The organism is Marichromatium sp. PS1 (assembly GCF_041155115.1).
In the GTDB taxonomy this organism is placed as follows: Bacteria; Pseudomonadota; Gammaproteobacteria; order Chromatiales; family Chromatiaceae; genus Marichromatium; species Marichromatium gracile.
Map to the genome: position 1 here is coordinate 690,102 of NZ_BAAFHB010000005.1, position 57,553 is coordinate 747,654.

Genomic DNA, 57,553 nt, shown 5'->3' on the forward strand with positions numbered 1-57,553 from the left:
TCACCCGGGCCCAGACCTCGGCGCTGCGCTCGGCGCGCGACGGTGTGCGCACCGCACGCGAGACCGAACCCCACACCGAGGAGCGATCCGTGGCGTGCCACAGCAGCCGGATGTTGGGTTGCAGCTCGAACCCGGTGTAGTCGTTGTGCTCGAACTTGCTTCCCAGGGTCAGGTGCAAGCGCCCCGGCACCAGATCGATCTCGTCCTGGAGGAAACCGTTCCAGAGTTCGCGTGATTCGGCGTCCGGGTCGAGATCGACCAGCACGCCGCCACTGAAGTCGTCGGCGACATGCCGATAACCGAGCCCCCAGACCAGGTCATGACGCGCGCCCAGCATCACCCGGTGCTGGAACTCGACATCGAGGATGTCGTGGCGCTGCGAGACATAGTACTCGTCGCGCTCGACATGGTCGTAGTAGAGCTGCAGCGACACCTGCGAGCTGACCGACAGCGCCCGCTCCCAGCGTGCCAGGAAGTTCGCGCCGCTGGCCTGCAGGCGATCGTCGACCGCGACATAGCGCTCCGGCAGCACCTCGGGGGCGGGGACGTTGAGCTGCTGGCGCAGGTTGCTGCGATAGAGATCGCCCTGAACGGTGAGACGATTGCCGTCGGCGAACCGCGAATCGACCCGAAAGCCGCCCTGACCACTGTCCCAGTCGTCACGACCACCGTCACCATCGAGGGTGATCAGCGCGTCATGGTCCTGATACTTGGCATAGAGCCGGGCGAAGGTATCGGGCGCGACCTCGGCGCCATAACGCAGCGCCGCCATCGCCCGCTGCTCGGAGCCGGCGCCGAGGCTCGCCAGCCCGCCCAAGGTATTCTCGGCCGAACGGGTGATGATATTGATCACGCCGTTGACCGCATTGGCCCCCCACAGGGTCGCGCCCGGACCGCGGATCACCTCGATGCGCTCGATATCCTCGAGCAGCGGGTTGTGCTGCTCCCAGTAGACACCGGAGAAGCTCGGCGTGTAGAGGGTGCGACCGTCGATCAACACCAGCAGCTTGTTGGCGAAGCGACCGTTGAAACCGCGCGCAGAGACCGCCCATTTGTTGGCGTCGAGCCGGCTGACCTGCAGCCCCGGCACCATCCGCAACAACTCGGGCAGCGCCGTCGCGCCGCTGCGCCGGATGTCCTCGGCACCGATCACGAACACCGCGGCGGCGGCATCGGCGAGCGCCTGCGACTTCTTGCCGACCGAGGTCACCTCGACATCGAGCAGCTCTTCCAGGCTGAGTTCGGTCAGGTCCTCGCCGCGCACCGGCATCACCAGCAAGGATGTCAGCAGGGGCAGCATCCATCCTGCCATCATCCGCATCGCCATAGACTGCCTCCACCGTGTTCTGGCAACCGCGCCATCATCAGCTCCTGACAAAGAGACCGCTATCGAGCAGCACTATAAACGTCCGGGCGTCGCATCGGGTAGGATCCGGCCATCGCCAACATCACCCCGAGAGGCAACCCATGAGCAACGCCGTTCAATCCTCCAGCGCACCGCATATCCTGCACGTCGCGCAACGCGCAACACTGAGCGACGCACTCGACGCCCAGCGCGGCACCTTGCAGGCTGCCGGCGGCAGACTTGCCTACTACGCCGACACCACCGCAACGGGACGCCCGCTGGTACTGATCCACAGCATCAACGCCGCGCCCAGCAGCTACGAACTCCGTCCCCTGTTCGAGCACTATCGTGGCAAGCGTCCGGTCTACAGCCTGGAGCTGCCCGGTTTCGGCCACTCGGAGCGCTCGGCGCGCAGCTATACCCCCGAGCTGTTCGCCACCGCGATCCATGAGTTCCTCGAACAGGTCGTCGGCGCCCCCGCCGACCTGCTGGCGCTGTCGCTGAGCAGCGAGTTCGCCGCCCGTGCCGCGCTCACCGCACCGGCGCGCGTCGCCTCGCTCACGCTGATCTCGCCGACCGGTTTCAGCGAGCGCGAGCTGCCCAGCGAGCGCACCGGGCAGGTCCTGCGCCGGGTGCTCACCCTGCCGCTGCTCGGGCGCGCGCTCTATGCCCTGGTCGCCTCGCGACCGAGCATCCGTCACTATCTCGGGCGCTCCTTCACCGCCACCCCGCCGCAGGCGCTGATCGACTACGCCCACGCCACCTCGCACCAACCCGGCGCCCATCACGCACCGCTCCACTTCCTCTCCACCCTGCTGTTCACCCGCAAGGCGCGCGAACGTCTCTACGGCCGGCTCACCGATCTGCCGGTGCTGGTGATCGCCGACCGCGATCCCTACATCGACTTCGCCGCCCTGCCCGGCTTCATCGCCAACCACCCCAACTGGCGCAGCGAGCCCCTGGCCCCGCACCTCGGCCTGCCGCACTGGGAGCGTCCCGAGGCGACCATCGCCGCGCTCGACACCTTCTGGGCAAGCGCCTGAGACACGGGGAGGGCCAGCGGCCAGCGGCCAGCGGCCAGCGGCCAGCGGCCAGCGGCCAGCGGCCAGCGGCCAGCGGCCAGAAGATTGAACCGCAAAGCCGCCAAGGGCGCGAAGGGAAGAAGGGCCTCCTGCGGTCAACCTCTAGCGAGCGGCGCGGGCTTGTCTCGTACCGCCTGGGTTGACTGCAAACCGACACTGGCGGCTGGCCGCTGATGGCTGGCCGCTTTCTTTGCGTCCTTGGTGTCTTTGCGATTCGAATCAGCTTCCAGCGACCAGCTGACAGCCTCCAGTGGTAAGCCGCGTCGGCGCAGGAGGCTTGCATATCCAAACCCCTTTGCGTGCTTCGCGTCTTGGCGGTTCAATCTTCTGATCGCTGATCGCTGATCGCTGATCGCTGATCGCTGATCGCTGATCGCTGATCGCTGACAGCTGTCAGCGCTCTCCCAAACGACAACGACCCCGACGGTCGCAGACCGTCGGGGTCGTTGGGAGCGGCGACCCCGCGCGCGGCGAGGCACGGCTCAGCGCGCGATCAGTTCCAACCGAAGCCGGCCGCGAACACGACGGCGTGCACCGCCAGCGCGATCACCAGCACGGCGTAGAGGATCGGCATCAGCCAGGTCGCGGGGTTGACCACCATCCAGATCTTCCAGTCGTCCTGGGGATTGCTCGGCTTCATGGTGTTTTCGCTCATGTTGATTGGTCCTTGCGGAGGGGGATCAGAACCAGGGCTTGGTCGCGATGAGGAACAGGTGCACGACGGCTGCGAGTCCGACGAACGCGGTGTAGGTCACCTTGAACTGTTCGTGGAACTCCTTCGCCTGCGCCTCGGTGATCCCGGACGTGTTCGCCTGCACGGCTGCAGGAGCAGCCTGCTGAGCCGGCGCTGCCTGCTGCTGCACGGGTGCCTGCTGCTTCGCGGGTGCCTGCTGCTTGTTGGCCGCCTTGGCCGCGCCGCGCGATTTGCCCGCGCCACCCTTGGGAGCGGAGAAGGATTTTTGATCAGCCACAGTGGCCTCCTGAGGGGTTAGAGATGATGTCGCCGCCTCAATCATGCGTTAAGGGAGACGCCATGACCCCGACCGCGACAGCTGGCGCGGCTCACCCGTGCACACGTCTCGCGCGTTCGGATGGACCCGCTCTGAGATCTTGAGCATGTCATCTTATATTGACACCAAGCAATGTCAATAACGATTTACAACAGCCCCCCCTGGGCAGAAACCAATCGCAAGGGAAAGCGGCCAGCGGCCAGCGGCCAGCGGCCAGCGGCCAGCGGCCAGGAGATTGAACCGCAAAGCCGCAAAGCACGCAAAGGTGAGAAGAGCTTCCAGCCATCAGCCTCCAGCCGCCAGTGGCCGCCTGTCTTCGAGTGTTGGTCGGAAACGCATGCCAACCGGTCGCTGACAGCGAATGGGGAGTGGCGCTATCGTCGACGCCGACCATCCACTGGCGGCTGGCCGCTGATGGCTGGCAGCTTGAATCCCTGCGCGCCCTTTGGGCCTTTGCGGTTCAAAGCAGCTTCCAGCGATCAGCCTCCAGCCGCCAGTGACTGCCTGTCTTCGAGTGTTGGTCGGAAACGCATGCCAACCGGTCGCTGACAGCGAATGGGGAGTGGCGCTATCGTCGACGCCGACCATCCACTGGCGGCTGGCAGCTTGAATCCCTGCGCGCCCTCTGCGGCTTTGCGGTTCAATCCGCTGGCGGCTGGCGGCTGACCTCAGGGCAGCCCGACGAGCTTGTGCATCTGGATGCCGAGCCGCCAGCGCGGATCGGCGAGGCAGTGAGCGGCGGCGGCCTCGGTGTGGGCCGCGCGCTCGGCGTCGTCGAGCGGCTGGAGGATACGGTGCTCGAAGGCGAGTCCGACATAGCGCTCGGGCTCGGCGCCGGGCTGCGGATAGACCAGCTTGAGTTCGTCGCCACGGCGCACCATCAGCTCGGTCCCGGCCTTGGGGCTGATACAGACCCAGTCGATCCCCGCCGGCAGTGCCAGGGTGCCGTTGCTCTCGACGCCAACCTCGAAGCCATGCGCGTGCAGTGCCGCGATCAGGGCGACATCGAGCTGCAGCGCCGGCTCGCCGCCGGTACACACCACATAAGGGATGGCCTCAGGGTCGGCATCGCGCGGCCAGCACGCGGCGATGTGCGCGGCGAGTCGCTCGGCGTCGACGAAATACCCACCGCCGGCGCCATCGGTGCCGCGAAAATCGGTATCGCAGAAGCGACACCGGGCGGTGGCGCGATCGCGCTCCAGCCCCGACCACAGGTTGCAACCGGCGAAGCGACAGAACACCGCCGCGCGCCCGGCCTGGGCGCCCTCGCCCTGGAGGGTGTAGAAGACCTCCTTGACCGCGTAGCTCATACCGGCAGCGCCGGGCCCTGCGGCCCCCAGCTGAGCACCGCGCCACACCCCGGGGTCTGGTGCAGGTCGATCCGATCGAGCGCGGGCAGCGCATCGCCGACCTCGGCGCGGATCCAGCGCGCCAGCGCGCCCGGCGCGGCCTGATCGATCCCCGGCAGGGTGTCGAGACGGTGATGGTCGAGCCGCGCATAGACCGGCTTGAACAGCCGCTTGACGTCGCCGTAGTCGACCGTCCAGCCCATCACCCGGTCGAGCGGCGCACACAGATGCAACCGCAGCAGATAGCTGTGACCGTGCAGCCGACGGCGCGCATCGCCCTCGGGCGCGGCGCTCAGGCTGAGCGCGCTCTCGAAGCGCTGCTCCTTCCAGATCCGGTAGCTGCTGCCGTCGAACTGGCAGCCGGCGGTCGCCGTCTCGTAGACGCTGACCCAGGACAGCGGCGCGAACTCGGGCTTGAGCCGCGCCCAGATCCAGGCGGCGAGCATCTCGCTGGTGGGGTTCTCGAGCCCGGGGATGTCGTTGAGACAGGCATGATCGAGGGTGGCGCCGAGCGGCGCCCAGAGGGCGTCGATACAGTCGTAGTCGACGCCCATGTCCTGATCCTCGGCCAGGGTCTGGTCGGCGTGGAGGATGACCTCGAAGCCGTGACCGTGCATCCGCCCGCATTGGTGCCCCTCGGGGACGTTGGGCAGCTGGTGGGCGGACTCGAAACGGAAGCGTCGCCACAGATGGCAATGGCCGTCGGCATCGAGGTCGACGCCCTGGTCGCGGGTGCTGTGGATACCGACCGACTCGACCCCGTCGAGGGCGAGATGATCGCGCACCCAGCGCGCCAGGTTCTCGTCGGTGGGCACCCGCAGCCGGGTGTTGAGATCGGCATAGTCGAGCGGCGCGACCGCCTCGGCGAGACGCTCGCGCAGCGCGTCGGTCTCGGCGCCGGCAAAGGGCGCCCAGCCGGGCGCCAGCTCGGTGCGCACCCGGGCGAGGAAGCTGTGGCCGTGGAGCGCGCGGCAACGGTGCTCGGCAGGCAGCACGGAGACGTGACGGGCCGCCTCGAAGGGGGCGGCGGCGACATGGAGAAGACGTTCGGTCATGGGTTCTCGAATCGGTTGAGCAGTGGATCGGCGACCCCGGCCTCGGCGAAGCCCTTGGCGCGCAGCAGGCAGGAATCGCAGCCGCCGCAGGGACGGCCGTGCGCGTCGGGGTCGTAGCAGCTGGAGGTGAGGGCGTAGTCGACGCCGAGCGCCAGTCCGCGCTGGATGATCCTGGCCTTGGTCAGGTCGATCAGCGGGGTGTGGATCCGCAACCGCTGACGCCCCTCGACCCCGGCGACGGTGGCGAGGTTGGCCATCTGCTCGTAAGCGGCGATGTACTCGGGGCGACAGTCGGGATAGCCGGAGTAGTCGAGGGCGTTGACACCGATGAAGATGTCGCTCGCCCCCAGGGTCTCGGCCCAGGCCAGGGCGAAGGAGAGAAACACCGTGTTGCGCGCCGGGACATAGGTGACCGGGATCGCCGAGTCCATCTCCTCCGCGGAGCGCCCCTTGGGCACCGCGATGTCGGCGGTCAGCGCCGAGCCGCCGAAACGACGCAGATCGATATCGGCGATCACATGCTCGACCACCCCGAGCTGCGCGGCCACCCGCGCGGCGGCGTCGAGCTCGCAGCCATGGCGCTGACCATAGCGAAACGACAGCGCATGGGGGGCGAAGCCCTGGTCCTTGGCGATCGCAAGCACGGTGGTCGAGTCGAGGCCACCGCTGAGCAGCACCACTGCTGGGGTCATTGGGTCGTGTCTCCGAAAAAAGCGATTGTCCGCCGGGGCGTGCTTGGCAGGGTTCGGCCCGGTGGGTGAAACTGATGGCGAGCGCGGGCGTCGAACCCCGCGGCGGGCGCGCCGCGAGCCCGTGCCGGGATTGTCCCGCCGCGCGGCCAGCGCGCGCAACGACGATCGTCAGCGCCCGCCGTCCGGAACCGTCGCCGCCCGAGGCGCGACGGCCCTTATCCGGGTCGTGACCGATCACGTCCCGGACTCAACCGAACCATGGATCGATCATCATGCAAGCATACCGTATCCGGCTCTGGGATCTGCCGACCCGGGCCGTGCACTGGCTGCTGTTCGTGCTGGTGGTGGCGGCCTACGTCACCGGCGAGATCGGCGGCAACCTGATGACCTGGCACGGCTGGATCGGGCTGGCGATCGCCGGTCTGATCGCCTTTCGCGTCACCTGGGGGCTGGTCGGCTCGACCTATGCCCGCTTCAGCCAGTTCGTGCGCGGCCCGCGCGCGGTGCTCGACTACCTGCGCGGACGCTGGCACGGCGCCGGCCACAACCCGCTCGGCGCGGTCTCGGTGCTGGTGCTGCTCGGCATCCTCGCCATCCAGACCCTCACCGGCCTGTTCGGCAACGACGACATCGCCTTCGAGGGACCGCTCTACCCGCTGGTCTCCAAGGACGTCAGCGACTGGCTGATCGGGCTGCACCGCCAGGCCTACTGGCTGATCATCGCGCTGGTCTCGCTGCACGTGGCGGCGATGCTGTTCTACGCCCTGGTGCGCAAGAACAACCTGGTCATCCCGATGATCAACGGCGTCAAGGAGGTCGACGACCCCGCCATCCCCTCGGCGCGCGGCGGTGGACCGATCGCCCTGGTGTTCGCGCTGCTGGTCGCGGCACTGGTGGTGTGGATCGCCGCCGGCGGGCTCTTGCCCGCCCCGCCACCGCCACCACCGCCGGGCAGCATCCCGGCCTGGTGAGGCGATAACGCAAGAGGCCGCCCGGAGGCGGCCTCGTCGTTCCATGGGTCCGTCACCGGACCCGGGCCGGGCGATCAGTCGTCGGCGCGGAACTTGTCGTGACAGGACTTGCAGCTCTGGCCGAGCTTGCCGAAGGCATCCTGCACCGCGGCCTGATCGCCAGCGGCGGCGACCTCGGCCATGTTGTTGGCGGCGGCGATGAAGTTACGCGCCACCTTGCCGACCTCTTCCATGTTCTCGAAGAACTCGGGCTTGACGTCGGTCTCGACGTCGCCCACGTCCTTGTCGGTGCCGGGACCGTAGAGCGCGCCCATGCCCGAGTTGGCGATCGCGGCGATGGCGTTGGCCGCGGCCTCGACCTGCCCCTGATCAAAGTCACCCTGGAGGTTGGCCTTGATCTTACCCATGTTCCAAGCCATGAAGCTGTAGCCGGCCTGACGGTACTGGATCTGATCCTCGGGCTTGAGCTCGGCGGCGGAGGCGACACTGGCGAGCGCGACGGCGAGGACGCCGGCGACAGCGCTGGCTGGCATGCGTTTCATTGACTATCTCCCTTAAACGTAACTGACGGTCGGTTCATCCGTCTCGCCCATGCTGGCGAGCGCCCCCAATGTCGGGGCGTTGATCGAGCAATTCAACCCCGGTTGGCGACATATCGGTCAAGACCTGATCCTTGCCCGCCTTCTTCGCCCGATAGAGGCTGTCGTCGGCGAGCTTGACGAAGGCGTCGACGGAGACGCCGTTGAACTCGCACACACCGCCACTGATGGTCACCCGCAACCCCGCCTGCGGCCACCCCAGCGCGCTGACCTGCACCCGGATCCGCTCGGCCACCTCACGGGCCGCCGAGAGATGGGCATGGGGCAGGATCACCATGAACTCCTCGCCACCATAACGCCCGATCACATCGACCTCGCGAACGCACTGGCGCAGCTCCTCGGCCACCCGCACCAGCACCTCGTCGCCCACCGGATGGCCGTACTGATCGTTGATCTTCTTGAAGTCGTCGAGATCGAAGAGAAAGATCGACAGCGGCTGATGATAGCGGTGGAACATGTCCACCTCCTTGCCCAGCATCGAGAACAGATAGCGGCGGTTGTAGAGGCCGGTCAACCCATCGGTGAAGGAGGCCGCGCGCAGCTCCTCCTGGATCGCCTTCAGTCGGGTGACATCGACCAGCGACACCAGCCGCCCCTGACCTCCCGAGAAGCGCAGCTCGACCGTCGACACCAGCGCCCAGCGCAACTCGCCGTCCTCGGTCGGGATACACATCTCGCGCTGCTCGCCATCACCGCTCGGCAGTCCGGCGGCAAGCAGATAGCGCCAGTCCTCACTGTTCAGATCGCCGGCCATCCCCTCCAGCGCGAGATAACGGCGCGCCGCCTCGTTGGCCCGCGACAGGCTGCGCCGCCCCGGCTCGTGGAGCACCATCGGGAAAGAGGCCGCCTCGAAAACATTGCGCAGGTTGGACTCGCTCTCGCCGAGGCGGCGCAGCAAGCGGCTGATACCGACCCAGGCCAGGGTGATCAGCACCAACATTGTCCCCGCACCCCACAGCAGTTTGCCACGCACCCCGGCGATCAGCTGCTGCAGGAACTCGGGATTGGCGTAGAACCGGACCACCCCGATGAGCAGATGGTCGCGCGGGTGATAGAGCGCGATCGGCACCAGCACGCAACTCTCGCAGCCCAGGTCGCCACGCGTCATGTCGAGACACCCCTTGGGCAGATCCAGCATGTCGTAGTCGAGCACCAGCTCGATGCGATGGATGAAGGCGATGCCGGTCGACTGGTCCTCGAGCAGCAGGATGGCATCGAGTGCCGCCTGCAGCTCGCCACGCAGATACTCGGGGCGGGCCGTACCGTCGAGCAGCCGCTCGAGTCCCGGGGCCTGGGCCTGGGCAAAGGCGCGTGACTGGCTCTCGTAGTGCTCGCGCAACAGGGGTTCGAGCGCGAACATCCAGTAGACGCTGCTGACGGCGATGATGGTGGCACCCAGCAGCGCGAAGATCAGCGCCAATACTCGCTCGAATCTCAGCGACGCCTGGCCCAGCATCACCATTGCGCCTTTATTCATGGATCTTGGCCACCTGCAGGAAGAAGGAGCGGAACCGAATCCCGGCACGCTCGGCCTGCCCGAGATTGACCAGCGGCAGGATACGGTCGGCCACGTGCAGACCGGCCACGGCGCCACGCTCGACGTCGCCGGCAAAGGGGGAGAATACCAGCACACCGTGCTCGCGCGACCAGGTGCGCAGCTGCCCGCTCGACAGACCCGGGGTGGCGACGAAGATCGCCCCCGGCGGCCCCCGGCGCCAGCGCTCGGCATCGAGTTCGTGGGCGGGCAGGGTCTCGACCCGCAGCGGATGATCACGCACCGTGGCAACCCCCCCGAGCACCTGGGCCGCCTGACGCGCGGTATCCAACGCACCTTCGTAGACCACCACCACGTGCAGCACATCACCCGCGCCGAGATGCCTCTCCAACCCCTCGAGCGCCCCCAGACAGGCGGGGAAGAGCTTCAACCCGACGCGCAATCGCTGCTCGTCCTCCGGCCACAGCCCGGTCCGCTCGGCCATTGCCTGCCCGGTATACAGCCAGCCCCCCAGCAGCAGCGGCCAGCAGAGCGCAAGAGGAGTGATGAGCACGCGCCATCGCGACATCGGAGCGCCCTCAGAAGCTGTATCCGACCGACAGCCACCAGCGCCGCCCCGGCGTCGGATAGCCATCGGGATAGACCAGCCCGACGCCGTCATAACTGGTGAGCTGATCGGGGAGCCAGACCTCGGTATCGGTCAGGTTCTTCACCCCGAGGTGCAGGAAGGGACCACCGCCGACCTGACGATAGCTCAGCGTCAGGTCGAGCTGGGTACTGGCATCGACCGCATCGCGCGGATCTCGCTCGGCGCGATGTCGCGGCCCGACATGGCGCAGCTGCAATGCAGCGGTCCAGCGCTCGTGCGGTCGCCAGAGCAGCGCGAGATTGGCCAGCAGGTCGGCGCCGCCGGCCAGCGGCTCATCGCTGTCACGCCGACGTGCGTCCACCAGCGAGAGGTTGGCGTCGATCTTGAAACGAGCACCGAAGCGGTGCTGGTACTCCAGCTCGACCCCCTGCAGCCGAGCATCCGGTCCATTGACGAAACCGTCGAGACCCTGGTCGTCGAACTGGATCGGGCGGGTGAGATCGGAGTGGAAGAGGATCAGTCGCGCCTCCCAAGTCGGTCGCTTGAAGATATAGCCAAGCTCATAGCTGGCGATCTCGCCGGCGTGCAGATCACCTGCCGGGGCGTATTCCAGTTCGTAGAAGGTCGGCGGACGAAAGGCACGGGCGTACTGCAGCTTGAGGATGTTCGACGCGTCGATCCGCCAGACCGCAGCGAGCCGCGGACTGACCAGCGAGCCGACGTCGCTGTAGTCGTCGTAGCGCAGCGTCGCGGTCAGCATCACCCGCTCGCTGAGGTTAAACTGGTCCTGTATCAGCGCACTGAGGATCCGCCGCGAGCGGGCGGTGTCGAGCCATTCCGGCTCGAGCGCGAACGGCAATCCCGACCACGCCCAGCTCGCCTCGTCGATCTCGACATGGGCCGCCTCCAGACCGAGCAGCAGCGCGTGTCCCTCCAACCCGTACCAATGGAGATCGGCGACGGCCTCGTAGCGATGCTCGCGGTAGTCCTGATCCATGAACACCGCCTCGTCGGCCAGATAACCGGCAGGGAAGACGAACAATCGATCGCGATCACGTTCATGCTCGATGGCCTCGGCCCGCAGCTCGAGTTCGAGCGTCTCGGAGAGCGCCATCCGGTGGCCCAGCTGCAGCGCCACATAGCGCTGGCGCGCGGCCAGATTGCCGTCGTCGGGCGGGAGGAAATGGTTGATGCCGAAATGATCGCCATTGGCGTCGTCGATCAGCCGCAGCTTGGCAAAGCTCGCGCCCCAGCGCAGATCGGTGAGGAGGGCACGATAGCGAAACGCGGCATTGGCCGGCCCCGGTGCATTCGACAGCCCATCGAGCCCGAGCGGATCGAGGGCATCGCGCTCGACCCACGCCTTGCCGCCATCGCCCTGGGTGCCGGCCAGGTTGACCGAGACCTCCAGATCACGCGTCCGGTCCTCCCAGAACCAGCGCCCGGTCACGCCCTGAGCGCCGCCGTCTGCGACCATGGCCCCGAGCACGCGCTCTCGGGTGCGCGTGATGACATTGACCACACCGGCAAAGGCATACTCGCCATGGACCGACGAACCCGGCCCGCGAATCACCTCGATGCGCTCGACCTGCTCGATGGGCATGTTGAGCACCGGGTTGGCGGTGGCCATCATGGTCGAGTTCATCGACATGCCGTCGAGCAGCACCTTGATGTTGCCCGATCCATAACCGTGTCCGACGCCCCGACTGAGGACCTGTCGCTCACCGGTCACCTCGAGCGCCGAACTCATCCCCGGGACCAGCGCCAGCGCCTCCCAGACGGTGCGCGCACCGCGCGCCAGCATCTCGTCGCCGAGCAGGATGGTCGCCATCCCGGGGACGAAGTCGGCGTTCATCCCGCTACGGGTGGCCAGCTGCGTCTCGGTCTCCAGCAGATCGAGCAGACCCGCGATCTGATCGGCCTCGGTGCGCGCGGCGCCCTGTGCCTGCCCCCAACACACCAGCCCGACGACACCGACCAGCCAGCCAAATTGCCAGGATCGCCGCTCACCCGAGCGGCCACCCCGTCGACTGTACACATCACACAGCGAATCCATACACCCTCGACTTCCTTCGAGTTGAGTCCATCCCTACCAAGCGGACAGCGAGCGCGGGAACACGACCCATGGCCTCGAAATGCATCGAGAAGGCGGCGATCATCCCCTTCTTCCTCGTATCGGCCCGCCGATTAGAGCATGCCAAGAGGCCCGCCAGGAGTCGGCACGGACAGGCGGAGCGACCAGCCGCGGGTCGGCCAAGGGCCAGCGGATCGCGATCGGGATGCAGCGCCGCCGACAGCGCCTGCCCCACCCCGCCTTCCAATACGAGCGAGACGGGTGCTAGCATCATGACGCCCACAGCCATGTCGGCAGTGATGCGAAAAGGGACAGACAGCGATGCTGATCAAATCAACGCTGGGGGCCACTTCGGCCATCCTGCTCATGCATTCTTGGCTATCCACCGACGCCGCGCTCCCGGTCCATGAGGCGCCGACCCAGCCAGTCGGAGAGCAGCTTGCGGGCTGCCCGCCTTTCTGTGCCAACGCGCCCGCTCCGACCAGTCTCGATACCCTCGCCAGCCACCCCGGCTGACGGCCATTCCCCGCAAGTGCCCCTCGGCTCCAGCGGGGCACCGACACAACGCCGCTGGTGTCCTCCAACCACCCTCAGCACAGCGCTCCGCAACGAGGAGATTGAACCATGGAGCTAGCCGTTCAGCAGACACCCAGTGCGCAGATCATCGCCCTCCGCGGCAGGCTCGACACCCTCACCGCGCCGAGCTACGAGGCCCGGGCGCTCGCGCTCATCGATGACGGCGCCACCCGCATCGTACTCGACCTCGCCGGGCTCACCTACATCAGCAGCGCCGGGCTGCGCTCGCTGATCGTCACCGCCAAGGCCTTGCAGCAGCAGGGCGGCGTCCTGTTGCTCGCCAGCCTCACCGGCAATGTCCGCGACGTGTTCGAGATGGCGGGACTCGACGCCATCTTCAAGACTTACGACTCCGTCGCCACGGCGCTCGACGCCGCCTAGGGGCCGGTGACGACCCAGCGGCTCGAACTCCCGGCCGAGACCGCGGCCCTGCCCCGGGCGCTGGCCTTCGTCGTCGCGGCGGCCGAAGGGGCCGGGCTCGCAGCCGAGGCCCGGGGACGGCTGGAGCTGGCCGTCGAGGAGGTCTTCGTCAACCTCTGTACCCACGCCTACCCCGTCGATGCGCCAGGCTGGGCCGAGATCAGCACCCACCACGCCGACGACCGCCTGACGATCGAGATCCGCGACGGCGGCACCCCCTTCGACGGCACCCGCGCGCCGACACCGGACCTGACGCGACCGCTGGCGACACGCCCGGTCGGTGGTCTCGGCTGGGTGCTGGTCCGCCGTCTGGTCGACGCCCTCGACTACCGTCGGGTCGACGATGGCAACCTGCTGCGCCTGACCATGCGCCTCCCCGGCCAACCACGCCGATGAGACGCCCAAGCATCGCCGCCCGGCTGAGCCTGATCGTCTCGCTCTACACCTCGGCGATCCTGCTCGCGGTACTCGGGGTCGACTATCTGCGCTCGCTCGCCACCCTCGAGGCCGAGATCGACCGCGGCGCGCGCCTCCAGACCGAGGCCACCGCCAACGCCCTCGAGATCCCGCTGAGCGCAGCCGCCCACACCGCCCGCGCGCTGGCCGCGGCGCTCAACCACGGCCACTTCGACGACGCCGGCGCGCGCGAACTGCTGCGTCAGGGCATCGCCGACAACCGCGACGTCCTCGGCGGCGCCCTGCTCTTCGCCCCGTCCCCGACCGGCACGCCACGCCCACGCGACCATGACTGCCGTTGGCGCGGCACCGAGGTCGAGTGTCTGGACGGGCGCGAGGTCGAACGCGGCCCGACGGACACGCCCCTGCCCCACCCGGCGCCGGTTGACGGGCTGTCCTGGTCGCCGCCCTACTTCGACGACGACCTCGGTCAGGCGCGCATGGTGACGCTGAGCGCCGCCTTCGACGGCGGTCGGGTGAGCCTCGACCTGAACCTCGACCGACTCACCCGCGAGGTCGCCGCGCTGCGCCTCCTCGACAGCGGTCACGCCGCACTGCTCGACGCCGGGGGCACCTTCATCACCCATCCCCTGGCCGGTCTGGCGCTGCGCCGCGACATCCACGCCGTGCCCGAGGCGCTCGGGCTCGATCATCATCCCGAACGCGCCGCCGAACTGCTCTCGGGGCACCCCGGCGTGATCGACGGGGTCGATGTCTCGGGCGATCCCATCCGTCTCTATCACGCCCCGGTCGCCCCCCCCGGCTGGACCCTGGTGGTAGTGCTGCCGGCCGAGGAGATCGACGACGACGTCCGCGCCCTGGCGCTGACCACCAGCGCCATCGGCCTGCTCGGGCTGGCGCTGATGCTGGTGGCGATCACCCTCAGCGCACGCGCCATCACCCGACCGCTGCGCCGACTGGTCGCGGCGACCCGCGAGGTCGCCGCGGGACGACTCGACACCCCGCTTCCGGTCCACCCGCGCGCCGACGAGATCGGCGACCTCACCGTCGGCTTCGCCACCATGACCCGCTCGCTGCGCGATCACATCGAGCGTCTCACCGCCAGCACCGCCGCCCAGGCGCGCATCGCCAGCGAGCTGCACATCGCCCACGACATCCAGCTCTCGATCCTGCCGCGACGGCTGGCGCCGCACCCCGCCTTCGAGCTCCACGCCCTGGTCGAGCCGGCACGCGAGGTCGGCGGCGACTTCTACGACTGCTTCGCCCTCGATGCCGAGCATCACTGTCTGGTGATCGCCGATGTCGCCGGCAAGGGGGTGCCGGCGGCGCTGTTCATGGCGGTGGCCAAGACCCTGGTCAAGGCGACGAGCACGCCCGGGCGCGGCCCCGCCGAGGTGCTCGAGCGGGTCAACGCCGAACTCGCCCGCGACAACCCGCGGTGCATGTTCGTCACCCTGTTCTACGCCGTCCTCGATCATCGCAGCGGTGAGCTGATCCATAGCAACGCCGGACACAACCCGCCGCTGCTGCTGCGCGCCGAGGGCAGCATTGAACCCCTGCCCTCGCAGCGACAACTGGTGCTCGGGGTGATGGAAGGGGCGCACTATCGCGACGCGCGCGCCCGGCTCGCGCCGGGCGATCGCCTGCTGCTCTACACCGACGGGGTCACCGAGGCGATGGACGCCGAGGCCGGGCTCTATGGCGAGGCGCGACTGCGCGAGGCCCTGCGCGCGCTCGGCCCCGGCTCACCCCGGAGCCTGGTCGAGGGCCTCCTCGACGAGGTCCACGCCTTCGCCGACGACATCACCCTGATGGCGCTGGCCTATCGCGGCGCGGGCACGCCGCTCGGGGACTGAGCCGCGCTAGCCGCGCTCGTCCACCGTCAGCCGGATCTTGCCGGTCTTGGGGTTGCGCTCGATACCGTCGAGCGCCAGCACCTCGATGCGCATCGGCGCCACCAGCCCGGCCTCGGTCATCGCGCGGATCTCCTTGGAGTCGTGCAGCAGGCGCCGCAACAGCGTCTCGGCGAGCCCGGCGGCGTCCTCCGACGCGGTATCGGCGGCGCGCTCGACCCGCACCACCAATTGATCGCGATGCCCGTCGAGGCGCGCGCGCAACTGGAAGTGGGCACCCAGCCCGGGCACCGCGGCGATCGCCGCCGCCACCACCTCGGGCTGGATGTTGCCGCCGCCGATGATCAGCACGTCGTCGGCGCGCCCGAGCAGCTCCATGCGCCGGGTGCGCCGACCGCAGGGGCACTCGCCCTCGACCCAGCGCCCGAGGTCGCCGACGTCGTAGCGGATGGTCGGCATCAGCCGCCGCTGCAGGTTGGTCACCACCACCTTGCCGATCTCGCCCGGCCCCACGGGCGTCAGGGTCTCGGGGTGAAGCAGCTCGACATGGTGCAGGTCCTCGTGGACATGGTGCACCCCGCCCTCGCAGTGCGCGCACTGATAACCGATGGCGCCGGTGTCGTTGGTGGTGTAGCCGGTGGAGGCGAAGCGCGTGATGCCGAGCACCCGGCCGAGATAGGCGCGCGAGCCGGCGAACAGGTGCTCGCCGCCGGTGGCGACCTTGTCGATGCGCAGCGCCACCCCGTGCACCTCGACGTACTCGGCCAGCGACAGCAGCACCGAGGGGATGGTGATGATGGCGGTGGCGCCGTAACCGGTGAGCTGCTCGACGATCTGCTCCATCGGCAGGTTGCCCGAGATCGGCAGGATGCGACAGCCGGTGACCTCCAGCGCCTGGTTGTAGGAGACGAAGGAGGCCCACATGCTGCCGGCGAAGAGCAGGTTGGCGACCACGTCGCCGGGCCCGAACACCGACAGCGACAGCCCCTTGCCGAGCCGCAGCGCGTTGGCGTGCTGCTCAGCGACGGTGCGATAGACCAACTTGGGCGCGCCGGTGGTGCCGCCGCTGGAGAACACATAGCCGTCGCTCGCGCTCGCCGTCAGCAGCCCGTCGCCGCGCGGCGGCAGATGCAGCTTGTAGTCCTCGCCGGACATCAGCGGCAGCCGACGCACATCGTCGAGTCCGCTCAGGGCGATCCCGGCATAGCGCTCGCGCAACAGCGGCGAGTCCTGGCGACAGTCCTCGATCACCTGCAGCAGCCGCGAGCGGGTCTGGGCGTCGCGCTCGGCGTCGGGGAGGAAATCGAAGCTGTCGCCCGAATCGTCGAGCCGGCGCCAGGGCGTGCTCTCCGCGCCCTGCTCGAGCCGATCGCGCGCCAGCGAGGTCCAGCGCACCAGGGTCGCCAGCCCGCGGGTGCCGTCGTGCGGGGTGCCGTGCTTGCGCACCGCCATGCGCCCGATCTCGACCATGCGGTCGGCGCCCAGCGCCGAGAGCGCGCGCCCGAGCCGCCGCGCGCGCGCCTCGTCGGTGAGCAGCGCCACGGTCTGGATGTACTCGCCCATCGGCGCGACCCGCTCGATCACCGACTCCAGCCGATCGACCGGCTTGATGATCAGGGTACGGTGCTGGCACGAGGTCTCGAACTCGGGATCGTCGCGCAGCGCCAGCGTCCAACCGGCGCCGCCGCCGTGCAGCAGGTCGCCCACGCCCATCGCCCGCTCCACCTTGGCCAGCTCGCGCACCTTGTCGATCTCGACCGCGGCATCGTCGCTGATCGCCCCCGGCGGGATCTCCTCGGCCCAGCAGGTCAGCGCCGCGCCGAGCGCCGCCATCAGCCGCTCGGCGGTCTCGCGCCCCTCGACATAGACCACGTGCGGCGAGGAGCAGGCCGACTGCTCCCACATCACCGCATCGCGCGCGATCAGTCGGGCGCAGGCGGACAGCCCGCGCCGCTCGAGCGCATCGGCGGCGACCATCACGAAGCTGTACTTGGGTCCGTACTCGATCAGCCGGGTGTGCAGCCCGAGATCGCGGCGATAGCTGCGGATGGTGTCGGCGCCGCCGTAGACGACGATGGCGTTGCAGTCGCGCTTGAGCACCCGCTCCACCCCCTGATCGCCGCCCTTCCAGGTCAGCAGCGCCAGCGCGCGGGCGATGTCGCCGCGCTGGTCGTGATCGCGCAGGCTGGAGGCGAAGAGCACCGGGAAGATCGGATCGACCGAGGACATCTTCATCAGGTTGACGTTGCGGGTGACGATGCCCTGGATCAGGCTGTCGACCCCGCCGACGAAGACGTTGCCGGCCGAGACATGGGCCAGCACCCCCAGCGGCTGGGCCTTGACCAGCCCCTGGAAGCGGGCATCGAACACCCAGTCGTCGAGCATCCGCGCATCCCCCAGGTCGCAGCCCAGGCGGGTGAGCAGGTTCTCGCGGCGCAGCAGGTCGACCATCACCTCGATCCCGGCCTCGATCATCGCCGGACTGAAGCCGATCCGCGCGGGCAGCTGCCGCAGCGCCTCGACCCGGTAGGGATAGTCCGGCGCGCTCCAGGCCCGCGCGACGCGATCGAGCAGGTCGAGCAGATAGCCCTGCGGGGTGGCGGCCACCCGCGCCTTCATCGCGTGCGCGCGCGAGAGGATCGCCTCCAGCCGCGCCCCGGTCAGCGGCGCCTCGGCATGGTCGATCTCGCCGTGGATGTAGTTGTGCATGGCGTGGCTCCCTCAGCTCTTGAGCAGCTCGGCGGCGGTGATCGCGCAGCCCTGGTGCTTGGCGACGCCGGCGCGCCCGATGATGTCGAGCGTGTGCCCGCCGCGCCCGCAGGGGCAGCCCTGGTCGACGATCGCGTAATCGGTGGCGAGCACCGACAGCGCCGGCTGCGCCAGGTTGTAGGGCGAGATCACCTGCAGCAGTCCCGGCTCGCCCCGCCCCAGCGGCTCCAGCCCGCCGGGGCGGCGGGTGAGCGCGCGGGCATAGACCGGGACGTGGAAGCGCCCGGCCTCGCAGGTCATGTAGGGCACGCCGTGCTCGACGAAGCCGTAGACGTCGTGCTGCGCCTCGGGCGGGATGCCGAGGTGCTCGGCGGCGACGGCGGCAAAGCGCGCGCGCGGCACCGCCTCGTCCTGGGCCGCCTTCCAACCGCCGGCGAGGATCATCAGGCTGCCGGGCGGGAAGTCGAGCCGCAGCTCGCGCGCCGCCATCTCGCGCAGCATCCGCCAGGCGAAGGCGGGGAAGCCGATCACCCGCAGCGCCAGTCCGCTCGCGGCGAAGCGCGCGAGCTGCTCCAGACACTCCTCGACCCGGAACACCGCCGCGCCCTCGGCGTCGGCGTGGATGGCGAAGAAACGCTCGGCGGCCGGCGCGAAGGCGGTATAGCGGCTGTGCGCATGGGCCGCGCCCTTGCCCCCGGCGACCTCGGGCGCGTAGGCGAACACCAGATAGTTCGCCGGCTCGCTCGACTCCAGCCCGAGCCCGCGCACGATCGCCGCGCGCATCGCGTCCTGACGCGCCATCGAGCCCTGGTCCCAGGCGATCTGACTCTGCTGACCGCTGGTGCCGCTCGAGGTGAAGGTGGCCACCAGCTCGCGCTCGGGCACCGAGAGCAGGCGGTGGCGCTTGAAGACGTTGACCATGATCCAGGGCAGCTCGACGAGATCGTCGATGCGCGCCAGGCGCTCCGGCGTGAAGCCCTCCTGCTCGCAGAGCCGGCGATAGGTCGGACAGTGGGCGATGTGGTGGGCGCAGACCTCGCGCACGGCGGCGAGGAAGCGGCGGTCGGCCTCCGCGCCGGCGGCGAAGGCATCGAGTTCGAACAGTGCGTCCAGCGAGGCGATCGCGCTCATGATGCGGGCTCCTCGACCCTCAGGTCGTGCAGATGGCGGACCTTGCCGGTCACCGGGCTGCGCTCGAGACTGCCGAGCGCGACGAAGCGGGCCTCGAGCCGCGCCAGATAGCCGCGCTCGCGCGCCACCCCGAGCTCGGGGATGGCCGTCTCCAGCGCGCCGACCAGGGTCTCGGCGTGGGGCGCGGCGGCGGTCGGGTCGCCGGCCTCGACCACCAGTTCGAGGGCGATGCGGTTGGCCTCGTCGGCGATGCGCAGACAGTAGTTGGGGCTGATGCCGTCGCGCCCGGCGACCGTCTCCACCGCCCGCTCGACCACCGCCATGGCGACATAGGCGCCGCCGAGCTTGAAGTCGTCGCCGGCGCGCCCGGCCAGGCGCAGCACCGGGTTGCGATCGCCGCAGGCGCAGGGCTCGCCGGTATAGCAGCCGCGATCGCCGATGCGATAGCGCACGATCGGCTGCGAGCGCCGCGCCAGGTTGGTCACCAGCAGCTCGCCCTCCTCGCCGCTCGCGGCGACCCGTCCGCGCTCCATGTCGACGACCTCGATGAGCTGGAAATCGCTCGGCACGTGATAGGCATTGGGCGCGCAGCGGCGACACTGATAGCCCATCAGCCCGGCGTCGGCGCTGGTATAGGCCAGGGCGTGGATCTCGACCTCGGCGCCGAAGGCGCGCTGCAGATGCGTCCGCACCGCCGGGCTCATGTGCTCGCCGGCATAGGCGATCAGCCGCAGCCCGGGGAAGCGGATGGCGTCGCGCAGCGCCAGATCGGCGAGAAACACGAACAGCGTCGGCAGGCTCAGCATCACCGTCGGCTGGAACTCGCGACAGAAGCGCAGCACCGTCTCCACCGGGATGTTGGCCGAGATCGGCAGGTGCAGCGCGCCGAGGCGCTTGATGATCTCGTGACCGCCGAGGAAGGACGGCCACAGACTGCCGGCGACCAGCAGGTTGGCCACCCGGTCCTTCGCCCCGACCCCGATCAGCGCCAGCGCCCGGGCCTGTTCGGCGCAGAAGCGATCCCACTCGGCATGGGTGAGCACGGTATAGCGCGCCATGCCGCTGGTGCCCCCGGTCGAGGTTACGATCATCCCCTCGGGCGGCACGGTGAGCATGGTTCCGGTCCGTGGCCAGGCGTTGTCGTAGAGCTCCTGGCGGCTCAGCACCGGCAGCGCGCGCCACTGCATCCAGTCCATCGGCGCCGGCATGCCGGCGTACTTGGCCGCGAAGAAGGGCGCGGCCAGCGCGGCGTGCCAGATCTCGCGGGCGCGTCCGAGCTGGTGCTCGGACTCGATCCAGGGAAACATGCGGCTATTCCTCCTCGTCCAGGATGAAACGGTGCTTGACGCTCGGGTCGAGAGCGGCGATGTCGCGCAGCTCGACCTCGATCAGCGACCCGCCGGCGGCGGCACAGAGGTTGTCGTACTTGGCCGCGAACTCGAGGCTGTGCTCGCGCAGGAAGGCGAGCAGGCGCTCGCCGTAGTCCTCGGCGCGCCCCGCCCCGGCGCGGGTGAAGACCCGGAAGAACAGCCGCGCGACGCCCGCGCGCTCGCGCCGCACCACCTGGAACAGGCCGCCGTAGCCGAACGCCTCGGGCAGGCCGAGGAGGAAGTCGCCGATCGCCGCCACCGGCAGGTTGGTGCCGTAGAACACCAGCGCGTCGCTGACCCGACCGTGGACATAGAGGAGCTGCTCGGGCAGCGCCGCGAGCAGCGCCTCGGGCAGCCCCGTCTCGGCGGCGAGCTGCGCGCGCGCGAGCAGCCCGCCCTGGTCGCGGGTGTTGTAGCGCACCAACGGGATCAACTGGTCCTTGGTAACCACGATCTCGCCGCCGATGATCTCGATCAGCGCCTTGGGCGTGGGCGCGAGCAGCATCGGCGCCTCGGCGCGGCCGAACAGCGCCCGCAGCCGCTCGGGACGAGGCGCGAGCCACTTGCGCAGCGCGATGGTCGCGGCGGTCTCGACGCCGAGATCCCCGGTATCGGCCGAGCCGTAGCCGGTCCAGACGCAAAACGGGGCCTCGACCGGGTGGCCGAAGTCGCGCGCCACCTGCTCGCGGAAGCGCTCGGTGAAGAACTCGCCGACCACCGGGAAGGCGACGCTGCCCGGGGCCAGGTCCGGGCAGTGCGCGCGCAGCAAGGCGCCGAGCAGATTGATGTTCGACGGGTTGGTGAGGATCAGACACTGCTCGAACTGCTGATGGAAACGCTGATACAGCGCTGCGGCCTCGCGCAGGTTGAGCCCCGGGGTCGCGACGGTGATCGGGTGACGGGCGCTGGCGGCCAGGGTGCGCAGTGCCGCGGCCAGCTGCATCCCGCCGATCCAGGTACCGAGGGCGAGACAGACCATCACCAGGGTGCGCCTGCGCTCGATGCCGTGATGCGCGATCAGCATCTGCTCGATGGCGGCGACATAGTCGCCCTCGTCAGCCGGGCGCTTGGGCCAGAAGGTCGAGCCGCCGCGGCTGAACCCCGAGGAACTGCCGATCAGGTGGCAACCCTCGAGACTGCCGCCATGACAGAGCGTCTCCACCGGATAGGCGAGCAGATAGCCCTGCTTGTCCATCAGCGGCAGCGCCGCCCAATCCCCCGGCGCGCTCAACCCGGCCGCGGCGAGGAAGCGGCGATAGGCCGGCACCGAGTCGTGGACCGCGCGCACGAACTGCTCAGGATTCAACGCACACCTCCTTGAGGGCTTGCAGCCGGGCAACCCAGAGCGTGATCAACAGCATCACCGCCGCGCTGATCAACAGGGCCCCGCCCGGGCGGATGAGATCGGTGACCACCCCCATCACGCCATAGGCCAGCGGCTGCAGCGACAGCGCCAGGGCGGTCACCAGGGCCATGATCTTGCCCCGGCTGGCATCCTCCAGCAGACGCTGGAACAGGGTGATGAGGGTGATGTTGATGGCGCTGAGCCCGACCCCGACCCCGACGAGTCCGGCCCCGGCGAGCGCCAGCCAGGGGCTGAGCGCAACCACCACGAGACACCCGGCCATCACCAGGAACCCGGCGAGCACCACGCCGCGCTCGCCGGGACGATGCCGCGTCGACAGCGCCAGCGAGCCGCCGAGCATCCCCGCGCCGAAGCAGGCCATCAGCAGCCCCAACCCGGCGGCACCGGCGTCATGGACGCCCTCGGCCAACACCGGGGTGACCACGGGTACCGCGGCGAAGAAGAAGTTGACCACCGCCACCGGCCCCATCAGCGCGCCGATCAAGGGGGCGCGACGCAACGCCTCGCGCCCCGCGCGCAGCTCCGACCAGAACCCCAGGCGCGGCGCGACGCGGCGCGCCGGCTCGCGCACCGAGACGATGAACAGCGCCGAGAGCAGGAAGGAGACGGCATTGATGGCGAACGCCAGGGCGACCCCGATCAGCGCGATCAGGGCGCTGCCGAACAGCGGTCCGGCGACCGCGCTCGCCCCCACCAGCAGCTGGCTGGCGGCATTGGCGCGCAGCAGCGCCGCGGGCGTGACCAGCCCCGGCACCATCGCCAGCGCCGCCGGGTTGAAGAAGGCCGAGGCGATCGAGATCACCACCGTGGCCGCGATCAGCTCGGGCAGCGCCAGGGCGCCGCCGTGGGCCAGCCAGGCGAGCGCGCCGACCACCAGGGCGCGGACCAGATCGGCGCAGATCATCACCAGACGGCGCGGGTAGCGGTCGCAGACCATCCCCGCCAGGGGCGCGACGAGGATGCCGGGCAGCGAGGTGGCGATGAGGATGACGCCGACCGCCGAGGCCGAGCCCGACCAGTGATAGACCAGCCAGATCAGCGCCAGCGAGTGCACCCGGTCGCCGATCTGGGAGACCGCCTGCGCCAGCCAGAAGCGCAGGAAGGCGGGATGGGCGCGAAACAGCTCGAGCACCGGCCGTTACCGCTCGACGCGCCGGCGGTCGCGCTCGACATAGTCGAGCAGCCGCCGGGCGAAGGGCGCGACCAACTCGACCCGATCGAGATCGAGCGCGGTGTCGACGTACTGCAGCCGCAGCACGTCCTCGCCCTCGTCGAAACAGGGCGCGAGACCGCCGTAGAAGAAGCCGAGCCGCTCGGCCGCGGCCACCGCCGCCGCGCAACCGTGATCGCTCAGGCGCACGGTGAGATAGAGCACCCGCGCCCCGGCGCGCCGACACAGCTCGTTGCGCGCCGCGCGCAGCGCCTCGGCGACATCGTCGCCGACCCGTTCGAGACGGATCATGCCGAGATCGAGCGCGCTCAGATAATGGGCATCGAACCGGCTCGCGCCGGCGCTGCCGCCGGGCTCGCCGAGACGCGCCGGGATGCCGCTCTCGGCATAGGTCTCGAGCAGAATCTCGCGATGGTGCGCGGGGGGCAGGATCAACCGCTCGGGCGGCGGGGCGAGCGGCTTGAAGTAGAGCAGACAGCTCTCGCGCTGCGCCGGGCGCTCCTCGGCCATCGCGCGAAAACGCAGGTTGCCGGCGAGGAAGGCCAGCGAGAGCGCGCAGACATGGGCGCCGAAGCGCTCGTTGACCTTCTGACTGAAGGGATGGGTGGTCACCGGCTGGCCGAACAGCCCGCTCAGCCCGCGTTCGCGCGCGAGGGCTTCGAGCCGCTCGCGCATCCGCTCCATCAGCCGCCGCCCGCGATGCGCGGGGTCGACCACCGCCATCCCGGTCTCGGCCACGGCGAGGCGCGAGGCGCCGAGCTGACCGAGCCCGCCGAGTTCGAGCGCATAGTGCCCGACCACGGTGTCGGCGGCATCGGTCGCCACCACCGAGATCAGTCGACCGGCGCGGTTGAGTTCACACAGCCGGTCCGGGTAGTAGAGATCATCGCTCGGGTGGGTATAGCCATAGGCGCGATAGACCAGCCGCGAAACCTGGTACCAGTCGCCGTCGCGCGCGGCGCGGCGCACCGTATAGGTCTGCTCGGGTGCACGGGCGACGGACTCGGCAAACGGCTCCAGCGGACGGGCATCGAGATCGGCGCGGGCGACGATATCGGCCTCGGGGCGGTTGAAGACCAGCCGCAGCCGATTGCCCTCGCGCCCGCGCGACTGCCACTGCGCGACATCGGCGGCGGCACGGATCATCTGCCGCTGCAGACCCTCGAGGTCGATCTCGTCGACCCGATCGAGCACCGCGCGCGACGGCGGATCGGCCTGCGGCGGCGGCGGCGCCTCGCGATCGTCGAGGGTGAGGGTGAGGGTGAGCGGCGTCAGCTCGCCGACCAGCGCCAGCGGCTCGATGGAGTCGGGAGCGGCACGTTCGAGGACGCCGGCCACGCCTTCCTCCACCGCCACCTCGATGGCATTGGTCCGTCTCGAGTCGAAACCGGCCAGCGCCGCCAGCTCGCCGGCGAAGCCACGAGCCACCGGCAATGCCTCGAGCATTGGGGGCAGTTCCAACCTGCACTGCATCGCACCATCGCCAGCCACATCGGCCTCCAGTCGCAGCCCCGGGGGGCGCACCGCGCACCCTTCCATGCCCCACCCTGCCGTAGTCGTACACAGCATAGTCGGTATTCAGGCATTCCCAAGGGGGCAGGCGAGCGGGAGCAACGAAAACCGCCGCACATTACACGCAGAGACGACCCGACTTCAGGGGTTCAGACCCCGTTGAGCCATCACCCTGCCGCCACGATCGTCCTCTGCCGCCGACGGCACCCAAGCCCTAGCGACCTGATTGAAAAAGGCCGGAAGCGGTAAAAACCCATTGGACTGATGGCTTGACGCCACCATCTCAACTCCCACCGCCAGACCATCGGGCACAGCAGTTCCATGTGGAGAAAATTGACGATACGTGAGCGATTGATCGCCTTCACCGTCGCGCTATTGATCCTCGTCGGTGGGGCCGCCCTGCTGATCTCGACCCACAGCGCAACCGCCATGGGCCGGCAACTGGTCGATCACACCCTGTCGATGAAGATCGCCGGCGACCTGGAGGCGGCGAAGGTCTATCTCGCCCAGTCCTGGGGGAACGTGCGAATGCAAGCGGGCGTGCTGGTCGATGCCGACGGCGAGGCGATCCGCGAGCGCTTCGAACTGGTCGACCGACTCAGCGAGGATCTTGGCGTACTCGCCACGGTGTTTGCCCGCGAGGGCGACGACTTCACCCGCCTCACCACCAGCATCCGGCTCGCCGACGGACGGCGTGCCGTCGGCACCCGGCTGGGCGAGGCCAGCGCGGCCTTCGCCCCGGTGATGGCGGGCAAACGCTTCATCGGCGAGGCCGAGATCCTCGGCGAACCCTATCTCACCGTCTACGACCCGCTCGTCGACGAGGCGGGACGGGTGATCGGTCTCCTCTTCCTCGGCATCCCCCGCGCTCAGACCGACGCCATCGTCGCCACCGGTGTCGATCAGCTCGAACGCCGACTCGCGGTCGGGCTGGCGCTGATCCTCGCCCTCGGCATCACCGGCGCCTTCGTGCTCGCACAGCTCACCGCGACCCCGATCCGTCAGGTCGCCGGGCGACTCGACGAGATCGCCCACGGCAAGGGCGACCTGACCCACCGGCTCGTGGCCGAGGGACGCGACGAACTGGCCGATCTGGCGCGCGCCTTCAATGCCTTCGTCGACAAGATCCAGCAGCTCATCGTCGAGGTGAACGCCGCCTCGGCGCAGCTGGCCAGCGCCGCCGAACAACTCTCGGCCAACAGCAGCGAGAGCCGCAACCAGGTCCAGCTGCAGCAACGCGAGAGCGAACAGGTCGCCACCGCCATGAACCAGATGACCGCCACGGTGCAGGGCGTCGCGCAAAACGCCAACGAGACCGCACGCGCGGTCAGCACGACGCTACGCGAGGCCACCTCGGGCGAGGCGGTGGTGCGTCACAGCGTCGACTCCATCGACGCGCTGGCCGAGGCCGTCGAGGGCGCCGCCGAGGTGATCAACCGGCTCTCGGCCGACAGCGACGACATCGGTCGCGTGCTCGAGGTGATCCGCGCCATCGCCGAGCAGACCAACCTGCTCGCGCTCAACGCCGCGATCGAGGCGGCGCGCGCCGGCGAGCAGGGGCGTGGCTTCGCGGTGGTCGCCGACGAGGTCCGCACCCTGGCCGATCGTACCCGTCACTCCACCGAGGAGATCCGCGAGATGATCGAGCGGCTGCAGCAGAACGCCGACAGCGCCGTCAAGGCGATGCACGCCGGGCGCGTCAAGGCGCGCGACAGCGTCTCCCAGGCCAGCGAGGCCGGTCAGTCGCTCAAGACGATCAGCGCCTCGGTCGAGCGGATCAGCGACATGGCCAACCAGATCGCCAGCGCCGCCGAGCAGCAGTCGGCGGTGACCGAGGAGATCAACCGCAACATCACCAACATCGCCCACTCCATCGAGACCACCCTGGGCGGGTCCGAGCAGAGCGCGCAGGCCAGCGATCAGGTCGCGCAACTGGCCGCGCAGCTGCACCACATGATGGCGCGCTTCAAGGTCTGAGCTCGCGCCACGCGCACCAACCCTCACAGCAACAGTGCCAGCACCACCGAGAGACTGAGGAAGGAAAGCGCGGTGGCACCCAGGAGCGCCCCGCTGGCCAGCTCGGCGTGACCGTAGCGGGCGCCGAGGACGGGAAAGATGGCGAACATCGGACAGGCGGCGATCAGGATGGCGGCGCGCTGCAGGTCGGGATCGAACGCCGGCAGGGCCAGCACCATCGCCGCCACCAGCAGCGGGTGCAGCACCAGCTTGGCCAGCGCGACCTGCCCGATCTCGCCGAGGCTGGCGTGGAGACGGCTGCCGACCAAGGTCGCACCGACGAAGAACAGCGCCACCCCCGCCGCCCCCTGTCCGAGCAACCCCAGCGCCCCGCTCAGCCCCGGCGGCAGCCTCACCTCGAACAGCGCGAGCGCGAGACCGAGGGTGATCGCCAGGATCAGCGGGTTGGTGACGAGCCGCGCCACGATCAACCGCGCGGTGGCCCGGACGCCCGGCGCCCGCCCCTGCCCGGTGCCGAGTTCGAGCACGCTCAGCACCAGCGGCATCAGCACCAGGTTCTCGAACATCAACGCCATGGCGAAGCCGGCCACCGGCGGCTCGTCGAAGGCCTGCAGCAGCAGCGCGTAACCGATGAAGGCGCTGTTGGAGAAGGCCGAGCCGAGCGCCTTCACCGCCGCGCGATCAAGCCGGTCGCCCCGACCACCCCGAAACCACGCCAGCATCAGCCCGTAGGTGAGCAGCGTCCCGGTGCCGTAGGCCAGCAGGAACCCCGGCTCGATCGCCTGACGCAGATCGGTGCCGGCCAGGGTCGCGACGATCAGCGCGGGCATCGCGACATGGAGCACGAAGCGCCCCAGCACCGCCGTCGCCGCGCGCTCCATCACCCCCAGCCGCACCGCCACATAGCCGGCGACGATGACGGTGAAGACGGGGACGACGATATCGAGGATCGCGGTCATCGACCCGCGCCCCGACCACCGCTCGCGCCGCACCGGCAGGCGGTCGAGACGGGCGAGCGACCAACGGGCCGCGCCGCAGACCGCTCAACCGTCGCGGCCCGCCCGCGCCGGTCGCTCCCCGCAGAGGACATCCGCCCGCGCGCCCCTAGTCGAGCTCGACACGCACCCGTGCGGCGGCGCGCAACGCGCGCGCCTTGGCGTCCTCGACATCGGTGCCACGCGCCAGCGCCACGCCCATGCGACGCCGCCCCCGCACCTCGGGCTTACCGAACAGGCGCAGATCCGTGCCCGGCTCGGCGAGGGCCTCGGCCAGATGGGTGAAGCGGGGCCGGGGCGACTCACCCTCGACCAGGATCACCGCCGAGGCCGCCGGACCGTGCTGGCGGATCTCGGGGATCGGCAGCCCGAGGATGGCGCGGGCGTGGAGCGCGAACTCGGAGAGGTCCTGCGAGATCAGGGTGACCATGCCGGTGTCGTGGGGACGCGGCGAGACCTCGCTGAAGATCACCTCATCGCCGCGCACGAACAACTCGACCCCGAAGATCCCGCGCCCACCGAGCGCCGCGGTCACCCGCGCGGCGATCTCCTCGGCCCGCGCCAGCGCCGTCGGCGTCATCGGGTGCGGCTGCCAGGACTCGCGATAGTCGCCATCCTCCTGGCGATGCCCGATCGGCGCGCAGAAGGCGGTGCCGTCGCGGTGACGCACGGTCAGCAGGGTGATCTCGTAATCAAAGGCGACGAAGCCCTCGACGATCACCCGCCCGCCCCCGGCGCGCCCACCGGCCTGGGCGTACTCCCAGGCGCGATCGAGCTCGGCGGCCTCGCGCACCAGGCTCTGCCCCTTGCCCGAAGAGCTCATGATCGGCTTGACCACGCAGGGCAGCCCGATCTCGGCAACCGCCTGCTCGAACGCCTCGCGGGTGTCGGCGAAGCGATAGGGCGAGGTCGGCAGCCCCAGCTCCTCGGCGACCAGCCGGCGGATGCCCTCGCGGTTCATCGTCAGCCGGGTCGCCCGCGCCGTCGGGACGACGTTGAAGCCCTCGGCCTCCAGCTCGAGCAGGGTGTCGGTGGCGATCGCCTCGATCTCGGGGACGATATAGTCGGGACGCTCCAGCTCGATGACCCGGCGCAGCTCGGCCCCGTCGAGCATCGAGAAGCTGTAGGCGCGATCGGCCACCTGCATGGCGGGCGCATTGGCATAGCGGTCGCAGGCGATGACTTCGAGGCCGAGTCGCTTGAACTCGATGACGACCTCCTTGCCGAGTTCGCCGGCCCCGCAAAGCAGGACCTTGGTCGCGTTGGGGGAGAAAGGGGTTCCGATCGTAGGCATGTGGTCTCTGCTTGTCGGGGTGGTGGCTTCAGGATGGATCGCGGCACTCCCGCCAGCCGCAGCCGGTCCCCGCGAGTCACGCGCGACCGCCGCAGCCGCGACGGAGAGACCCCGGAGCAGTCCCAGTCCCGACACGCTCGCGCGCGCCGCTCCGGCAAGGGCGCGACCGATGGTACTCCGCCGACACCGCAGGGATCCAGACGGCATGTCGCAGACGAGCACGAGACAGATCGCCAAACCAACTAGCTGTGCGGTGCGGAACACACAGTCCATCGCGAACACCGCGAGCACTGCGAACCAACAGCAGCGCCTACTGATTTTCGGCATATAGGCATGTTTCGCGCCGTCCGTTTAAGGCGCCCCACGCACTCAACACATCAACCACACTGACCGCCCGGCTTCAATCCACGCGCCCGTATTGGGCGCGACATCAGCCCGGCGCGGCGCAGTTCGTGGAGGGCGAAGTTTCAATCCACGCGCCCGTATTGGGCGCGACGCTGATGGCGCTACGCGCCGACTAAATATGGCTATGTTTCAATCCACGCGCCCGTATTGGGCGCGACGTCGGTGACATCGATGGGGATCAGCCACCAGCCCGGGTTTCAATCCACGCGCCCGTATTGGGCGCGACCTGACCTGAACGCAGCAATCGAAGGGCTGGCCTGGTTTCAATCCACGCGCCCGTATTGGGCGCGACTCGGCGCTGGCGGTAATGCTATCCCACAGCCCGCCGTTTCAATCCACGCGCCCGTATTGGGCGCGACATGAGCACGTACCTTGACCTTGGCGACACCGGGCGGTTTCAATCCACGCGCCCGTATTGGGCGCGACCTTCACTTGTGTAGGTCACGGGATATTTGTCGCAGTTTCAATCCACGCGCCCGTATTGGGCGCGACACGAGTTCGCGCGCCAGACGCTTCCCCAAGACTAGGGTTTCAATCCACGCGCCCGTATTGGGCGCGACTCGCAGGGGTAGCCCAGCATAGGGAGTGGGGCGCGTTTCAATCCACGCGCCCGTATTGGGCGCGACCTCCATCCCCCTGAGCTAACCAAGTAGGGGAACCTGTTTCAATCCACGCGCCCGTATTGGGCGCGACCGGCTGCATCGGCATCGCCATCGGCATTAGCCAATGTTTCAATCCACGCGCCCGTATTGGGCGCGACCCGATCTGCGCCGCCAGTTTCCCCGTGGGCTGGGGTTTCAATCCACGCGCCCGTATTGGGCGCGACCGGGGCGCAAGTGTCGCCGCCCCGGATTCCGTGTAGTTTCAATCCACGCGCCCGTATTGGGCGCGACCCGCCACTGCGCCGGGGCAGCGAGCGATTTTAGCGTTTCAATCCACGCGCCCGTATTGGGCGCGACTCGGCGAGCAGTGCCGAGCCCACCTCAACCCACGCTGTTTCAATCCACGCGCCCGTATTGGGCGCGACATTGCCGGTTATTATAGGGATCACTCGCATCATTGTTTCAATCCACGCGCCCGTATTGGGCGCGACAGGCGGCGCTGATCACCGATGTCGTCGACCTCAGTGTTTCAATCCACGCGCCCGTATTGGGCGCGACACGGCAGCATCGACCCCCACGACCCCTACGCTCTCGTTTCAATCCACGCGCCCGTATTGGGCGCGACATGACGAGGTTCGACTTGACCTGCGGGCTGTAGCTGTTTCAATCCACGCGCCCGTATTGGGCGCGACTCCATATTGGATGGGAGGGCATCGGGGGGCTGGAAGTTTCAATCCACGCGCCCGTATTGGGCGCGACTTCGGGGTTTCGACTCTCGCCTTCGAGACCACCAGTTTCAATCCACGCGCCCGTATTGGGCGCGACCGTCGTCGACGAACTCGCACATCAGCAGGTTGGCGTTTCAATCCACGCGCCCGTATTGGGCGCGACGCGCGGGGCGGGTGATCGTCACCCCCACTGGTGCCGTTTCAATCCACGCGCCCGTATTGGGCGCGACCCGAGTACGACCGCATCGCCGAATACCAGTCCTCGTTTCAATCCACGCGCCCGTATTGGGCGCGACGCTGGTGTCCCCGGTTTCGTTGGCGTGTACCGGGGGGTTTCAATCCACGCGCCCGTATTGGGCGCGACCTGGTGTCCCCGGTTTCGTTGGCGTGTACCGGGGGGTTTCAATCCACGCGCCCGTATTGGGCGCGACCAACAGGGAGGCATTAACGATCTGGTAGTGCCCTGACCGATAGGATTTTGAATCGCTCAATGTGTTTGGCTCACCCGCAGTGAGTCAAGCGCACATCGTTTCGTTGTAGTGATGAATGAAGTGCCAGAGTGCACCCAGATGGTTTTCCTGGTTTTTCGAGAATGCGAGCGACTTTCTCACCAAGCGGGAGATACGCTGCCGGAGTGTACCGTTAAACCGTTCGATATGGTTGGTTTCCCCTTGTGACTTCGCACTGGGATAATGTCGGTGTGCCGGGATGATCCGCGCATAGGCGCTCCAGAAATCTGTGTAGACGGGAGCGGAAGTCTGATATTGCGCTGGGATGGAATCCCACAGAGCCTGTGCGGAGCGCTCCGTACGATCGCCAACATGGACCCCGACGATACGCCGGGTCAGGCGATCCATGGCGAGCCAGATCCATTGTTTGTTCAGGCGTTTTCCGACAAAGGACCACAGTTCGTCGCACTCCAGGATCACTCCGTAGGGTGTGGTGTTTTTTTTAGCGCGACCTGACGAGGAACCTTCTTGTACTTCTCGTTCACGTAGTTCTGCAGCCAAGCCTCGGAGACCTTCACCGCACGGGCAATTCCGGCCAGGGAGATTTTTTCCAGCAGCAACCGATCGATCAGTTCGCGGGTTTCCTGAGAAACCGGCCCCTTGGCAGGATGGAGAACGAACTGGCGACCGCAATCTTGACACTTGTACAACTGCTTTTTCAGCCGGTTGAATCCATTTTTGGTCACATGGTTGGAGTGACACTGCGGACATGTCAGATACATCTTCTTCATCCTTAAAGCAAGAGATTCTGATCTTATCGAAACCTATCGGTCAGGGCACTACCAACGATCTAACCGGCTGGGGGTTTCAATCCACGCGCCCGTATTGGGCGCGACACGTCGACACACTCACCGCGCGCGTCCGTGCCTGGTTTCAATCCACGCGCCCGTATTGGGCGCGACCCGAGGCCGACGAGGGCGGCACCGTCTCGACGATGTTTCAATCCACGCGCCCGTATTGGGCGCGACTCGCCCGCATCCAGCACCGCCGCCAGCGCCGCATGTTTCAATCCACGCGCCCGTATTGGGCGCGACGGTGTGGTGATGGCATAGGGTGCGCGTGCCGAATAGTTTCAATCCACGCGCCCGTATTGGGCGCGACCCGACAACATGCTCGACTACCGGGGCTGGTGCAGAGTTTCAATCCACGCGCCCGTATTGGGCGCGACTTGCAGGGCGAGGGCTGCGGGTTCCCGGCGAGCGGTTTCAATCCACGCGCCCGTATTGGGCGCGACTGCGGATGTTTATCCATTGGCTGCGAAAGCAAATGTTTCAATCCACGCGCCCGTATTGGGCGCGACGAGGAGACGCTGATTACCAGCGTCGTCGACCTCAGCGTTTCAATCCACGCGCCCGTATTGGGCGCGACATGGCTCCCGGACTGGGAGGCAATCAATCGAATGTTTCAATCCACGCGCCCGTATTGGGCGCGACTCGGCACGCAGGGCTCCCCCTTCGCGCTCGCCGAGTTTCAATCCACGCGCCCGTATTGGGCGCGACGGAGTTGAGGCTAGGGCACCGGACCGATCGATGAGTTTCAATCCACGCGCCCGTATTGGGCGCGACGCCGGGATGTGCCCAGCGTTGACTTGACGCCGAACGTTTCAATCCACGCGCCCGTATTGGGCGCGACTCGCCAAGCATATTCAGGTCGGTGTTGCTTGACGTGTTTCAATCCACGCGCCCGTATTGGGCGCGACGAGGTGGCTCGGTCTCGTACATCACCATTGGCTGGTTTCAATCCACGCGCCCGTATTGGGCGCGACCTCTTCGGACCCTTCTACCGCAACATCTGGAACTGGGTTTCAATCCACGCGCCCGTATTGGGCGCGACTCCATTATCGTAACCCGCTGAAATGCAAAAGACACTTCAGTCAATTTCGCGAACCGGCGAAAAATCTTCGATTAGCCAAGTTCGGAGATCGAGCAAAGACAAAAAGGCTAAAAAAATCAAAAAGATAAAAACCTGCGAACCTCCCGGTGATTTTCCGGTCACTTGTAGTTCGCGTTTTTCCCGCTAGAGGATCAAGGGGCCATGAAGGTCGAGCGTCTCCTTTGCACCGATGTGTTCGACACGGCGTTGCCAGTGCTTGCCGAGGTAGTAGAAACGCAGGCTGTCCTGCTGTGGGTCGATCAGGTCCAGCAGCCGTTGTTTGAGCAGGGCCCACTGCCCCGGCTCGACCTCGATCTCGAAGACCGAGAACTGAACACGCTGCCCATAATCGAGGCATGCCTTGGCCACCTGCCGCAGCCGCTTCGGCCCTTCCGGTTCACGTGTACTGACGTCGTAGCTGACCAACACCATCATGGTGGATTCACCTCCACAGACAGGGCGGATAGGCGTCGAGATCGCCGCGCAGGTGGCGAGCGAGCAGTTGCGCCTGCAGCAGCGGGAACAGGCCGAGCGGCGCCTGCTCTTCGAAGAAGAGATGCTGCACCATCTCGCGCTTGCGCTCCTGATAGGCGCTCAGCAACGTCTTGCGCGCCCCCTCTTCGAGCAACACAGCACCATTGTCGAGGAAGATGAAGTCGCGCCTGGTGAGCTGCTTGCGATTGAGCAGGGTCAGCGCCAGACGGTCGGCGACGACCGGACGCAGCTCCTCGACCAGATCGAGCGCGAGGCTGGGCCGTCCGGGTCGGTCGCGGTGCAGGAACCCCACCGCCGGATCGAGCCCGACGGTCTCCAGCGCAGAGCGACAGTCGTGGGTGAGCAGCGTATAGAGGAAGGACAGCAGCGCGTTGACGGGGTCGCGTGGCGGACGACGGTTGCGACCGTTGAAGGCATGTTCGCCCAGATCGACCCGCACCAGATGACCGTAGACACCAAAGTAGGCGCGCGCCGCGTCTCCTTCGAGCCCGCGTAGCACCTCCAGCGACGCCTCTTCGCGAAGGCGGATGATGATGCGTCGCAGCCCCTTGCGGACCTGCTCCAGCGCGGCACGCACCTCTGGCGCGAGGCTTGTGCCGTGATCGCGCAGCGCCCGACCGATCACGGCGCGCTGGTTGTGCACCTTGCCGGTCAGCAGGTTGCGGACGAGTGCGGCACAGCGCGAGGACTCATCGCTGCGCCGGTACTGCTCGCGCCGCAACAGCACGTTGCCCGAGACCGGTCCCTCCATGCGTGCCAGGAAGCGTCCGTTCGGTGACAGAAAAGAGACGCAGATCCCCTGCTCGGCGCAATAGCCGAGCAACTGTGGCGAGACCATCATTCGCCCGAGACACACCAGTGATTCGAGCATGTGGACGGGGAGTCGCCCCCGTTCGGTCCCCTCGACCTCGACCACTATATTGGCACCATCCTTCCTGATCCAGGCCCCTTCGGTGGTCACGTACAACGTATTGAGCAGACGACGCATCCCTCAGTCCTCCCGGTCGAGCTGGCCGCGCAACCAGGCATCGACACCGTCCGTGCGCCCCAGCAAGCGGGGCTGACAGTGCTCGATCAATGAGCAGGCGTCGCAGCGCGACGCCAGATAGCGTGCGGTAGGCGTGCATCCGGCGGTGAACATGGCGCGCACCGCTTGGATGGTCTCCAGCGTCAGTTGGCGCAGTGCGGGATCGAGACACACCACCTTGCGGCGCCTGGCCCGGCCATAGTAGAGCGCGCCCTCGGGCACGGTCCGCCCGAACATCGCCTCCAGGCAGAGCGCCTGGGCGCAGAGCTGCACCTCGTCGGCGCGGTGCGACTTCGGTCGCCCGCGCTTGTACTCCACCGGATAGGGGCACGGCCCATCCGGCCGAGCGTGCATCTCGACGACATCAGCGACACCGCCGATCCCCAGCTCGGCCTGGGCCAGCGGCAACGCGGTCAGGGTCCGCACGCCGTGGCGCAGCTCGGCGCCGGGCCGGTCGGCGCGATCGTGGAGCAGGCGACCCTGGGCGGTATGGGCGTTCTCCTCCCAGAGCCGTTCGAGATGGATCAGCGCGCACTGGCGCGGGCAGTAGAGATAGTGCTGGAGGGCCGAGAGCGGGATGAAGTCGGTGTCGTCCATGTCCCGGCCCTCCTCCTCGGGGTCAGAGCTTCTCGATCACCCGCACGCCCTGCGGGATGGCGGCATGCGCGATGTCGACACGATAGTCCTTGAAGCTGCGCGCGGGTCGGTCTTCCTCGCCGGGGGCGCGGCAGACCTCCACGGCATCGAACAACTGGTGTGCCGGAGCATTACCGAGCGCACTCTCGTGCTCGAAGACGATCAGCTTACGCGCGGCCATCTCGCCGCGCGCGGCCGAGCGATCGTGCTCGAACATGTTGATGAGCGACTGCCACAGCAGCTCCAGGTCGGCGGCGGAAAACCCGGTGCGCTCGGCGAGCTTGGCCGAGACGAAGCCGTGGGCGCGATACAGACCATAGGGCAGGATGTGCTTGCGCCCCATCGTTCGCTCCTTGTCGACGTCGCGGTCGTTGGTCACGGCCATGCGGGTAATCGAGACCTCCAGCGGCAACACCGGCTCGATCGAGCTGGCGAAGCCGAGCTGCACCGGCCCGCGCACCTGACCGGCATTGACCTCGGTGGTCATCACCGCGCCGAAGGTGCGCACGTCGAAGAAATTGCGGCACATCCAGGCAGTCAGCTCCTGCGCCTGCGCCTTGTCCTTCGGCAGCTTCTTGGAGACCGGCTCGACCTCGATCGCCGCGTAGCCGCGTTGGTGCTGCTGATTGAGCACCGCCTTCTCCTGCATGTAGATCTCGTACCCCGGCTCGGCCTCCTTGGCGAGGCCGACGAAGTTGCGGATCTTGCGCTTGAGACAGACGTCGGTGACCAGACCGCAGTTGGTCTCGGGGTCGAGTCGGGGCAAATTGCCCGCGTCCGGGTCACCGTTGGGGTTGCCGTTGGTGACGTCGAACAGATAGACGAATTCGTAACGGTGGGCGATGGCGGTCATGCGTCGGTTCCTTCTGGCTGGGTCTCGTCGGCGGCGGTGTCGGTGGCGGCGCGCTTGGTATAGAACGCCTGGGTCTGGTGGTAGTAACCGATGGCGAAGCGCCCCTGGTCCTCGATGCGCAGGCTGCGCGGGAAGCGCTCCGGCAACCCGTCGACGATCGCGCCGAGCTGTTGCTCCAGCGTCACCGCCAACCCTGTGCGCTCCTTGCGCAGCTTGGCGAGATGGTTCTGGGTGTTGCGCAGCAACACCGGGAAGATCGAGGCCGGCGTGGCCGAGGCCGCACCGTAATAGCGATCGCGGATGGTAGCGTTGACCTGCGTGCCGAGCGCGCCGCGCTGGATGTGCTCCAGCAGCGCGAACAGCCGCCCGAGCAGATAGCCGGGCTGGGTCGATCGGGTGTCAAGACTCACGGGGATCTCCTCCTCGGACGTGTGTATCGAGCCGCGCGCCGCTGCCGGGCGCGGTGGGTTACCGAGCCGCTGCTCGCGCGTCAGCACGGCCTTACAGATGGCCACGCGCAGCCCGCTGAGATGACCGTCGGCGCGAATGCGCATGATGGTGTTGGCCAGTAGGCTACGCGGATAGCGGCCACCGCCGAGGATGGCGCGCAGCAGCTCACCGACCAGGTTGTCGAAAGCGTCGTCCATCTTCGGCATGGCGCCGTCGCGATGCGGCACCGTCGCCAGCACCAGCCGCCGCACCCCGGGCGCGGTGCGCCAGGGCACGGGTTCGAGCCGCAGGTCCTCGGCATGTTGGGCGAGACGCCGGGTCAGTACATCCAGGGTGTCGACCTGCCAGAAGCGCACCGACAACCGCGAGGCGTTGGGCGCGAGTCCCAGCACGAACATCCGCGTGTCCGGCGCCAGTCCGGGATCACGCCCGACCAGGGGGCGTCCCCGGCGCACGTCCTCCAGCACCTCGCGCACCCGCTGTGTCTCCTGCGCCTCGTCGGGCGATGCGTCACCGCTCGGCGGATCGAGCAACAGGTCGAACAACAGTTCGGCCTCGGGCGCCGGCGCACCAGCGGCGGTCTCGGCCCAGAACACCACGGTGGTGTCGCCGATCAGCAGACGCTGATGGTTGTGCTCGCCCGGGCGCAGCAGGTGGTTGAGTGCCGTGGTGTAGCCGAAGGCCGCCGCCTGGGAGACCGGGGCGTTGCCACCCTGCTCCTTGCCGTAGGAGGTAAAGGCATCGAGGTTGAAGGAGACGATCGCCGCCCCCGAACTCTGCGCCCCACGCACCCCCTTGATCGGCGGGTGCAGACGCGCCATCGGCTGCGGCACCCCGGTCACCAGACAGGTGACGTGCTCACCGTCGTCCCCGGCCTCAACCAGCAAGTCGGCACGCACCTGACGCGCCGCCTCGCGCTGGTGCAGATAGCGCCGCTCGCCGTCGAGGCGAAAGACCAGGTTGGTATCGAGCACCTCGTCGCTGAACATGGGGGGAACGAACCGCTCCGGCGTCCAGGCCCCCAGGAAGCGCAACAGCGCCAGCAGGCCGGGGTCCTCGGTCCCGGCCAGGGCGGACTCGTGCAGCGCCACGAAGGCGGCGTGCTCCTGTACCGCGCGCTTGCTGGAGGCGCTCACCCCCAGCACGTAACTGGTCTTGTCCCACAGGACATTGGGCTTAATGCCAGCGGTCCGCTTGACCGGCTGCGGCACCTCCAACAACCGAGGCCGGGGCTTCTTACCGCTGGTGTCGCGGATGTCATCGACGGCGACGACCGCGCCCGTCGGGTCGAGCACGATGGCGTAGCTCACCTTCTCCTGGCTGTAGCCGAGCGCGGCGACGCCCTCGGTGTCGCGTTCCAGCAGGTGCTGGTAATGACGATGGAGCGCTTGCAGGATCATGCCCGGACCTCCGTGTCGTCCCAGGCCGGGACATCGACCCGGCCATCGATCATGCGAGCGCGGAAGAAGCGCGGCGTCATGCCGTTGGCGAAGTCGATGTCATGGAGCATCCAGCCAAGGTCGCGTTCACCGGCGAGCGCCTCGGCGACCGCGGGGGACGGCTCGTCGTCCTCCAGCAGGCGGAAGCTGGCCGGGAACTCGCGCACCCCGAGACAGGGCATGTGGAAGCACTGCCCGCGCCGCGCACGCCGGTTGAAGATGTCGAGGTGCTTGCCCACGTTGTCCTCGTCACCGGCGCGCTCGGTCAGCGAGAAGTGGGCCTCGATCACGTAGCCGACATCGCGCAGCACGGTCGCGGCGCGCTGCTGACGGTCCTCCTCGACCCACTTCGCCACGCCGGCGGTGGTCCCCGCCTTGATCGCCTTGCGCACCGTCGCCGCGGAGAGCTTGCCCCCGACCTCGTTGCGCCGGATCGACTCGAAACGGATCGGGCGGAGCACCTGGATGCGTTCGACGTGCCAGCGGATGGCCGGCTTCCAGTGGATCGCCTCGAGGATGCCGCGCGCCGCCGAGGGCGTGATGATGTCGTAGCTCACCCGCTCGACCTTCATCTCCGGGCGGGTGAAGCAGGCGCGCTCCCCCCAGACGTGCAATCGGACGCCGAAGCTCATACGGCTGTTCTCCTCTCAGATGATCGTGTTGGCCGTGCTCACGAAGGTCGGCTCCTCCCACCACAGCCCGAAGTCGGGGCTGTAGAGGTCCGGGTTCATGAGCGCCAGGAACTGTTCACCCCAACGGGTCTCGGCCACCGGCTGCACCGCGCCGGCAGCACGCAACTCGGCCAGGGCACGCCCCGGCACCTGCACCAGATAGGGCTGTAGCCGCCGCGCCACGCCGCCACAGCGAGGCACGTGTTCCAGCGCCGCGAGTGCACCGCGCGCCGCCTCGTCATAGGGCACGATGACCGCCACCTGGGTGGTCTCGATCAAGCGATAGCGCGACGCCAGCGTCTCCAGCGGTAGCCCGTCGGGACGGCTGCAGCGCAGCAACCCGAGCAGGTCGTGCCGGTCCAGGGCCTCGTCGCCCTGCTGCCAGTAGAGGAGCTGGAAATAGGCGTCGATCGCCGCCGGGGCGAGCGGTGCCTCACCGTGCCGACGCAGCACCTCGCGCCCGGCCTGAGCGAACTGCTTCAGCTCGGGCGGCGGCGCCCAGTCCTCACCGGCGGGCGCGAACACCCACACCGGGCTGTCCTCGGCCCGGTCCTCGCCATGACGGTTGCAGCGCCCGGCAGCCTGGGCGATCGAGTCGAGCCCGGCCTCGGCGCGATAGACCACCGGGAAGGAGACATCCACCCCGGCCTCGATCAGCGAGGTCGCCACCAGCCGGCAGGGCGCGCCCCGATCCAGCCGCGCGCGCACCTCGGCGAGCACCGCGCTGCGGTGGCGCGCGCACATCAGGGTGGAGAGGTGGCAGGCGCCCGGCTGCTCGGCGATCGCCTGATAGAGCGCGCGGGCATGGCGGCGGTTGTTGACGATGCAGAGCACCTGCTCATGTCCTTGCAGACGCGCGATCAGGGCGGCGTCATCGACCTCGCCGAGATGGCCGATCCGTACCCGTTCGAGCCGGCGGTAGAGCGCCGGCGGGTCGGGCGCGAGTTCGCGCACCTCATCCAGCCCACCGCGAAACGCTGGGGCGTTCAGCGCCGGCTGGGTGGCGGTGCACAGCACCAGGGTGCAGCCGTAGTTGCGCGCCAGCTCGTCGATGGCGGCAACGGTGGGGCGCAGCAGTTTCAGCGGCAGGGTCTGGGCCTCGTCGAGGATCACCACGCTGCCGGCGACGTTGTGGAGCTTGCGGCACTGCGAGGGGCGCGCCGCGAACAGGCTCTCGAAGAACTGCACGGCGGTGGTGACGACGATCGGGGCATCCCAGTTCTCCATCGCCAGGCGCAGCTTGTCGCTCGCCTTCGCGCCCTCGTCCGCGACCGAGGGCACGAAGGCGCTGTGATGCTCCAGCACCGCCGTTTCGCCCAGCTCGCCGAGGGCGGCACGAAAGCTCGCGGCGGTCTGCTCGACGATGCTGGTAAAGGGGATGACGCAGATCACCCGCCGCAGCCCGTGCACCAGCGCGTGATCGAGCGCGAAGGCGAGCGAGGTCAGGGTCTTGCCGCCCCCGGTGGGGACGGTGAGCGAGAACAGCCCGGGCGGCAACGTGGCCTGGCCCCGGACATGATCGAGGATGTCGCCGCGCAGCCGATCGACGGGGCGCGACGCAGCAAACCCCTGGAGATGCGCGTCGAGCCGATCGCACAGCGCCGCCAGCGACGGCGAGGGCGCCGCGCGCAAGGTCTCGCGACGGACGTTCGGCAGACGCTCGACCCGATCGTAGAATGCCTCGGTATCGAGATAGTCGGCATCGACCAGACACGAGAACAGCATCCGCACCAGGAAGGAAAGCTGGAACATGCCGCGCTCGCGGCTGTGCACGATGAGCGGCGGTCGCTCCAGTGCCTCGGGTAGCGCGATCTCCTGCCGCCAGACATCGAGCAGCGGCGGCAGCCCGTCCCGCGCCAACCGCTCTCGCAGCGCGGTGCGCTCACCGGACTCGGCGCCGTTGGCGAGTCCACCGTGGTGCCCGGCGATGGCATAGGCGAGCAGCTGGCCGAGCCCCGGATAGCGCTCCAGCGCGAGCTGCGCGCCCCGGGTGGCGTGATCGACCCGCACCGCCTCGCCCGCCAGGCGGCGCTGGAAATCGTCGGTGTACTTGCCGAGATCGTGGAGCAGCCCGGCGGTCTCGGCGAGCGTCTCGCAACCGAAGGGGGCGGCGCGAGCAGCGGCCAGGCGCGCGACATTGTGCAAGTGCTCGGCGAGCGGCTGCCAGTCGGCGGCACGGCCCGAATCCGTGGAATGGGCGAAGCAATCACAATCCTTGGGGGCCTGCATCTCAAGTCACGTCCTGTGCAACCCACACGGGTGCTGCGCTGCTCCGATACCGCTTAGCGCCGGAGCAATCGCGTAGGGCCCACCCGCTGGCGGGCTTCATGGAGACCTTGAATTTATCCCCATCAAATGAATTTATCCAGGGCCTCGCTCAAGTCACGGACTGGATCCAGATCACCCGCAGAAGGTCGAGAGGAATGCCTCGACGAAGCGTGGATAGTCGTCCTCGGCGAGGTGGTTGATGCCGGCGGCGGCCTTGCGTCCGCCACCGCTCGGGAACTGGCGGCACAGCGCGTCGGCGCCGTCGGGACGCGCCAGCGGGGCGCGCACGCTGACCAGGAAACCGCCCTCGGGCAGGCGGGTGAGCAGCGCATGGGCGCGCTCCGGGGCGGCCTGGGCCCGGGCGTTGGCGAACACCCCGCTGACCCGCCGCGCCCAGGGCGCATCGGGCAGCACGAACACCTGGCCCGCCGTCTCGTCGACCTCGGGGCGCAGTGCCTCGGCGTGCGCCATGTCGTCGGCGTAGCCATCGCGGAGCTGGGCGAAGACCGGGTCGGCGGCGATGAACGCGCGCGGATCGGCATAGGGGCGCAGGCGCTCGAAGAGCTGCGCCGGATCGACGTGGAGGTCGGCGACACGGGCACCATAGCCGTTGTAATTGAGATAGATGCCGAGTTCGCGCAGCCGTTCGAGCGTCGGCGCGTCGAACCCCAGCGGCGCGGCGGCCTGGCGCGCGGCGGCGTCGAAGTTGTCGCCGAAGGTACCGACCACCGCCCAGGCGCGATGGGCGCCGTCGAGCGCGGCGTCGACCAGCAGACTGGTGCCGCGATCGGGTGCGGTGTCGATATGGGCTTCGAGGCCCGGATGGTCGGGGATCTCGCCGGGGAAGTGGTGGTCGAAGTAGCGCACCCGCACGCCGGCGGCGAGCAGCCGCTCGAGCGCGGCGCGGTTCTTGTCGAGCGAGAGGTCGAGTACCCGCACCTCGTCACCGGCGCCGGCCTCGACGCGATCGAGCAGCGCGATGTCGCGCTTGACCCCGGTCACCAGCACGCTCTCGCGCGGCTCGGCCAGGTGCAGTTGCAGGAGCGCGCAGAGTCCGTCCGCGTCGCCGTTGAAGACATCGTACAGGGCCATGCGCGTCTCCTCCCTGGCCGATCCCCGGCCCGGCTCGATTCGAGTGGAATGCGAGGAGCCTAACCAGCGCGCGACTATCCTGACAAGCGCGCATCGGCATTGCCCGGTACAGCCGCTGACGTTAGACTTGCCTGCTCACCGACTTCTTTTGATCTTCTCAGGTTCTCCGGCCCTGGCTCGGCGTCTCGCGATCGGCGACGACGGCGTATTGGTGGTTGCCGGAGCCAGGGAAGCCCGTGTGTCCTAACATCATCCTTTAAGAGTTCTTCAGGAGCCCGCATGGCCATCGAACGCACCCTCTCCATCATCAAGCCCAACGCCGTCGCCAAGGACGCCATCGGCGCCATCCTCGGGCGTTTCGAGGCCGCCGGCCTGCGCATCGTCGCCGCGCGCATGATGCACCTGAGCCGCGAGCAGGCCTCGGCCTTCTACGCCGTGCACCAGGAGCGTCCCTTCTTCGGCGAGCTGGTCGACTTCATGACCTCCGGCCCGGTCATGGTCCAGGTCCTCGAGGGCGAGGGCGCCATCGCCAAGAACCGCGAGATCATGGGTGCCACCAACCCGGCCGAGGCCGCCCCGGGCACCATCCGCGCCGACTTCGCCGACTCCTTCACCGAGAACGCGGCCCACGGCTCCGATGCCCCCGAGACCGCCGCCGAGGAGATCGCCTTCTTCTTCCCCGAGGGCGTCTGCGAGCGCACCCGCTGATCCTGATCCGGTGACGGCCATGAACGCCAGCGAACCCAAGACCAACCTGCTCGATCTCGACCGCGCCGACTGCGAGGCGCTCGCCGTCGAGTTCGGCCGCAAGGCGTTCCATGGCCGCAACCTGTTCAAGTGGATCCACAAGCATGGCGTCGTCGACTTCGACGCCATGACGGATCTGCCGCTCGCGCTGCGCGAACAGCTGCGCGAGCGCACCGAGATCCGCCTGCCGCGGATCGTCCACGAACACCCCTCCGCCGACGGGACGAAGAAATGGGTGATGGAGTTGGCCGACGGCCAACACATCGAGACCGTATTCATCCCCGAGGGCCGCCGCAGCACCATCTGCGTCTCCTCGCAGGTCGGCTGCGCGCTCGACTGCCGCTTCTGCGCCACCGCCAAGCAGGGCTTCAATCGCAACCTCACGGTCGGCGAGATCATCGCCCAGGTGTGGCACGCCACCCGCCAGCTCGAGACCGCCCCGACCAATGTGGTGATGATGGGCATGGGCGAGCCGCTCGCCAACTTCGACCCGGTGGTCAAGGCGATGGCGATGATGCAGGACGACCTCGCCTATATGCTCGCCAAGCAGCGGGTGACGGTGAGCACGGTCGGCATCGTCCCCGCGCTCGAGCGCCTGCGCGAGGTCAGCAACGTCTCCCTGGCCGTCTCGCTGCACGCCCCCAACGACGCCTTGCGCGATGAGCTGGTGCCGATCAACCGCAAGTACCCGCTCGCCGAGCTGATCCCGGCCTGCCGCCGCTATGTCGCCGACGACAAGCGCCGCAAGGTGACCTGGGAATACATCATGATCGCCGGGCTCAACGACAGCATCGCCCACGCCAAGCAGCTCATCCGTCTGCTCGAGGGCACGCCGTCGAAGATCAACCTGATCCCCTTCAACCCCTTCCCCGGGGTCGATTACACCACCAGTCCGCCCGAGCAGGTCGAGGCCTTCCGCCAGCGACTGCTGCGCTCGGGGCTGATCGCGATCACCCGCAAGACCCGGGGCGAGGAGATCGCCGCAGCCTGCGGCCAGCTCGTCGGCCGGGTGCAGGATCGCACCCGTCGCCAGGCCCGGGTACAACTCGAACAGGACCGAACAGGAGCGCCATGACCCCTCGCTGGCCTCGCCCGCTCGCGTTGGCCGTGCTGCTGTGCCTGACCCTGCTGGCTGGCTGCGGTGGCGCCGAGAAGCGCCCCGAGGGCGGTGACGCGCTCGGTCTCGAACCCGACGACAGCCCCGCCGAGATCTACGTGCGGATGGCCGAGCAGTACTATGCCCGGGGCCAGATCGAGGTCGCCTTCCGCCGTGCGCTCCAGGCCCTCGAGGCCGATCGTCGCTACGCCCGCGCGCATGTCTGGATGGCCTTTCTCTACGAGCAGCTGGGCAAGGACGCACTGGCCACCGAGCACTACGAGCGCGCCGTGCAGCTGGCGCCGAAGAACCCCGACGTGCTCCACGCCTACGGCTCCTATCTGTGCCGTGAACAGCGCTATGCGGAGGCCGAGGCCCAGTTCCTCGAGGCACTCGACAATCCGCTCTATGCCACCCCCTGGGTGACCATGACCAATGCCGGCGACTGTGCCCGCAAGAAGGGCGACGCGAGCCAGGCGGAGGCGTATTATCGCTCCGCCGTCGCGGCGAATCCGAAGTTCGGCCCGGCCTTGGTCAAGCGCGCGGCGATGGCCTATGCCCGTGGCGAGATCAAGGCGGCAAAGGGGGACATCGACCGCTATTTCGGAGCAGAGACCCTGCGCACCGCGACCAGCACGCGCGAGGCCCTGCAGCTCGGCGCCAGCATCGAGCGCCAGCTCGGCGATCGCGAGCGCGCCAACTTCTACCAGCGGGCACTGCGCGAGCGCTTCCCGGACGCGGCGGCATCCAGAGAATCCCAGGGAGTCCAGTTGGATGAGCGAGACCAGATCACCGAGTCCTGAGGCGCCGAGCACGCCAGACATCATCATGCACCCCGGTCAGCGCCTGCGTCAGCAGCGCGAGACGCGCGGCCTCGAGATCGCACGCGTGGCCTCGCAACTGCACCTGCGCCCGGAGATCATCGAGGCGCTCGAACAGGATCGTTACGATGCGCTGCCCGGGCCGGTCTTCGCGATCGGTTATCTGCGCAACTACGCCAGACTGCTCGGCATCGACCCGACACCATTGATCGAGTCGGCACGCACGGTGACCCAGGAGCAGGCCGCCGCCCAGACGGGGCCACGGACGCGCGGCAACCTCGCCGAGACCACCTCGCGCTGGCTGATGCGCCTGATCAGCCTGGCGCTGATGGCTGCGGCTGTCGCCATGCTGGTGCTGTGGTGGCAGAGCCGCCCCGAGGTCGCCCCGGCGCCGCTCGCAGACGACGTCGCGCCCAGCGAGCAGCCGCGCCTCGACCCGGCACCGTCCCAGGCCACACCCGCCCCTGTCGCCCCGGCACCGACGACGCCCGAGCCGCGGGCCCCGCAGCCGGCGCCACGTCCGACCCCGGCGCCCACCCAGCAGACGTCGGCGCTCGTCGCCGCGCCCGAGCCGGGAGCGACACCGGACACCATCTCGACGCTGCCCGGCGCCGCGCCCGCGCCCGCGCCCGCGCCCACTGTCGCATCCGGGATCGACGCGGATCGTCCGGAGGCCGCGCCGACGAGCGTCGAAACGGCACCGACGCCGCCCGAGGTCGCGCTCGAGTTCACCGGCAACTGCTGGGTCGAGGTGCGTGACGTCAACCGTCGCATCATCCTCACCGGCGAGCTGCGTGCCGGCGACCGACGCGTGCTCGAGGGCGAGCCGCCCTATCGCTTCATCATCGGCAACACCGCCATGGCGCGACTCACCATCGACGGCGAACCGCTCGATCTGAGCGAGCGCGCCCGAGGCAACGTCGCCCGCTTCACCCTCGATCCCAGTCAGCCCGACTGAGTCCGGCGCGCTGCGATCCCACAGGCCATCAGTATCCGCCCAGCATGAGCAAGAAGATCCAAGCCATCCGCGGGATGCACGACATCCTGCCGGACCGCATCCCCACCTGGCACCGTCTCGAGGACACCGCGCGGCGGGTCCTCGAGGGCTACGGCTACAGCGAGATCCGTACCCCCGTCGTCGAGGTCACCGACCTGTTCAAGCGCTCCATCGGCGAGGTCACCGACATCGTCGAGAAGGAGATGTACACCTTCCCCGACCGTAACGACGACAGTCTCAGCCTGCGTCCCGAGGGGACGGCGAGCTGCGTGCGCGCGGCCATCGAGCACGGCCTGCTGATGCAGCCGCAGCGGCTGTGGTATCGCGGCCCGATGTTCCGCTACGAGCGCCCGCAGCGCGGGCGCTACCGCCAGTTCCACCAGATCGGCGTCGAGGTCTTCGGGCTCGAGGGACCGGACATCGACCTCGAGCTGATGCTGATGACCGCGCGACTGTGGCGCGCGCTCGGACTCGAGGGCTTCCGCCTGGAGATCAACTCGCTCGGCGACGCCGAGGAGCGCGCGGCCTATCGTGCCGAGCTGATCGCCTATCTCGAGGCGCGCATCGACCAACTCGACGAGGACAGCCGCAAGCGGCTGCACAGCAACCCGCTGCGGGTGCTCGACTCCAAGCATCCGCAGACCCGCGAGGTCGTCGCCGACGCGCCCTCGCTGCTCGATCACCTCGGCGAGACCAGTCGCGCCCATCTCGATCACATCCGCGCCGGACTCGAGCGCGCCGGGGTCGACTACCAGCTCAACCCGCGTCTGGTGCGCGGACTCGACTACTACAATCGCACCGTGTTCGAATGGATCACCGACGAACTCGGCGCCCAGGGCACGGTCTGCGCCGGCGGTCGTTACGACGGTCTGGTCGCCCAGCTCGGCGGTCGCCCGACCACCGCCGTCGGCTTCGCCATGGGCATCGAGCGTCTGGTCGAGCTGCTCGAACTGAGCGGCGCGCAGGATGATCCCGGCATCGACGCCTATCTGGTCGCGCTCGGCGAGCGCGCCCAACAGGAGGCCCCGGTGCTCGCCGAGCGACTGCGCGACGCCCTGCCCGAGCTGCGCCTGGTGGTGCACGCCGGCGGCGGCAGCTTCAAGAGCCAGTTCAAGCGCGCCGACAAGAGCGGCGCGCGCTACGCGCTGATCCTCGGCGAGGACGAGGCCGAGCGCGGCGTGGTCGGCGTCAAGGCGCTGCGCGAGCAGGTCGAGCAGCGCGAACTCGACCTCACCGCACTGACCGAGCTGCTCGCCGGCGCGCCGACCTGACCCCATCGAGACCCACCCGCGCCGCTCGACAGCGCGCGCGCACCCATAGAGGACAGACCTGTGAGTTACCAAACCGACGAGGAAAAGGCCGAAGCCATCAAGAAGTGGTGGCGTGACAACGGCGTGGCCGTGTTCGCCGGTCTTGCGCTCGGCCTGGTCATCATCTTCGGCTGGCGCTACTGGAGCGACTACCGCACCGACCTCGCCGCCCAGGCCTCGACCCACTTCGAGCAGATGCTCTACAGCGCCGAGGACGCCGATGCGGCCACGGTGCTGGCCAAGCAGTCCGAACAGCTCGACGCCGACTTCGGCGCCACGCCCTATGCCGCGCTCGGCGCCCTGGTCGCGGCCAAGGGGCTTTATCAGGCCGGTGAGGCCGAGGCGGCCATCGCTCGACTCGAGCGGGTGATCGATGACGCCCCGGACGCGGCGCTGGCGCGTCTCGCCGCGTTGCGCCTGGCGCGCATCCAGCTCGCCGAGGGCGCGCTCGACGCCGCCGAGTCGACCATCACCGACCATGACGACAGCCCCGAGTTCAGCGCCGACTTCGCCGCGGTGCGCGGTGACCTGGCCGCCGCGCGCGGCGACCTCGACACCGCCCGCGAGGCCTATGAGACGGCCATCGAAGGTGGCGCCGCACTCTCGCAACTCATCCAGCTCAAGCTCGATAACCTGCCCTCGGCCGGCTAGACGACACACGGAAGGAAGTTATGGCGATCCACACCAGAGCGGCGATCACCGGCGCCGGCGCACTGCTCTTGAGTGCGCTGCTCGGCGGCTGCAGTCTCATCCCCTGGCTCGGCAGCGAGGAGGATCCGACACCGCCGAGCGAGTTGCCCGAGCTCGACCAGTCGTTGACCCCGACCACGCTGTGGTCGGCGCGCGTCACCGACGGCACCGACGGGCGTCGCCTCTATCTGGTGCCGACGCTCGCCGCCGGTCGGCTCTATGTCGCCGACGCCCGCGGCACCCTCGCCGCGGTAGCCGCCGACAGCGGCCGCGTGCTGTGGCGCCAGGAGACCGAACTGGCCTTCAGCGGCGGCCCCGAGGTCCACGGCGAGCGTCTGGTGCTCGGCACCACCGGCGGCGAGCTGGCGCTCTTCTCCACCGCCGACGGCAGCGAGCTGTGGCGGACCCGGCTCGGCAGCGAGGTGCTCTCGGTGCCGCGCTTCGCCGATGCCGAGACCATCGTCGTCCACACCCTCGACGACAGTCTCTACGGCATCGAGGCGGCCACCGGCGAGCAGCGCTGGCACCTCACCTACCCCGCCCCGGTGCTCACCCTGCGCGGCAGCAGCACCCCGGCGGTGGCCCCGGACGGGGTCATCGTCGGGCTCTCCGGCGGCAAGCTGATCAAGTTCGACGTCGCCGACGGCACGCCGCTGTGGGAGGTCACCATCACCCGACCGAGCGGGCGCTCCGAGCTCTCGCGCATCGCCGACATCGACGCCGATCCGGTGCTGGTCGGCACCACGGTGTTCGTCGGCACCTACAACGGCGACCTGGCTGCGGTCGATGCCGTCACCGGTACCGTGCTGTGGCGCCGCGAGCTCTCCGCCCATGCCGGTCTCGCCGCCACCCCGGAGGCGCTGTTCGTCACCGACTCGCGCGATCAGGTGTGGGGCGCCGACCCGCTCAGCGGCGCCGGGCGCTGGGTGCAGGAGGCGCTGCGCTATCGTCGGCTCACCGCGCCGGCGCTGCTCGGCCAGGTGGTCGCGGTCGGCGACCTGGAGGGCTATGTCCACCTGCTCGACGCCGCCGACGGTCAGCTGCTCGGGCGCACCCGCGTCACCAAGAAGGCGCCGATCACCGCACCGCCGCTGGCCGCCGCCGGGCGGCTCTATGTCTATGCCGACGACGGGACGCTGAGCGCCCTCAGCGTCGGCGCCATCCCGGCGCGGACGGCGCAACGCGCGCCCGAGCAAGCCGATAACGCGAGTCCCTGAATACCATGCTCCCCGTCATCACCCTGGTCGGTCGTCCCAATGTCGGCAAGTCGACCCTGTTCAACCGGTTCACGCGCACCCGCGACGCGCTGGTCGCCGACTTCCCCGGGCTCACCCGCGATCGCCAGTACGGGGTCGGGCGGATCGGCCCCGGCCCTTATGTGATCGTCGACACCGGCGGTATCGCCACCGCCACCGAGGGCGTCGAGACGCTGATGGAGCGTCAGGTGCAACTGGCCATCGAGGAGGCCGATCACCTGCTGTTCGTGGTCGACGCGCGCGACGGCTGCACCCCGGAGGACATCGCCATCGCCGAGCGGCTGCGCCGTATCGGCAAGCCGATGACCCTGGTGGTCAACAAGAGCGACACCTTCGACCCGCTGCTCGCCACCGCCGAGTTCCACGCCCTCGGGCTGGGCGAACCGCGTGCGGTCTCGGCCACCCAGGGGATGGCGATCCGGCCGCTAATCGAGCACGTCTTCGCCCAGCTCCCCGAGGCCGCCGAGGAGGAAACGCCCGAGGACGACGACGAGCGTGGCGTCAAGGTGGCGATCGTCGGTCGCCCCAATGCCGGCAAGTCGACGCTGATCAACCGTCTGGTCGGCGAGGAGCGCGTGGTCGCCTTCGACAGCCCCGGCACCACCCGCGACAGCGTCTTCATCCCCTTCGAGCGTGATGGCCAGCGCTACACCCTGATCGACACCGCCGGTCTGCGCCGTCGCGCCAAGGTCAAGGAGGCGATCGAGAAATTCAGCGTGATCAAGACGCTGCAGGCGATCGAGGCGGCCAACGTGGTGGTCCTGGTGATCGACGCCCATGCCGGCATCGGCGAGCAGGACGCCACCCTCGCCGGCCATGTCATCGACAGCGGCCGCGCCGTGGTGGTGGCGATCAACAAGTGGGACGGACTCGACGCCGAGGCGCGCGAACAGGTCAAGGCGCAGTTCACCCGCAAGCTCGGTTTCCTCGACTTCGCCAAGCTGCACCGCATCTCGGCGCTGCACGGCAGCGGCGTCGGGCTGCTGCTCGACGACGTCGACCTGGCCTATGCCAACGCCACCCGCAACCTCTCCACCCCGGAGCTGACCCGGCTGCTCGAGGCGGCGGTACAGGAGCACCAGCCGCCGCTGGTGCGCGGCCGGCGCATCAAGCTGCGCTATGCCCACCAGGGCGGGCGCAATCCGCCGGTGGTGGTGATCCACGGCAACCAGACCGATGAGACCCCGGCGAGCTACAAGCGCTATCTGATCAACCGTTTCCGCCGTGAGCTCGACCTGCTCGGCACCCCGCTGCGCCTGGAGTTCAAGAGCGGCGGCAACCCCTACGAGGGCAAGCGCAACCCGCTCACCCCGCGCCAGATCAAGAGCCGCCAGCGGCTCAAGAAGTTCACCTCGCGCAAGCATTGAGCCATCGGTGCAGGGACGCACCACCCTCGCCGTCTCGTCGACGACGGCTCTATAATCGACATCCCCGGCAAGACTCAGGACGAGGGCGCAGATGGCCGATCAGATCGAGGGCGATTCAGCCCAGCACGGAATCGAGGCGCTGATCCAGGCGCTCAGGGACGACACCGTACAGCGCGCCCGACTCGGCGAACAGCTCGAACGCCTGCTCGCGGCGAGCGGTCCCGAGCGCCAGCTCACCGACATCCACGGGCTCGAACAACGTCTCCACATCGAGGAGCGGCGTCACACCCGTGCCAAGTGGTACACGGCGGTGCTCGGCCTGTTCGCGCTACTCATCGGTGCCGTACTCTTCTATCTGGTGTTCATGATGGCCCGCGACATGAACCGGATGGAGGACTACATGTACAACATGGGCCATGCCACCGACGACGCCCGCACCCGCCCCTTCGAATTCAAGGCCCAGGGCGAGAGCTACATGGCCACGATGGCCGGGGACATGGGCGCGATGCGCACCAGCATCGAGGCGATGCGCGAGGACATGGGACGGATGCGCCTGAGCATCGACGGCATGTCCACCGACATCACCGCGATGAGTCGCGACATGACCCAGATGAACGCCACCATCGGTCGCATCCAGTACGACACCCTGCTGATGCGCCAGGGCGTCGGCGGCATGGCCAGCGACACCCGCGCCATGGGCGCGCCCTTCCGCGTCATGGACTCCATGGCCCCCTGGTGATCCGGACCCGATCGATGCAACGGCTCGCCATCCCGCTCGTCACCGCATCGACTGTCACCGCGGTCGAGACCGCTCTCGACGACCACCTGCTGATCGTGCGCACCGCACCCGCACCCTGAGCCCCCGGGACGCGCCCGGCTGTCATACAATGCGGGATGCAACCCAAACCACCCGACCGCAAGGGGGCCCCACCATGAATGCACCACGCTCCACCCAGGAACTCGCCGCCCTGTTCGACCTGCCGGCCCCCGAGCGCTACACCCTCTTCGTCACCGAGGTGCTGGAGCACGGCCAGGTGTGGACGCTGTGCGCCGAGGACGGCTTCGTCGCCTTCAGCGACGAGGAGGACACCGACTGCTTCCCCTTCTGGCCGGCCCCGGAGCTGGCCGCCGCCCTGGCCGACGACGACTGGGCCGACTGCCGCCCCGAGGCGCTCGCGCTCGACACCTTCATGGAACGCTGGCTGCCCGGCATGGACCGCGACGACCGTCTGGTCTCGGTGTTCGCCGCCCCCGACGGCAGCGGCATGGTGGTCGATCCGCTGGAGCTGCTCGCCGACCTCGAGGCCGCACAGCGCGCGCGCGACTGAGAGCGCCTCACCCCCGCGCCGGCGTCCGTACCAGCAGGAACAGACCCGCGAGCGTCATCACCGCACCCGGCAGCGAGGCCGGGTGCGGCCACTCACCGAGCACCGCGACAGCGGCCAGGGCGGCGACCAGGGGCGTGAGCAGTCCCAGGGTCGTGCTAATCAACGGGGACAGACGAGCGGCGGCGATCCCATAGGACAAGGTCGGCAACACGGTCGAGACCAGGGCAAGCGCCAGGATCACCGGCAACTCCCCGGCAACCGGCCAGCGTGGGGCCGCGGCCCAGAGCCAGGGCAGACTCACGACCAGCCCCCAGAGACAGGCCACCGCGGTGAGCGCGAGCGGGTGAGGACAGCCCCCAGCGAGCGCGCGCCGGCGCACCCCGATCGCGTAGAGCGCCGCGACCAGCGCGCAGCCGAACGCAAGCCCGTGACCGACACCCAGGCTACCCGCGTCCAACGCCGGGGCGAGATAGAGCGCCAGGCCGGCGAGCGCGAGCGCGACACACCCGAGCTGGCGTCCACTCGGCGCCGCGCCACCAACCCACTGCAGGAGCACCGCGATCACCGGCGCCGCGCCGATCACCAGGGTCACCTCGACGACCGGCGCGCGCACGAAGGCCTCGGTGGCCAGCACATAGTAGAGCCCCATCGCCAGCGGCAAGGGCGGGCGCAGTGCATGCACGGCCTGGCGCCGATGGATCAGCAGGAAGGGCGCCAGTACGAGCAGCCCGACGCCCAGCCTGGCGACGACGATCACCGTCGCCGGCAGATCGGGCAACAAGCGCACGAAGACCCCGGTCAGCCCCCAGGCCACCGGGGTCACCAGCGCAGCCCCCAGTCCGACCATCTCGACCGAACCCGTCGGCCTCATCCCTCGCACAGCACCATCCCCCTAACCGCATCAAGAGGCACGCAGGCTAGGAGGCGCCGACGGCGCTGTCTTGAACGATCTTGGCAGCCTAGCGACGGCGGCGTGTGCGCGGATGACCGTGGTCGGAGCGATAGCGCCCCGGGGTCACCCCGGTCAGCCGCTTGAAGGCGCGGGTGAAATGGGCCTGGTCGGCGAACCCCAGCGCCAGCGCGACGGCGGCGACCGCCTCGCCCCGGGCGAGTCGCGACTGCGCCGCGCGCAGCCGGTACTGCAGGTGCCAGGCATGGGGCGGCAACCCCAGCTCACGGGTAAAGGCACGGGCCAGGCGGTAGGCATCGAGCCCCGCCGCCGTGGCCAGCTCGGTGAGCGAGACTGCGCGCTCCGGACAGTCGCCGAGATACTCCAGCGCGCGGCGCACCGCCTCGGGCTCGCGTCCGCTGCGCACGATCGCGGGGCACGGGCGCGCGTGCCGCGCGAGGAAGTGGGCGAGCACATCGAGCAACCGGGTCTCGAAGCTCAGCGAGGTCACGCGATCGGTCAGCGCCTCATGCGTGGCGGCCAAGGCCGCTGCAAGCGCTCGGTCACTGATGACGGGGGCGGACGCGAACCCCGCGGGCGGCCCCTCGCTCACCTGCAGCAGCAGACGCTCGGGAATGGTCAGGACGCGATAACGCCAACCCTCGGCGTCGATCGCCGAGACGGCATGGACCACCCCAGCCGGCATGGCGACGATCTGCCCGGGGGTGGCGACCAGCCGACCGCCCGCGGACGCCACCCGCTGCGCGCCGCCGTCGATCAGCGCGATCATCAGCCCGTCGTGACAGTGACGGGGAAAGGCATGGTCACGGAAGGTCCCGCACAGCACCTCGACCCCGGGGATGTCGGGGAGCTGACGGCTGCGGGGAGGATCGTCTCGAACCGTCATGGATAGACGCGGTGGCCTCGCTCATCGGCCAAGGATCATGACACCTCCCTCACCGTGATCCTCGGTCAGATCGAGGATCGGGCCCCGAGGCTCTACCGGCGCGGGGCCTTCCGTCGACTGCCCGTCGAGCTGGAGGCAGCTCCGGTCGATGGCGGCGGGTGAGCGCCAGTTGCACGGAACCGAGCCCGGAGCAGCGGCCTGGACTCGGTTCGGGTCATCAGCGTCGGAAGCGCCAGACCGAAGCCTACCCTGACACCGCCGCATCAACCACCCGCACAGCGTCCGATCACCGCCGAGCAGCGCTTGATGCTGCCAAAGCCCCAACCGGCGCGGTTGTCGCTGGCGATGGCGACGACGCGCCCATCGCGCACGCGGATGTCGAAGACACAGGCGCGGGCGTCGTCCTCGGGGTCCGGGACCGGGGTGGCGCGCAGCAGACCGTCTGCACCGCGGCGCTGCGCCGAGGAATAGTGGCGCAGCGTGACACCGGGCTCCGTGGCCGGTCGCGTGACCGACAACGGCTCGCCGATGCAGTGCGCGAGCCGCTCGACCTCGGCGCCGAGCAAGCGCTGCTCGGCCTCGTGGACCTGACGCAGGTGGGGCGCGCCGCAGCCGCCGGAGAGCAGCGCGACGGCGACGAACAGGAGTGACAGCTGGATACGCATGATCGCCACCCCCCGCTCAGGTCCGCACCGACTGGCCGCGCAGCCGGCCGCTCAACCGCAACCCGTCGCGCAGGCTCAACCCGAGCAGCGTGGCGTTGACCGCGCCGGCGACCAGCTCCAGCCCCTGCACCGCGTAGAAGACGCCATCGAGCTCCCCCGCCGCGGCCTTGGCGGCGAGAAAGAAGGCGCAGGGCACCAGCACCAGCAGCCCGTTGGCGGCGATGATCGGCATCCGCCGGCGCTTGGCCGCGACCCGTTCCCCCTGGCGATCATGCGCCAGCGCGAAGCCCGAGCCGCCGACTGCCGCAAGCGCCGGGACCAGCACCAGCAGGCCCCAGGGGATGGCGGTCTTGACCGCGACGATGGCCGCCGGGGCACCGAGGGTCTCGACGATCACGGTGGCGAACCAGAAGCTCAGGATGGTCAGCAGCGCCAGCGCGCCGGCGATGGGATGGATCCACTTGGTCATGACGGTCTCCGCTCCGGGATTAAACATAGCTTGCTATATAGCATTGCATTCCAAGCTATACAAGTGCTATCAAGACGCCATGACATTCAGCAGAGACGACTCGGCGGGCTATCTCGCCAACCATCTGGCGCGACTCTTCGCACGCGAGCTGCAGGCGCGGATCAAGCCGCTCGGTCTGAGCATCGGCACCTTTCCCGCGCTGTTGGTGCTGTGGGAGGGCGACGGGCTGACCCAGCGCGAGCTGATCGCCGCGCTCGACATCGAGCAGCCGACCATGGCCAACACCCTGGCGCGGATGGAGCGCGACGGGCTGATCCAGCGCCGGCGCGACCCGCACGACGGACGCGCCCAGCGCATCTGGCTGACCGAGACCGCCCGCGCCCTGGAGGGACCGGCGACGGCGGCGGCCACGGCGGTCAACGCCCACGCCCTCGCCGCGCTCTCGGCGACCGAGCGCGCGACCTTCGTCGCGCTGATGCGCAAGGTCGTCGCCGGGTTGCAGCCCGACGACGGGGCCGTCTGAGCCCTCCGCACGCGGGTGTTGGGTTGCCGGGTACGGCCGCCCAACCGACGGCATGACGACATCGGGAGGTCTCAGTCGCGCTCGGCCTCCAGCGCGCCGAGCCAGCCGAGGTCGTCGAGGATGGCGTAGAGCGCGGGCACCAGCAGCAGCGCGGCGAGCGTTGCGGTGGTCAGCCCGAAGGCCAGGCTGGTGGCCAGCGGGATGAGGATCTGCGCCTGCAGACTCTTCTCCAGCAGCAGCGGGGTGAGCCCGGCGATGGTGGTGACCGAGGTCAGCAGGATCGGGCGAAAGCGTGCCCGCGCCGCCTCGGCGGCGGCCTCGACCACCGCCGCGCCGCGCGCCCGCGCGGCGCGGATGAACACCACCAGCAGGATGGAGTCGTTGACCACCACGCCGAACAGCGAGGCCATGCCGATCATGCTCGGCATCGCCAGATCGATGCCGAGCGCGAGATGGCCGAACACCACCCCGACCAGCGCCATCGGGATCACCACCATCACCGTCAGCGGCGCCAGATAGCCGCGGAACTGCAGCGCCAGCAGCATGTAGACGCCGATCAGCCCGAGTGCCACGTTGCCGACGATCGACTGCCCGGTGAGCCGCGACTCGCGGATCTCGCCGTGGAAGGCCACCTGGATCTCGGGGTAACGCGCGCGCAACCCGGGCACGAACTCGGACTGAGCCAGGGTGAGCAACTCGCGGGCATTGACCCGATCGCGGTCGACCTCGCCCTGGATGGTCACCGCGCGACGCCCGTCGATGCGGTGGATACGCGCCCAGCCGCGCACCGTCTCGACCTCGGCGACCAGCGACAACGGCACCAAGGCACCCTCGGCGCCGATCACGCGGAAGTCGTCGAGATCGTCGAGCCCCATGCGATCGGCCGCCACCACCCGCAGGTTGACCTCGTAGCGCTCGCGCCCGACCTGGAACTCGTCGATCTCCACCCCCTGGAAGGCCGCGCGCACCTGCTCGGTCACCGCCCGCGCGTCGAGCCCGAGGACATCGGCGCCGGGCTTGAGCCGCAGCCGCAGCTCACGCTTGCCGGGACGCAGGTCGTCGCCGAGGTCGAGCACCCCGGCATGGCCCAGCAACCAGCCCTGGAACTCGGTCGAGGCCGCACGCAGCCGTTCGAGATCGGCGCCGAGCAGACGGATGTCGATCGCCCGACCCGCCGGGCCGATCGCCGGTTCGGTGTATTTGATGTTGATGACATCGGCCAGCGGCCCGGTCTCCTCGCGCCAGGCCGCGAGCAGCTCGTCGAGGGGGAAGGCGCGCCGCTCGGCCTCGAGCAGGTCGACCACCACCCGGGCGACATGGGCGCCGCCCTCGTAGGCATCGGGGTTCTGGCCGAAGCGCACGGCGACGTGTCGCACCAGCGGCCCAGCGTCGGGTTGTCCGGCCATGACCCGCGCGGCGGCACGCCCGAGCGCGGCCTCGAGTTCACTCACCACGGTCTCGGTGCGCGCCAGCGGCGTGCCCTGCGGCAACAGCACCCGGGCCTCGATGACATCGCCGTCGAGCTCGGGGAAGCCGACGAACTTGAGCCGTCCGCCGGCGATCATCGCCACCGAGACCAGGAGCAACAACAGCGCCAGCCCGAGGGTGAGATAGCGCCAGGCCAGGGCACGATCGACCAGCGGGCCGAAGACCCCGTCGCGCAGCCACGCGAAGCCGCGCTCGACACCCCGGCGCAACCGCGCGGGCGGACGACCGCGCTCGCGCGCCAGGGCGTGGTTGAGATGATGGGGCAGGATCCAGAACGCCTCGATCAGGCTCACCGAGATCACCAGCAACAACACCACCGGCATGATCCGCAGGATCTGCCCGAGATCCCCGCCAATGAACACCAGCGAGCCGAACACCAGGGTGGTGGTGGCGAAGGAGGCGAGCACCCCGGGCAGCACCTCGCGCGCACCCGCGATGGCCGCCTCGGCGGGGGCGGCGCCGCGCGCCAGCCGGGCGGCGATGTTCTCGGCGATGACGATGGCGTCATCCATCAGCAGGCCGATGCCGATCAGCAGCCCGACCATCGAGATCATGTTGACGGTGATGCCGAACAGCGGCATCAGCACGAAGGCGCCGAGGAAGGAGACCGGCAACCCCATGGTCACCCAGAAGCTGTAGCGGATGCCGAAGAACAGCCACAGCACCAGGAACACCAGCGCCAACCCCTGGAGACCGTTGCGCACCAGCATCTCCAGCCGGTCGCCGACCATCGAGGCGACGTCCTGGGTGAGCGTGAGCGCGATCCCGGCGGGGGCGCGCTCACGCTCGGCGGCGACGAAGGCGCGCACCGTCTCGTAGATGTCGAGCACGTCCTGGTCGCGGGTCTTGCTCACCACCAGCAGTGCGGCGCGGCGTCCGTCGAAGCGCACCTGGTCCTCGG

Annotated in this window: 49 protein-coding genes and 2 CRISPR repeat arrays (2 of these 51 only partly in view); of the genes, 17 read left to right on the plus strand and 32 right to left on the minus strand. The window is 68.8% G+C overall.

The features are described from left to right. A protein-coding gene (locus ACAM26_RS15330) for a TonB-dependent receptor plug domain-containing protein (RefSeq protein WP_369614027.1) crosses the window boundary here: on the minus strand, positions 1 to 1,300 show its 5' portion. The gene continues 710 nt to the left of window position 1, outside the view; the window shows 1,300 of its 2,010 coding nt (coding positions 1-1,300); its start codon is at positions 1,298 to 1,300; its stop codon lies off the left edge, out of view. Positions 1,301 to 1,467: 167 nt separating this feature from the next. Here ACAM26_RS15330 and ACAM26_RS15335 point away from each other — a divergent pair, with 167 nt between their 5' ends. Beyond that, positions 1,468 to 2,388 (plus strand): alpha/beta fold hydrolase, encoded by a 921-nt coding sequence (locus ACAM26_RS15335; RefSeq protein ID WP_369614028.1) that lies wholly within the window; start codon positions 1,468 to 1,470, stop codon positions 2,386 to 2,388. A gap of 532 nt (positions 2,389 to 2,920) precedes the next feature. Here ACAM26_RS15335 and pufA read toward each other — a convergent pair. From pufA to queC, 5 genes are all read right to left on the minus strand, one after another. Further along, positions 2,921 to 3,082, minus strand: a complete 162-nt coding sequence (gene pufA, locus ACAM26_RS15340; RefSeq protein ID WP_123140879.1) for a light-harvesting antenna LH1, alpha subunit — start codon at positions 3,080 to 3,082, stop codon at positions 2,921 to 2,923. Positions 3,083 to 3,107: 25 nt separating this feature from the next. After that, positions 3,108 to 3,245, minus strand: coding sequence for a light-harvesting protein (locus tag ACAM26_RS15345; protein ID WP_062278067.1), 138 nt, complete (start codon positions 3,243 to 3,245; stop codon positions 3,108 to 3,110). Between the two features lie 860 nt (positions 3,246 to 4,105). Continuing rightward, complete coding sequence (gene queE / locus ACAM26_RS15350; RefSeq protein ID WP_123143218.1) at positions 4,106 to 4,747, minus strand: 7-carboxy-7-deazaguanine synthase; 642 nt, start codon at positions 4,745 to 4,747, stop codon at positions 4,106 to 4,108. Continuing rightward, entirely contained in the window at positions 4,744 to 5,841 is a 1,098-nt protein-coding gene (locus tag ACAM26_RS15355) for a 6-carboxytetrahydropterin synthase (RefSeq protein WP_123140876.1), read from the minus strand. The genes queE and ACAM26_RS15355 overlap by 4 nt, the downstream gene beginning before the upstream one ends. Then, the gene (gene queC / locus ACAM26_RS15360) at positions 5,838 to 6,533 is read right to left on the minus strand and encodes a 7-cyano-7-deazaguanine synthase QueC (RefSeq protein WP_369614029.1); all 696 of its coding nucleotides are present in this window, start codon (positions 6,531 to 6,533) and stop codon (positions 5,838 to 5,840) included. The genes ACAM26_RS15355 and queC overlap by 4 nt, the downstream gene beginning before the upstream one ends. A 272-nt stretch (positions 6,534 to 6,805) precedes the next feature. Between queC and ACAM26_RS15365 the strand changes: the two genes are divergently transcribed. After that, positions 6,806 to 7,504 (plus strand): cytochrome b/b6 domain-containing protein, encoded by a 699-nt coding sequence (locus ACAM26_RS15365; protein ID WP_369614030.1) that lies wholly within the window; start codon positions 6,806 to 6,808, stop codon positions 7,502 to 7,504. Between the two features lie 74 nt (positions 7,505 to 7,578). On the opposite strand, the gene ACAM26_RS15370 is transcribed toward ACAM26_RS15365, so the two are convergent. The 4 genes from ACAM26_RS15370 to ACAM26_RS15385 are packed head-to-tail and all read right to left on the minus strand — an operon-like array spanning position 7,579 to position 12,243. Continuing rightward, on the minus strand, positions 7,579 to 8,046 hold the full coding sequence (locus ACAM26_RS15370) for a cytochrome c (protein WP_123140873.1): 468 nt from the start codon (positions 8,044 to 8,046) through the stop codon (positions 7,579 to 7,581). Positions 8,047 to 8,080: 34 nt separating this feature from the next. Beyond that, positions 8,081 to 9,580, minus strand: a complete 1,500-nt coding sequence (locus ACAM26_RS15375) for a diguanylate cyclase (RefSeq protein WP_223806155.1) — start codon at positions 9,578 to 9,580, stop codon at positions 8,081 to 8,083. Then, entirely contained in the window at positions 9,573 to 10,151 is a 579-nt protein-coding gene (locus tag ACAM26_RS15380) for a YfiR family protein (RefSeq protein ID WP_223806156.1), read from the minus strand. Before ACAM26_RS15380 ends, ACAM26_RS15375 begins: the two co-directional genes overlap by 8 nt. 25 nt (positions 10,152 to 10,176) lie before the next feature. Beyond that, entirely contained in the window at positions 10,177 to 12,243 is a 2,067-nt protein-coding gene (locus ACAM26_RS15385) for a TonB-dependent receptor plug domain-containing protein (RefSeq protein ID WP_369614031.1), read from the minus strand. 642 nt (positions 12,244 to 12,885) lie between these two features. On the opposite strand from ACAM26_RS15385, the gene ACAM26_RS15390 reads away from it, so the two are divergent. Genes ACAM26_RS15390 through ACAM26_RS15400 form a run of 3 tightly spaced genes read left to right on the plus strand, consistent with a single transcriptional unit; the run spans position 12,886 to position 15,530 of the window. Continuing rightward, entirely contained in the window at positions 12,886 to 13,218 is a 333-nt protein-coding gene (locus ACAM26_RS15390; protein ID WP_123143224.1) for an STAS domain-containing protein, read from the plus strand. A 6-nt stretch (positions 13,219 to 13,224) separates the two neighbouring features. Continuing rightward, entirely contained in the window at positions 13,225 to 13,653 is a 429-nt protein-coding gene (locus ACAM26_RS15395; protein ID WP_369614032.1) for an ATP-binding protein, read from the plus strand. Next, positions 13,650 to 15,530, plus strand: coding sequence for a PP2C family protein-serine/threonine phosphatase (locus tag ACAM26_RS15400; protein WP_369614033.1), 1,881 nt, complete (start codon positions 13,650 to 13,652; stop codon positions 15,528 to 15,530). The genes ACAM26_RS15395 and ACAM26_RS15400 overlap by 4 nt, the downstream gene beginning before the upstream one ends. Before the next feature lie 6 nt (positions 15,531 to 15,536). Here ACAM26_RS15400 and ACAM26_RS15405 read toward each other — a convergent pair whose 3' ends face one another. The 6 genes from ACAM26_RS15405 to ACAM26_RS15430 are packed head-to-tail and all read right to left on the minus strand — an operon-like array spanning position 15,537 to position 24,735. Further along, positions 15,537 to 18,236 carry an acyl-CoA reductase gene (locus ACAM26_RS15405; RefSeq protein WP_369614034.1) on the minus strand — a complete coding sequence of 900 codons (2,700 nt, stop codon included), beginning with the start codon at positions 18,234 to 18,236 and terminating at the stop codon, positions 15,537 to 15,539. Between the two features lie 12 nt (positions 18,237 to 18,248). Then, positions 18,249 to 19,367 carry an acyl-protein synthetase gene (locus ACAM26_RS15410; protein WP_123143228.1) on the minus strand — a complete coding sequence of 373 codons (1,119 nt, stop codon included), beginning with the start codon at positions 19,365 to 19,367 and terminating at the stop codon, positions 18,249 to 18,251. Then, a complete protein-coding gene (locus ACAM26_RS15415) occupies positions 19,364 to 20,674 on the minus strand; it encodes a phenylacetate--CoA ligase family protein (protein ID WP_369614035.1) in 1,311 nt (436 codons plus the stop codon). The genes ACAM26_RS15410 and ACAM26_RS15415 overlap by 4 nt, the downstream gene beginning before the upstream one ends. Before the next feature lie 4 nt (positions 20,675 to 20,678). Then, positions 20,679 to 22,043, minus strand: coding sequence for a phenylacetate--CoA ligase (locus tag ACAM26_RS15420; RefSeq protein ID WP_369614036.1), 1,365 nt, complete (start codon positions 22,041 to 22,043; stop codon positions 20,679 to 20,681). Then, complete coding sequence (locus ACAM26_RS15425) at positions 22,033 to 23,235, minus strand: MFS transporter (protein ID WP_369614037.1); 1,203 nt, start codon at positions 23,233 to 23,235, stop codon at positions 22,033 to 22,035. Before ACAM26_RS15425 ends, ACAM26_RS15420 begins: the two co-directional genes overlap by 11 nt. A 6-nt stretch (positions 23,236 to 23,241) precedes the next feature. Beyond that, on the minus strand, positions 23,242 to 24,735 hold the full coding sequence (locus ACAM26_RS15430; protein WP_369614038.1) for a GNAT family N-acetyltransferase: 1,494 nt from the start codon (positions 24,733 to 24,735) through the stop codon (positions 23,242 to 23,244). 384 nt (positions 24,736 to 25,119) lie between these two features. On the opposite strand from ACAM26_RS15430, the gene ACAM26_RS15435 reads away from it, so the two are divergent. Continuing rightward, on the plus strand, positions 25,120 to 26,763 hold the full coding sequence (locus tag ACAM26_RS15435; protein ID WP_369614039.1) for a methyl-accepting chemotaxis protein: 1,644 nt from the start codon (positions 25,120 to 25,122) through the stop codon (positions 26,761 to 26,763). A gap of 23 nt (positions 26,764 to 26,786) precedes the next feature. Here ACAM26_RS15435 and ACAM26_RS15440 read toward each other — a convergent pair whose 3' ends face one another. The 11 genes from ACAM26_RS15440 to ACAM26_RS15490 form a co-directional block, all read right to left on the minus strand. Continuing rightward, positions 26,787 to 27,722: an AEC family transporter gene (locus tag ACAM26_RS15440; protein ID WP_369614040.1), complete on the minus strand. Its 936-nt coding sequence runs from the start codon at positions 27,720 to 27,722 to the stop codon at positions 26,787 to 26,789. Positions 27,723 to 27,867: 145 nt separating this feature from the next. Continuing rightward, a complete protein-coding gene (gene purT / locus ACAM26_RS15445; RefSeq protein ID WP_123140857.1) occupies positions 27,868 to 29,052 on the minus strand; it encodes a formate-dependent phosphoribosylglycinamide formyltransferase in 1,185 nt (394 codons plus the stop codon). A 397-nt stretch (positions 29,053 to 29,449) separates the two neighbouring features. Next, positions 29,450 to 31,218: direct repeats of the CRISPR family, unit length 32 nt; unit sequence GTTTCAATCCACGCGCCCGTATTGGGCGCGAC. Between the two features lie 84 nt (positions 31,219 to 31,302). Next, a protein-coding gene (locus tag ACAM26_RS15450; protein ID WP_369613789.1) for an IS1 family transposase occupies positions 31,303 to 32,012 on the minus strand; the annotation gives its coding sequence in 2 pieces (ribosomal slippage) (positions 31,303 to 31,731 and positions 31,734 to 32,012; 708 coding nt in all). An 88-nt stretch (positions 32,013 to 32,100) separates the two neighbouring features. Next, positions 32,101 to 33,129: a CRISPR direct-repeat array (repeat unit 32 nt; unit sequence GTTTCAATCCACGCGCCCGTATTGGGCGCGAC). A 183-nt stretch (positions 33,130 to 33,312) separates the two neighbouring features. Continuing rightward, entirely contained in the window at positions 33,313 to 33,603 is a 291-nt protein-coding gene (gene cas2, locus ACAM26_RS15455) for a CRISPR-associated endonuclease Cas2 (protein ID WP_132228800.1), read from the minus strand. A 7-nt stretch (positions 33,604 to 33,610) separates the two neighbouring features. Beyond that, positions 33,611 to 34,651 (minus strand): type I-C CRISPR-associated endonuclease Cas1c, encoded by a 1,041-nt coding sequence (gene cas1c, locus ACAM26_RS15460; RefSeq protein WP_132228798.1) that lies wholly within the window; start codon positions 34,649 to 34,651, stop codon positions 33,611 to 33,613. A 3-nt stretch (positions 34,652 to 34,654) separates the two neighbouring features. Next, positions 34,655 to 35,287 carry a CRISPR-associated protein Cas4 gene (cas4, locus tag ACAM26_RS15465; protein ID WP_132228796.1) on the minus strand — a complete coding sequence of 211 codons (633 nt, stop codon included), beginning with the start codon at positions 35,285 to 35,287 and terminating at the stop codon, positions 34,655 to 34,657. Between the two features lie 22 nt (positions 35,288 to 35,309). Beyond that, the gene (gene cas7c / locus ACAM26_RS15470) at positions 35,310 to 36,179 is read right to left on the minus strand and encodes a type I-C CRISPR-associated protein Cas7/Csd2 (protein ID WP_369614041.1); all 870 of its coding nucleotides are present in this window, start codon (positions 36,177 to 36,179) and stop codon (positions 35,310 to 35,312) included. Then, a complete protein-coding gene (gene cas8c, locus ACAM26_RS15475) occupies positions 36,176 to 38,029 on the minus strand; it encodes a type I-C CRISPR-associated protein Cas8c/Csd1 (RefSeq protein WP_132228792.1) in 1,854 nt (617 codons plus the stop codon). Before cas8c ends, cas7c begins: the two co-directional genes overlap by 4 nt. Next, complete coding sequence (cas5c, locus tag ACAM26_RS15480; RefSeq protein WP_132228790.1) at positions 38,026 to 38,700, minus strand: type I-C CRISPR-associated protein Cas5c; 675 nt, start codon at positions 38,698 to 38,700, stop codon at positions 38,026 to 38,028. Before cas5c ends, cas8c begins: the two co-directional genes overlap by 4 nt. A gap of 15 nt (positions 38,701 to 38,715) precedes the next feature. Continuing rightward, a complete protein-coding gene (locus ACAM26_RS15485) occupies positions 38,716 to 40,968 on the minus strand; it encodes a CRISPR-associated endonuclease Cas3'' (RefSeq protein WP_369614042.1) in 2,253 nt (750 codons plus the stop codon). 171 nt (positions 40,969 to 41,139) lie between these two features. Beyond that, a complete protein-coding gene (locus tag ACAM26_RS15490; RefSeq protein WP_369614043.1) occupies positions 41,140 to 42,099 on the minus strand; it encodes an acetyltransferase in 960 nt (319 codons plus the stop codon). Between the two features lie 279 nt (positions 42,100 to 42,378). On the opposite strand from ACAM26_RS15490, the gene ndk reads away from it, so the two are divergent. The 10 genes from ndk to ACAM26_RS15540 all read left to right on the plus strand — a co-directional run bounded on the left by ndk (position 42,379) and on the right by ACAM26_RS15540 (position 51,711). Further along, entirely contained in the window at positions 42,379 to 42,807 is a 429-nt protein-coding gene (gene ndk, locus ACAM26_RS15495; protein WP_005221611.1) for a nucleoside-diphosphate kinase, read from the plus strand. Between the two features lie 19 nt (positions 42,808 to 42,826). Next, the gene (gene rlmN, locus ACAM26_RS15500; protein WP_123140855.1) at positions 42,827 to 43,921 is read left to right on the plus strand and encodes a 23S rRNA (adenine(2503)-C(2))-methyltransferase RlmN; all 1,095 of its coding nucleotides are present in this window, start codon (positions 42,827 to 42,829) and stop codon (positions 43,919 to 43,921) included. After that, positions 43,918 to 44,745 (plus strand): type IV pilus biogenesis/stability protein PilW, encoded by an 828-nt coding sequence (gene pilW, locus ACAM26_RS15505; protein WP_123140854.1) that lies wholly within the window; start codon positions 43,918 to 43,920, stop codon positions 44,743 to 44,745. Before rlmN ends, pilW begins: the two co-directional genes overlap by 4 nt. Next, positions 44,717 to 45,721: a helix-turn-helix domain-containing protein gene (locus ACAM26_RS15510; RefSeq protein WP_369614044.1), complete on the plus strand. Its 1,005-nt coding sequence runs from the start codon at positions 44,717 to 44,719 to the stop codon at positions 45,719 to 45,721. The genes pilW and ACAM26_RS15510 overlap by 29 nt, the downstream gene beginning before the upstream one ends. A 44-nt stretch (positions 45,722 to 45,765) precedes the next feature. After that, positions 45,766 to 47,031, plus strand: coding sequence for a histidine--tRNA ligase (gene hisS / locus ACAM26_RS15515; RefSeq protein WP_369614045.1), 1,266 nt, complete (start codon positions 45,766 to 45,768; stop codon positions 47,029 to 47,031). 60 nt (positions 47,032 to 47,091) lie between these two features. Continuing rightward, positions 47,092 to 47,721: a tetratricopeptide repeat protein gene (locus ACAM26_RS15520; protein ID WP_123140851.1), complete on the plus strand. Its 630-nt coding sequence runs from the start codon at positions 47,092 to 47,094 to the stop codon at positions 47,719 to 47,721. A 20-nt stretch (positions 47,722 to 47,741) separates the two neighbouring features. Further along, a complete protein-coding gene (gene bamB, locus ACAM26_RS15525; RefSeq protein ID WP_123143009.1) occupies positions 47,742 to 48,977 on the plus strand; it encodes an outer membrane protein assembly factor BamB in 1,236 nt (411 codons plus the stop codon). Positions 48,978 to 48,982: 5 nt separating this feature from the next. Continuing rightward, a complete protein-coding gene (gene der, locus ACAM26_RS15530; protein WP_123140849.1) occupies positions 48,983 to 50,383 on the plus strand; it encodes a ribosome biogenesis GTPase Der in 1,401 nt (466 codons plus the stop codon). A gap of 91 nt (positions 50,384 to 50,474) precedes the next feature. Continuing rightward, positions 50,475 to 51,122, plus strand: a complete 648-nt coding sequence (locus tag ACAM26_RS15535) for a hypothetical protein (protein ID WP_369614046.1) — start codon at positions 50,475 to 50,477, stop codon at positions 51,120 to 51,122. Between the two features lie 193 nt (positions 51,123 to 51,315). Beyond that, positions 51,316 to 51,711: a DUF2750 domain-containing protein gene (locus tag ACAM26_RS15540; RefSeq protein WP_123140847.1), complete on the plus strand. Its 396-nt coding sequence runs from the start codon at positions 51,316 to 51,318 to the stop codon at positions 51,709 to 51,711. A gap of 7 nt (positions 51,712 to 51,718) precedes the next feature. Here ACAM26_RS15540 and ACAM26_RS15545 read toward each other — a convergent pair whose 3' ends face one another. The 4 genes from ACAM26_RS15545 to ACAM26_RS15560 all read right to left on the minus strand — a co-directional run bounded on the left by ACAM26_RS15545 (position 51,719) and on the right by ACAM26_RS15560 (position 54,641). After that, entirely contained in the window at positions 51,719 to 52,582 is an 864-nt protein-coding gene (locus tag ACAM26_RS15545; protein ID WP_369614047.1) for a DMT family transporter, read from the minus strand. 88 nt (positions 52,583 to 52,670) lie between these two features. Next, positions 52,671 to 53,507 carry a helix-turn-helix domain-containing protein gene (locus ACAM26_RS15550; RefSeq protein WP_369614048.1) on the minus strand — a complete coding sequence of 279 codons (837 nt, stop codon included), beginning with the start codon at positions 53,505 to 53,507 and terminating at the stop codon, positions 52,671 to 52,673. A 263-nt stretch (positions 53,508 to 53,770) separates the two neighbouring features. Continuing rightward, positions 53,771 to 54,172: a hypothetical protein gene (locus ACAM26_RS15555; protein WP_369614049.1), complete on the minus strand. Its 402-nt coding sequence runs from the start codon at positions 54,170 to 54,172 to the stop codon at positions 53,771 to 53,773. A gap of 16 nt (positions 54,173 to 54,188) precedes the next feature. After that, positions 54,189 to 54,641, minus strand: coding sequence for a hypothetical protein (locus ACAM26_RS15560; RefSeq protein ID WP_369614050.1), 453 nt, complete (start codon positions 54,639 to 54,641; stop codon positions 54,189 to 54,191). Positions 54,642 to 54,720: 79 nt separating this feature from the next. Between ACAM26_RS15560 and ACAM26_RS15565 the strand changes: the two genes are divergently transcribed. Continuing rightward, positions 54,721 to 55,164, plus strand: a complete 444-nt coding sequence (locus ACAM26_RS15565) for a MarR family winged helix-turn-helix transcriptional regulator (protein ID WP_123140842.1) — start codon at positions 54,721 to 54,723, stop codon at positions 55,162 to 55,164. A 71-nt stretch (positions 55,165 to 55,235) separates the two neighbouring features. On the opposite strand, the gene ACAM26_RS15570 is transcribed toward ACAM26_RS15565, so the two are convergent. Next, on the minus strand, positions 55,236 to 57,553 hold the 3' portion of the coding sequence (locus ACAM26_RS15570; RefSeq protein ID WP_369614051.1) for an efflux RND transporter permease subunit. It continues 787 nt past the right edge of the window; 2,318 of the gene's 3,105 nt are visible here — the last part of the coding sequence; its start codon lies beyond the right edge, outside the window — the gene reads right to left on this strand; the stop codon is at positions 55,236 to 55,238.

Excerpts from the sequence above, each read along its gene's own strand:
- ACAM26_RS15335 (WP_369614028.1), top strand. The coding sequence starts at position 1,468 with ATGAGCAACGCCGTTCAATCCTCCAGCGCACCGCATATCCTGCACGTC.
- pufA (WP_123140879.1), bottom strand. The coding sequence starts at position 3,082 with ATGAGCGAAAACACCATGAAGCCGAGCAATCCCCAGGACGACTGGAAG.
- queE (WP_123143218.1), bottom strand. The coding sequence starts at position 4,747 with ATGAGCTACGCGGTCAAGGAGGTCTTCTACACCCTCCAGGGCGAGGGC.
- ACAM26_RS15355 (WP_123140876.1), bottom strand. The coding sequence starts at position 5,841 with ATGACCGAACGTCTTCTCCATGTCGCCGCCGCCCCCTTCGAGGCGGCC.
- queC (WP_369614029.1), bottom strand. The coding sequence starts at position 6,533 with ATGACCCCAGCAGTGGTGCTGCTCAGCGGTGGCCTCGACTCGACCACC.
- ACAM26_RS15365 (WP_369614030.1), top strand. The coding sequence starts at position 6,806 with ATGCAAGCATACCGTATCCGGCTCTGGGATCTGCCGACCCGGGCCGTG.
- ACAM26_RS15370 (WP_123140873.1), bottom strand. The coding sequence starts at position 8,046 with ATGAAACGCATGCCAGCCAGCGCTGTCGCCGGCGTCCTCGCCGTCGCG.
- ACAM26_RS15375 (WP_223806155.1), bottom strand. The coding sequence starts at position 9,580 with ATGAATAAAGGCGCAATGGTGATGCTGGGCCAGGCGTCGCTGAGATTC.
- ACAM26_RS15385 (WP_369614031.1), bottom strand. The coding sequence starts at position 12,243 with ATGGATTCGCTGTGTGATGTGTACAGTCGACGGGGTGGCCGCTCGGGT.
- ACAM26_RS15390 (WP_123143224.1), top strand. The coding sequence starts at position 12,886 with ATGGAGCTAGCCGTTCAGCAGACACCCAGTGCGCAGATCATCGCCCTC.
- ACAM26_RS15400 (WP_369614033.1), top strand. The coding sequence starts at position 13,650 with ATGAGACGCCCAAGCATCGCCGCCCGGCTGAGCCTGATCGTCTCGCTC.
- ACAM26_RS15405 (WP_369614034.1), bottom strand. The coding sequence starts at position 18,236 with ATGCACAACTACATCCACGGCGAGATCGACCATGCCGAGGCGCCGCTG.
- ACAM26_RS15410 (WP_123143228.1), bottom strand. The coding sequence starts at position 19,367 with ATGAGCGCGATCGCCTCGCTGGACGCACTGTTCGAACTCGATGCCTTC.
- ACAM26_RS15415 (WP_369614035.1), bottom strand. The coding sequence starts at position 20,674 with ATGTTTCCCTGGATCGAGTCCGAGCACCAGCTCGGACGCGCCCGCGAG.
- ACAM26_RS15440 (WP_369614040.1), bottom strand. The coding sequence starts at position 27,722 with ATGACCGCGATCCTCGATATCGTCGTCCCCGTCTTCACCGTCATCGTC.
- purT (WP_123140857.1), bottom strand. The coding sequence starts at position 29,052 with ATGCCTACGATCGGAACCCCTTTCTCCCCCAACGCGACCAAGGTCCTG.
- cas2 (WP_132228800.1), bottom strand. The coding sequence starts at position 33,603 with ATGATGGTGTTGGTCAGCTACGACGTCAGTACACGTGAACCGGAAGGG.
- cas1c (WP_132228798.1), bottom strand. The coding sequence starts at position 34,651 with ATGCGTCGTCTGCTCAATACGTTGTACGTGACCACCGAAGGGGCCTGG.
- cas4 (WP_132228796.1), bottom strand. The coding sequence starts at position 35,287 with ATGGACGACACCGACTTCATCCCGCTCTCGGCCCTCCAGCACTATCTC.
- cas7c (WP_369614041.1), bottom strand. The coding sequence starts at position 36,179 with ATGACCGCCATCGCCCACCGTTACGAATTCGTCTATCTGTTCGACGTC.
- cas8c (WP_132228792.1), bottom strand. The coding sequence starts at position 38,029 with ATGATCCTGCAAGCGCTCCATCGTCATTACCAGCACCTGCTGGAACGC.
- cas5c (WP_132228790.1), bottom strand. The coding sequence starts at position 38,700 with ATGAGCTTCGGCGTCCGATTGCACGTCTGGGGGGAGCGCGCCTGCTTC.
- ACAM26_RS15485 (WP_369614042.1), bottom strand. The coding sequence starts at position 40,968 with ATGCAGGCCCCCAAGGATTGTGATTGCTTCGCCCATTCCACGGATTCG.
- ACAM26_RS15490 (WP_369614043.1), bottom strand. The coding sequence starts at position 42,099 with ATGGCCCTGTACGATGTCTTCAACGGCGACGCGGACGGACTCTGCGCG.
- ndk (WP_005221611.1), top strand. The coding sequence starts at position 42,379 with ATGGCCATCGAACGCACCCTCTCCATCATCAAGCCCAACGCCGTCGCC.
- rlmN (WP_123140855.1), top strand. The coding sequence starts at position 42,827 with ATGAACGCCAGCGAACCCAAGACCAACCTGCTCGATCTCGACCGCGCC.
- pilW (WP_123140854.1), top strand. The coding sequence starts at position 43,918 with ATGACCCCTCGCTGGCCTCGCCCGCTCGCGTTGGCCGTGCTGCTGTGC.
- ACAM26_RS15510 (WP_369614044.1), top strand. The coding sequence starts at position 44,717 with ATGAGCGAGACCAGATCACCGAGTCCTGAGGCGCCGAGCACGCCAGAC.
- hisS (WP_369614045.1), top strand. The coding sequence starts at position 45,766 with ATGAGCAAGAAGATCCAAGCCATCCGCGGGATGCACGACATCCTGCCG.
- bamB (WP_123143009.1), top strand. The coding sequence starts at position 47,742 with ATGGCGATCCACACCAGAGCGGCGATCACCGGCGCCGGCGCACTGCTC.
- der (WP_123140849.1), top strand. The coding sequence starts at position 48,983 with ATGCTCCCCGTCATCACCCTGGTCGGTCGTCCCAATGTCGGCAAGTCG.
- ACAM26_RS15535 (WP_369614046.1), top strand. The coding sequence starts at position 50,475 with ATGGCCGATCAGATCGAGGGCGATTCAGCCCAGCACGGAATCGAGGCG.
- ACAM26_RS15540 (WP_123140847.1), top strand. The coding sequence starts at position 51,316 with ATGAATGCACCACGCTCCACCCAGGAACTCGCCGCCCTGTTCGACCTG.
- ACAM26_RS15545 (WP_369614047.1), bottom strand. The coding sequence starts at position 52,582 with ATGAGGCCGACGGGTTCGGTCGAGATGGTCGGACTGGGGGCTGCGCTG.
- ACAM26_RS15550 (WP_369614048.1), bottom strand. The coding sequence starts at position 53,507 with ATGACGGTTCGAGACGATCCTCCCCGCAGCCGTCAGCTCCCCGACATC.
- ACAM26_RS15555 (WP_369614049.1), bottom strand. The coding sequence starts at position 54,172 with ATGCGTATCCAGCTGTCACTCCTGTTCGTCGCCGTCGCGCTGCTCTCC.
- ACAM26_RS15560 (WP_369614050.1), bottom strand. The coding sequence starts at position 54,641 with ATGACCAAGTGGATCCATCCCATCGCCGGCGCGCTGGCGCTGCTGACC.
- ACAM26_RS15565 (WP_123140842.1), top strand. The coding sequence starts at position 54,721 with ATGACATTCAGCAGAGACGACTCGGCGGGCTATCTCGCCAACCATCTG.